Annotated in this window: 50 protein-coding genes and 1 pseudogene (1 of these 51 running past the window's edge); 25 read left to right on the top strand and 26 right to left on the bottom strand. The window is 37.0% G+C overall.

Annotation, left to right across the window (positions count from 1 at the left end; translation table 11 throughout):
• The 3 genes from GNY06_RS11625 to GNY06_RS11635 all read right to left on the bottom strand — a co-directional run.
• Positions 1-544 (bottom strand): cbb3-type cytochrome c oxidase subunit I (locus GNY06_RS11625; RefSeq protein WP_176590026.1); only part of this gene is annotated, 544 nt, incomplete at its 3' end.
• Between the two features lie 12 nt (positions 545-556).
• The gene (gene ccoS, locus GNY06_RS11630; RefSeq protein WP_244614427.1) at positions 557-757 is read right to left on the bottom strand and encodes a cbb3-type cytochrome oxidase assembly protein CcoS; all 201 of its coding nucleotides are present in this window, start codon (positions 755-757) and stop codon (positions 557-559) included.
• 144 nt (positions 758-901) lie between these two features.
• The gene (locus tag GNY06_RS11635) at positions 902-3,274 is read right to left on the bottom strand and encodes a heavy metal translocating P-type ATPase (RefSeq protein WP_166520224.1); all 2,373 of its coding nucleotides are present in this window, start codon (positions 3,272-3,274) and stop codon (positions 902-904) included.
• Between the two features lie 96 nt (positions 3,275-3,370).
• Here GNY06_RS11635 and GNY06_RS11640 point away from each other — a divergent pair, with 96 nt between their 5' ends.
• The 11 genes and pseudogenes from GNY06_RS11640 (at position 3,371) to argH (ending at position 13,761) form a co-directional block, all read left to right on the top strand.
• A complete protein-coding gene (locus GNY06_RS11640) occupies positions 3,371-4,087 on the top strand; it encodes a Crp/Fnr family transcriptional regulator (RefSeq protein ID WP_166520225.1) in 717 nt (238 codons plus the stop codon).
• 21 nt (positions 4,088-4,108) lie between these two features.
• Positions 4,109-4,924: a 3-methyl-2-oxobutanoate hydroxymethyltransferase gene (panB, locus tag GNY06_RS11645; protein WP_166520226.1), complete on the top strand. Its 816-nt coding sequence runs from the start codon at positions 4,109-4,111 to the stop codon at positions 4,922-4,924.
• A gap of 3 nt (positions 4,925-4,927) precedes the next feature.
• On the top strand, positions 4,928-5,608 hold the full coding sequence (locus GNY06_RS11650) for an RluA family pseudouridine synthase (RefSeq protein ID WP_166520227.1): 681 nt from the start codon (positions 4,928-4,930) through the stop codon (positions 5,606-5,608).
• 203 nt (positions 5,609-5,811) lie between these two features.
• Positions 5,812-6,348 (top strand): annotated as a pseudogene (locus tag GNY06_RS11655) (GNAT family N-acetyltransferase); the annotation flags it as partial.
• 2 nt (positions 6,349-6,350) lie between these two features.
• Positions 6,351-7,550, top strand: a complete 1,200-nt coding sequence (locus tag GNY06_RS11660; protein ID WP_166520228.1) for an argininosuccinate synthase — start codon at positions 6,351-6,353, stop codon at positions 7,548-7,550.
• Positions 7,540-8,511, top strand: coding sequence for an N-acetyl-gamma-glutamyl-phosphate reductase (argC, locus tag GNY06_RS11665; protein ID WP_166520229.1), 972 nt, complete (start codon positions 7,540-7,542; stop codon positions 8,509-8,511). The genes GNY06_RS11660 and argC overlap by 11 nt, the downstream gene beginning before the upstream one ends.
• A gap of 3 nt (positions 8,512-8,514) precedes the next feature.
• Positions 8,515-9,645, top strand: a complete 1,131-nt coding sequence (locus GNY06_RS11670) for an aspartate aminotransferase family protein (protein WP_166520230.1) — start codon at positions 8,515-8,517, stop codon at positions 9,643-9,645.
• Positions 9,638-10,588, top strand: coding sequence for an N-acetylornithine carbamoyltransferase (locus GNY06_RS11675; RefSeq protein ID WP_166520231.1), 951 nt, complete (start codon positions 9,638-9,640; stop codon positions 10,586-10,588). Before GNY06_RS11670 ends, GNY06_RS11675 begins: the two co-directional genes overlap by 8 nt.
• A gap of 2 nt (positions 10,589-10,590) precedes the next feature.
• Positions 10,591-11,382 carry an acetylglutamate kinase gene (gene argB, locus GNY06_RS11680; RefSeq protein WP_166520232.1) on the top strand — a complete coding sequence of 264 codons (792 nt, stop codon included), beginning with the start codon at positions 10,591-10,593 and terminating at the stop codon, positions 11,380-11,382.
• Positions 11,360-12,445 (top strand): M20 family metallo-hydrolase, encoded by a 1,086-nt coding sequence (locus tag GNY06_RS11685; RefSeq protein WP_166520233.1) that lies wholly within the window; start codon positions 11,360-11,362, stop codon positions 12,443-12,445. Before argB ends, GNY06_RS11685 begins: the two co-directional genes overlap by 23 nt.
• Positions 12,446-12,450: 5 nt before the next feature.
• A complete protein-coding gene (gene argH / locus GNY06_RS11690) occupies positions 12,451-13,761 on the top strand; it encodes an argininosuccinate lyase (protein WP_166520234.1) in 1,311 nt (436 codons plus the stop codon).
• On the opposite strand, the gene GNY06_RS11695 is transcribed toward argH, so the two are convergent.
• From GNY06_RS11695 to GNY06_RS11705, 3 genes are all read right to left on the bottom strand, one after another.
• Complete coding sequence (locus GNY06_RS11695; protein WP_166520235.1) at positions 13,755-14,240, bottom strand: Lrp/AsnC family transcriptional regulator; 486 nt, start codon at positions 14,238-14,240, stop codon at positions 13,755-13,757. The genes argH and GNY06_RS11695 overlap by 7 nt on opposite strands.
• Positions 14,241-14,307: 67 nt before the next feature.
• Entirely contained in the window at positions 14,308-16,479 is a 2,172-nt protein-coding gene (locus tag GNY06_RS11700; RefSeq protein ID WP_166520236.1) for an outer membrane beta-barrel family protein, read from the bottom strand.
• Positions 16,480-17,179: 700 nt separating this feature from the next.
• Positions 17,180-19,444, bottom strand: coding sequence for an aconitate hydratase (locus GNY06_RS11705; RefSeq protein ID WP_166520237.1), 2,265 nt, complete (start codon positions 19,442-19,444; stop codon positions 17,180-17,182).
• 274 nt (positions 19,445-19,718) lie between these two features.
• Here GNY06_RS11705 and GNY06_RS11710 point away from each other — a divergent pair, with 274 nt between their 5' ends.
• From GNY06_RS11710 to GNY06_RS11750, 9 genes are all read left to right on the top strand, one after another.
• Positions 19,719-20,078, top strand: coding sequence for a DUF2752 domain-containing protein (locus GNY06_RS11710; protein ID WP_244614428.1), 360 nt, complete (start codon positions 19,719-19,721; stop codon positions 20,076-20,078).
• 60 nt (positions 20,079-20,138) lie between these two features.
• Complete coding sequence (locus GNY06_RS11715) at positions 20,139-20,870, top strand: WG repeat-containing protein (RefSeq protein WP_244614429.1); 732 nt, start codon at positions 20,139-20,141, stop codon at positions 20,868-20,870.
• 165 nt (positions 20,871-21,035) lie between these two features.
• Positions 21,036-23,144: a TonB-dependent receptor gene (locus GNY06_RS11720; protein WP_166520239.1), complete on the top strand. Its 2,109-nt coding sequence runs from the start codon at positions 21,036-21,038 to the stop codon at positions 23,142-23,144.
• A gap of 580 nt (positions 23,145-23,724) precedes the next feature.
• Positions 23,725-24,375, top strand: a complete 651-nt coding sequence (locus GNY06_RS11725) for a hypothetical protein (protein WP_176590027.1) — start codon at positions 23,725-23,727, stop codon at positions 24,373-24,375.
• A gap of 7 nt (positions 24,376-24,382) precedes the next feature.
• Positions 24,383-24,904, top strand: coding sequence for an acyl-CoA thioesterase (locus GNY06_RS11730; protein WP_166520240.1), 522 nt, complete (start codon positions 24,383-24,385; stop codon positions 24,902-24,904).
• A gap of 109 nt (positions 24,905-25,013) precedes the next feature.
• Positions 25,014-25,958, top strand: a complete 945-nt coding sequence (locus tag GNY06_RS11735) for a 2-hydroxyacid dehydrogenase (RefSeq protein ID WP_166520241.1) — start codon at positions 25,014-25,016, stop codon at positions 25,956-25,958.
• A 30-nt stretch (positions 25,959-25,988) separates the two neighbouring features.
• Positions 25,989-27,242: a serine hydrolase domain-containing protein gene (locus GNY06_RS11740; protein WP_166520242.1), complete on the top strand. Its 1,254-nt coding sequence runs from the start codon at positions 25,989-25,991 to the stop codon at positions 27,240-27,242.
• A gap of 21 nt (positions 27,243-27,263) precedes the next feature.
• The gene (locus tag GNY06_RS11745) at positions 27,264-29,072 is read left to right on the top strand and encodes an Ig-like domain-containing domain (RefSeq protein WP_166520243.1); all 1,809 of its coding nucleotides are present in this window, start codon (positions 27,264-27,266) and stop codon (positions 29,070-29,072) included.
• A 4-nt stretch (positions 29,073-29,076) separates the two neighbouring features.
• Positions 29,077-29,586, top strand: coding sequence for a heme-binding domain-containing protein (locus GNY06_RS11750; protein WP_166520244.1), 510 nt, complete (start codon positions 29,077-29,079; stop codon positions 29,584-29,586).
• Positions 29,587-29,636: 50 nt separating this feature from the next.
• Here GNY06_RS11750 and GNY06_RS11755 read toward each other — a convergent pair whose 3' ends face one another.
• The 5 genes from GNY06_RS11755 to GNY06_RS11775 all read right to left on the bottom strand — a co-directional run bounded on the left by GNY06_RS11755 (position 29,637) and on the right by GNY06_RS11775 (position 33,938).
• Complete coding sequence (locus GNY06_RS11755) at positions 29,637-30,146, bottom strand: NUDIX hydrolase (RefSeq protein WP_166520245.1); 510 nt, start codon at positions 30,144-30,146, stop codon at positions 29,637-29,639.
• Between the two features lie 8 nt (positions 30,147-30,154).
• Positions 30,155-31,084: a site-specific tyrosine recombinase XerD gene (gene xerD / locus GNY06_RS11760; protein WP_166520246.1), complete on the bottom strand. Its 930-nt coding sequence runs from the start codon at positions 31,082-31,084 to the stop codon at positions 30,155-30,157.
• Positions 31,085-31,111: 27 nt separating this feature from the next.
• The gene (locus GNY06_RS11765; RefSeq protein WP_166520247.1) at positions 31,112-31,543 is read right to left on the bottom strand and encodes a deoxycytidylate deaminase; all 432 of its coding nucleotides are present in this window, start codon (positions 31,541-31,543) and stop codon (positions 31,112-31,114) included.
• Positions 31,540-32,310: an enoyl-CoA hydratase/isomerase family protein gene (locus tag GNY06_RS11770; protein WP_166520248.1), complete on the bottom strand. Its 771-nt coding sequence runs from the start codon at positions 32,308-32,310 to the stop codon at positions 31,540-31,542. Before GNY06_RS11770 ends, GNY06_RS11765 begins: the two co-directional genes overlap by 4 nt.
• 134 nt (positions 32,311-32,444) lie before the next feature.
• Complete coding sequence (locus tag GNY06_RS11775) at positions 32,445-33,938, bottom strand: catalase (RefSeq protein ID WP_166520249.1); 1,494 nt, start codon at positions 33,936-33,938, stop codon at positions 32,445-32,447.
• A 100-nt stretch (positions 33,939-34,038) separates the two neighbouring features.
• Here GNY06_RS11775 and GNY06_RS11780 point away from each other — a divergent pair, with 100 nt between their 5' ends.
• The 3 genes from GNY06_RS11780 to GNY06_RS11790 all read left to right on the top strand — a co-directional run bounded on the left by GNY06_RS11780 (position 34,039) and on the right by GNY06_RS11790 (position 37,196).
• The gene (locus tag GNY06_RS11780) at positions 34,039-34,992 is read left to right on the top strand and encodes a hydrogen peroxide-inducible genes activator (RefSeq protein ID WP_166520250.1); all 954 of its coding nucleotides are present in this window, start codon (positions 34,039-34,041) and stop codon (positions 34,990-34,992) included.
• Positions 34,993-35,191: 199 nt separating this feature from the next.
• Entirely contained in the window at positions 35,192-36,496 is a 1,305-nt protein-coding gene (gene metK, locus GNY06_RS11785) for a methionine adenosyltransferase (protein WP_166520251.1), read from the top strand.
• A 103-nt stretch (positions 36,497-36,599) separates the two neighbouring features.
• Positions 36,600-37,196 (top strand): superoxide dismutase, encoded by a 597-nt coding sequence (locus GNY06_RS11790; protein WP_166520252.1) that lies wholly within the window; start codon positions 36,600-36,602, stop codon positions 37,194-37,196.
• Between the two features lie 129 nt (positions 37,197-37,325).
• Here the strand turns inward: GNY06_RS11790 and GNY06_RS11795 are convergent, their stop codons facing one another.
• Positions 37,326-38,522, bottom strand: a complete 1,197-nt coding sequence (locus tag GNY06_RS11795) for an endonuclease/exonuclease/phosphatase family protein (protein ID WP_166520253.1) — start codon at positions 38,520-38,522, stop codon at positions 37,326-37,328.
• Between the two features lie 796 nt (positions 38,523-39,318).
• Between GNY06_RS11795 and GNY06_RS11800 the strand changes: the two genes are divergently transcribed.
• Positions 39,319-42,168, top strand: a complete 2,850-nt coding sequence (locus GNY06_RS11800) for a carboxypeptidase-like regulatory domain-containing protein (protein WP_166520254.1) — start codon at positions 39,319-39,321, stop codon at positions 42,166-42,168.
• A gap of 17 nt (positions 42,169-42,185) precedes the next feature.
• Positions 42,186-43,598: a DUF5689 domain-containing protein gene (locus GNY06_RS11805; RefSeq protein ID WP_166520255.1), complete on the top strand. Its 1,413-nt coding sequence runs from the start codon at positions 42,186-42,188 to the stop codon at positions 43,596-43,598.
• 49 nt (positions 43,599-43,647) lie between these two features.
• Here the strand turns inward: GNY06_RS11805 and GNY06_RS11810 are convergent, their stop codons facing one another.
• From GNY06_RS11810 to GNY06_RS11875, 14 genes are all read right to left on the bottom strand, one after another.
• Positions 43,648-44,115, bottom strand: a complete 468-nt coding sequence (locus tag GNY06_RS11810) for a DUF6702 family protein (RefSeq protein ID WP_166520256.1) — start codon at positions 44,113-44,115, stop codon at positions 43,648-43,650.
• A gap of 58 nt (positions 44,116-44,173) precedes the next feature.
• Entirely contained in the window at positions 44,174-44,905 is a 732-nt protein-coding gene (locus tag GNY06_RS11815; protein ID WP_244614430.1) for an LOG family protein, read from the bottom strand.
• A gap of 7 nt (positions 44,906-44,912) precedes the next feature.
• A complete protein-coding gene (locus GNY06_RS11820) occupies positions 44,913-45,626 on the bottom strand; it encodes a nucleotidyltransferase family protein (protein ID WP_166520257.1) in 714 nt (237 codons plus the stop codon).
• A 3-nt stretch (positions 45,627-45,629) separates the two neighbouring features.
• Positions 45,630-46,040: a RapZ C-terminal domain-containing protein gene (locus GNY06_RS11825; protein WP_166520258.1), complete on the bottom strand. Its 411-nt coding sequence runs from the start codon at positions 46,038-46,040 to the stop codon at positions 45,630-45,632.
• Positions 46,033-47,052, bottom strand: coding sequence for an aminoglycoside phosphotransferase family protein (locus GNY06_RS11830; RefSeq protein ID WP_166520259.1), 1,020 nt, complete (start codon positions 47,050-47,052; stop codon positions 46,033-46,035). The genes GNY06_RS11825 and GNY06_RS11830 overlap by 8 nt, the downstream gene beginning before the upstream one ends.
• 262 nt (positions 47,053-47,314) lie before the next feature.
• Positions 47,315-48,340 (bottom strand): cation diffusion facilitator family transporter, encoded by a 1,026-nt coding sequence (locus GNY06_RS11835; RefSeq protein ID WP_166520260.1) that lies wholly within the window; start codon positions 48,338-48,340, stop codon positions 47,315-47,317.
• A gap of 81 nt (positions 48,341-48,421) precedes the next feature.
• The gene (locus GNY06_RS11840) at positions 48,422-49,411 is read right to left on the bottom strand and encodes an aspartate-semialdehyde dehydrogenase (protein WP_166520261.1); all 990 of its coding nucleotides are present in this window, start codon (positions 49,409-49,411) and stop codon (positions 48,422-48,424) included.
• An 88-nt stretch (positions 49,412-49,499) separates the two neighbouring features.
• Positions 49,500-49,940: a hypothetical protein gene (locus GNY06_RS11845; RefSeq protein ID WP_166520262.1), complete on the bottom strand. Its 441-nt coding sequence runs from the start codon at positions 49,938-49,940 to the stop codon at positions 49,500-49,502.
• 245 nt (positions 49,941-50,185) lie between these two features.
• On the bottom strand, positions 50,186-52,741 hold the full coding sequence (locus GNY06_RS11850; RefSeq protein ID WP_166520263.1) for a TonB-dependent receptor: 2,556 nt from the start codon (positions 52,739-52,741) through the stop codon (positions 50,186-50,188).
• A gap of 106 nt (positions 52,742-52,847) precedes the next feature.
• Positions 52,848-53,714 carry a carboxylating nicotinate-nucleotide diphosphorylase gene (gene nadC / locus GNY06_RS11855; protein WP_166520264.1) on the bottom strand — a complete coding sequence of 289 codons (867 nt, stop codon included), beginning with the start codon at positions 53,712-53,714 and terminating at the stop codon, positions 52,848-52,850.
• Positions 53,715-53,759: 45 nt separating this feature from the next.
• Entirely contained in the window at positions 53,760-55,334 is a 1,575-nt protein-coding gene (gene nadB, locus GNY06_RS11860; protein ID WP_166520265.1) for an L-aspartate oxidase, read from the bottom strand.
• A 46-nt stretch (positions 55,335-55,380) separates the two neighbouring features.
• Positions 55,381-55,848, bottom strand: coding sequence for a ribonuclease HI (gene rnhA / locus GNY06_RS11865; RefSeq protein WP_166520266.1), 468 nt, complete (start codon positions 55,846-55,848; stop codon positions 55,381-55,383).
• A gap of 4 nt (positions 55,849-55,852) precedes the next feature.
• On the bottom strand, positions 55,853-57,430 hold the full coding sequence (gene dnaB, locus GNY06_RS11870) for a replicative DNA helicase (protein WP_166520267.1): 1,578 nt from the start codon (positions 57,428-57,430) through the stop codon (positions 55,853-55,855).
• Positions 57,431-57,628: 198 nt separating this feature from the next.
• Positions 57,629-57,671: the 3' end of a hypothetical protein gene (locus tag GNY06_RS11875; protein WP_166520268.1), read on the bottom strand. It continues 215 nt past the right edge of the window; the window shows 43 of its 258 coding nt (coding positions 216-258); its start codon lies beyond the right edge, outside the window — the gene reads right to left on this strand; its stop codon occupies positions 57,629-57,631.

Below are 57,671 nucleotides of genomic sequence, written 5' to 3' on the forward strand. Positions count from 1 at the left end.
CTACATATAAATGTCTTACTCTTCTTTTGGCTATCGTCGCAAACATGTTAACACCAAAGATGATCCACGAAAAAGCGATTAATATATCAATCGGCCACTCGTGTTCTGCATATTCCTTAGATGTATTGAAGCCCATTGCAAAAGTCACCCAGCTGGCTACTATCATCAGCTGCCAAGTCCAGAAATGTATCCATGATAGCGTATCGCTATACATACGGGCCTTTAATAACCTTTGGATACTATAATAAGCAGCAAAGAAAAATGAATTACAAACAAAAGCAAAAATTACAGTATTGGTATGCATCATTCTTATCCTGCCAAAGCCTAAGGCTCCCTGAGAGTGAATAAGACCTTGAATATTACCACTCCTTAAGCTTTGAATAGTGGTGTCATCTGTTCCCAACAAGAACTCCGGTAATTCAGGATAGAAGAGCATTAGTGCGGCGGTAAGCCCTAATACAAATCCTGCTATACCAAATACGATTGTAGCGTACAGAAAGGCGCGTACAATATTATTGTCATAACTAAACTTTTGTGTCTCCATTTTATAAAATCGCTATAATTTATCTATATTTTCTTCCTTTAAGTTTCCGTCGTCTTGCTGTTGGTGTTGTTTTTCTTTTTCTTCTTTTTGGATTTCAGAGTCGAACAGCATACGTACAGCTGGAGACTCATCATCTTCAAACTGTCCATTTTTGGCTCCTATAATAAAGATAATTAAGAAGATCACAGCTAAAGATACACTGCATACAATCATTAAGTATAGGATGTCCATAAATAAAACGTGCAAATATATGAAACAATTGTCTCTGCAAATTTACATAATATCTATGAAATTACCCATTTAACCGCTAAAAGTCTTAATTTAAAACCCTTCTAAATAAGCCCTCACATACAGGGTTTATTTAAAATATTTTAGAGCCCTTAACCAGGTGGCAGCAGATGTAAAGATAACGACGCTTATAGAGCTTGCAGGCATTAATATAGCGGCGATTAAAGGAGACATGTGTCCTGTAATAGCGAGTGTTAAGCCTACTATATTGTAGAGTAAACTGATGACAAAAGTAGTTTTTACAATATGAATAGCATCTTTGGAAAGGGAGAAGAAGTGAGATAAATCATGAAGCTTATTTCCATTCATAATAATATCGCAGGAAGGAGTGAAAGAATTACTGTCATCGGCGATAGCAATACCAACATCACTTTGCTTAAGGGCTCCAGCATCATTAAGGCCATCTCCAATCATGGCTACTTTTTTATCCTGTAGTTGTAACGCCTGAATGTATTCTAATTTTTGCTCCGGGGATTGGTTAAAATGAAGCTCCAGAATATTGGATATTTTTTTTAAGCTGTCTCTTTCAGACTCATTATCACCGCTCAATATATGTTTTTCATAGTGCGGAAGACTTTGAAATAATTTCTGTATGTTGTTTCTGTATTCATTTTTAAAGAGATATTTACCTAAGAGCTGGTCTTCCTTAATAATATACACAGCAGTTTCAATCTTTTCAGGGATAATACCAGCAAATTTTGCAGATCCAATTTTATAAAGTTGACCTCTGATACGGGCTTGGTAACCCGCACCAGGGGTTTCTTTGAATTTTTCTATAGCAAAATAGGGGTCATCTATAGCTAAATGATCATATAGAGATTTCGAGAGAGGGTGATTGGAATTTTTTAGTAAAGTTTTAATGTTTTCTTGGTCAAATTTACTTAAGACTACGCCTTCGAAAGAAATATTAGATTTTCTATGGTGGGTGATGGTTCCCGTTTTATCGAAGACCAAGGTATCAATCTTAGCCATCTTTTCTATGGTTAAAACATCTTTTACATACATCTTATTCTTACCCATAATGCGCATAATATGTCCTAAAGTAAAGGGCGCGGAGAGGGCTAGTGCGCATGGGCAAGCTACGATGAGAATGGCGCAGACCACCTGAAACATTTTTTCAAGATCTACCGTAGACCAATAAATGCCTGCAAGCAGGGTAATTCCTAATATAGTCAGGGTAAAGTATTTGCTAATAGTATTGGTAAGGGTGTCTAAACCGGTTTCATGCTTTTTAAAAGCTTCTTTATTCCAGAGTTGGGTAAGGTAGCTTTGATCTACATTTTTAATCACTTCAAGTTCTAATGCCGAACCTTTTTGTTTCCCTCCAGCAAATATTTTATCGCCTGGATTTTTACTGATGGTGGCGGATTCGCCTGTTATAAAGCTGTTGTCTATATTGCCTTCGCCGTTAATTAGGATGGCGTCTACGGGGATAATTTCCTCATTCCTTACCAAGATACGGTCTCCTATTTTAATCTCTGAAAGCAAGATGTTTTGCTGGGTTCCAAAGTCTATTTTGGTAACCGCAATCGGATAGAAAGACTTGTAGTCTCTGTCGTAGGAGAGTGCATTGTAGGTCCGCTGTTGGAAAATTTTCCCCAAAAGCATAAAAAATAAAAGACCGCAAAGGGTGTCGAAGTAGCCAGGGCCATAATTCGAGAAAATTTCGTAACAGCTCCGAAGGTAAAGGACTAGAATCCCGATCACAATAGGGATGTCGATGGTGATTCTTTTGTTTTTAAGCCCATACCATGCTGAAGTATAGTAACTTGATGCCGAAAATATAACTACTGCTGTGGCGAGCATAAACATCAGCCAACGAAATAGAGGTATATAGTGCTCTAACCATACATCACCCCGACCAAACCAATGAGACCAGTACTCAGGAAGGGAGAAAAACATGCCGTTTCCAAAAGCAAAACCTGCAATAGCTACTTTTATCACTAAATTCTTATCGATTTTATCTGCCTTTTTATCTGCTGACTCTAAGTTAATAACAGGTTTATAGCCTAAGCGGGAAAGGAATAAAGCAAGTTCGCTGAGCTTCAGCGCTGTATGCTTAAAGGATATTTGAACGGTTTTTTTAGTAAAGTTGACCATGGAATAGCGAATGCCCGAATGTAGAGTCTGTAAACTCTCCAACAGCCAGATACAAGAAGAGCAATGAATAACCGGAATTTTAAATGTTACCAGTGAAATATCACCTTCAGAGAAATCTACAATACGCGCAAAAACTTCTGGGGTATCCAGATAATCAAAAGGGAGTGTTTCGTCACTGGGTCTAATACCTGCATTTTTATTCAACTCATAAAAGGCTGTGAGATGATTCATGTTGAGTATTTCATACACAGATTTGCAGCCGTTACAACAGAATTTCTTCTCATCAAAATGGATAATTTCTTTACCCATAGCCTGTCCACAGTGGAAACAGCTTTCCCTCATTTTACTACATTTTTGGTATGCAAAATTATGACAAAAACTTTTGAAGAGCGGTTTAATTGTATTAAATTTGTCTGATAATTATCATATGATCTTTCTATGGCGCCAGATTCTAAATTCCAACAGATTGAGATGGCTTTTTTAAAGACTTTTAATGAAAAGTCTTTCAAGGAAAACCTTTCCCCTCAAAATTTTGAAAAATATATTAAAGGCAAAGAGATTCTGATTTTAAAAAAAGGAGATACGCTTTTTAATGAGGGTGATTTTCCAAAAGGCGTCTATTTTATAGATAAAGGAACGATTAAACTCTCCAAGTTAGGTTTTTTTAAGAAAGAACAGATATTGAGGTTTTGTGTCGGAGGCGATTTAGTGGGATATCGCTCGTTGTTATGTGATGAGCCTTTTGGAGCTACGGCAGAAGCAATGGAAGATGCAGAAATTATATTTCTCCCCGTAGACATATTCAATCACCTCTTAGAGGTCGATCCTAAACTTTCCTACGCGATGTTGCAAAAAATAGCTTATGAACTGGGGGAGGCGTCTAAGACCATTACCCTTTTAGCTCAAAAGACTGTTCGGGAACGCTTGGCCGAGGTGCTGCTATTGCTAGAGCAAAAGTTAGGTACTGATCCCGAGGGTTTTATTAAAATATCTTTAACAAGGGAAGAGATTGCCAATCTTGTAGGTACTGCAACCGAAAGTGCCATTCGATTGATTTCTGAATTCAAGCAGGATGAGCTTATAAGTGTCAATGGTAGAAATATTAGAATATTAAACCACGAAAAACTTAGAAAACTGGGGCATGTATCCATTTAATGATTTAAAAAAGTAATAAATATGTCTGTACATAACGAAGTGAAGAGGGTGACTACGGAGTCTTTTCGTAAGATGAAAGCAGAGCAAGAAAAAATATCTATACTTACAGCATATGATTTTACCATTGCTAAAATAATAGAGTCTGGCGGAGTAGATGCCGTTTTAATAGGAGATTCTGCAGCAAATGTTATGGCGGGTCATGAAACGACTCTGCCTATGACTTTGGATCAGATGATTTATCACGCACAGTGCGTAGTGCGAGGTGTGTCTAAGGCTTTGGTGATTGCTGATTTGCCTTTTGGAACATATCAATCCAATCCTAAAAAGGCATTGAATTCTGCAGTGAGGATGATGAAGGAATCTGGTGTACATGCTGTAAAATTAGAAGGTGGAGCTGAAATTGCAGACTCTGTGAAATTGATTCTAGATGCAGGTATTCCGGTGATGGGGCATTTAGGTTTGACTCCTCAGTCTATTTATCAATTTGGAACTTATAAGGTAAGGGCAAAAGAAGATTTTGAAGCTCAGAAACTGATTAGCGACGCTCAACTTTTAGAAGAATTGGGATGTTTCTCTGTGGTATTAGAAAAAATTCCGGCTGATTTAGCAAAGCGGGTAACTGAGAGTGTAAGTATTCCCACCATTGGGATCGGAGCTGGACCTGACTGTGATGGTCAGGTATTGGTATTTCAGGATATGATAGGGATGAATAAGGGATTTAGTCCTAAATTTCTAAGGCGGTATATGGACTTGTTTGATCAGATGTCTGAAGCTGTAGGAAATTATGTGAAGGATGTAAAATCAGGTGACTTTCCCAATCAAAAGGAAAGTTATTAGGATATGATTGCTTCTCAAATTCTATATGAAGACAATCACCTTTTGGTCATTAATAAAAAAGTGGGCCAATTGGTGCAAGGAGATAAAACAGGTGATAAATCTCTTCTTGAGGAGATTAAGAATTTTATAAAAATAAGAGATCAAAAGCCCGGAAATGTTTTTCTGGGTTTAGTGCATCGTATTGATAGGCCTACTTCGGGTTTAGTTATTTATGCTAAAACGAGTAAAGCGCTTTCTCGGTTGACTCAAATGGTTAAAAATAGGGAAATCCAAAAAATTTATTGGGCAGTGGTGCCAAAAGAAATGATCCCTTTGGAGCAGAAATTGCTACACTATCTCCGTAAAAATGAAAAGAATAATAAAACTACAGTTTTCGAAAGGCTTACGGAAGGGGCTAAAGAGGCTATTCTCTATTACAAGGTGATTAAAACCTTAGATCAGTATTATTTATTGGAAATTGATCTTGAGACAGGAAGGCATCACCAGATAAGAGCGCAGTTGTCTAAAATAGGAATTCCTATTAAGGGGGATCTAAAATATGGTGCTCAGCGATCAAATCCAGATGGTGGAATTCATTTGCATGCCAGAAGGCTTAATTTTAATCATCCCGTTACCCAGCAACCTCTTGAAATCATAGCGCCCACCTCCTCTCGGGATAGTGTTTGGAAAGCCTGTGAAAATTAATTTGTACTTAAGAAATACATAAAAAAACTCTAATCCTCCAGGTTAGAGTTTTTTTATGTATAATTTATATCTGTTTATATCTGTATTAATAGATAATATATCTACTGAATAAAATATATGAAGATTTAAACTTAATTTAATTTGCGTATTTGTAAATAAATTACATAGATTTGCGTTTCGTTTGTTAATTTAATTTTAAAGGCATGTTTGTGTTGAGACAAGCTATCGCTGAAGATGGTAAATATGCACAGATGATCTGTGATGAAATGAGAAATTCTGCCAAGATTCGAGGAACCGGAATCGCTGAGCGTACGCCCGAATATATTCGCAATAAAATGCGTCAGGGTAAAGCTGTAATTGCTTTTTCTGAGGAAGGTTTGTGGGCAGGGTTTTGCTATATTGAAGATTGGACTGGTGAATTTGTTGCAAATTCAGGGCTTATCGTCAATCCTATTTTTAGGAAAAATGGCTTGGCTCGTCAGATAAAACAAGCTGTATTCAATCTGTCTCTTCAGCAATACCCTGAGGCCAAGATTTTTGGGTTAACGACAGGTTTAGCCGTAATGAAGATTAATAGCGAACTAGGCTACCAACCGGTAACTTACTCTGAATTGACCCAGGACGAAGGCTTTTGGAGTGGTTGTAAGAGTTGCGTAAATTATAACATATTAATAAGCAAAAATCGTAAAAATTGCCTCTGCACGGCAATGCTATATCAACCTAAAAATAAATCCCAAGAAGAATGAAAAAAAAAGTAATCTTAGCCTATAGCGGTGGGTTGGATACCACCTACTGTGCATTATATCTCTCCCGTGTATTAGAGTACGAGGTACATGCTGTAACCATCAATACGGGCGGGTTCACTAGAGTAGAATTAGATGAAATTAAGCAAAGAGCCCTCTCTTTAGGAGTTGTCTCTTATACGTGTATCGATAGTGTGGTAGAATACTATGAATCATGCCTTAAATATCTTCTATTTGGAAATGTACTAAAAAATAATACCTATCCATTGTCAGTAAGTGCAGAGAGGACAATCCAGGCTAAGTTGATTGCAGAACATGCATTGAAGGTGGGGGCTCATGCCATCTGTCATGGGAGCACCGGAGCGGGTAATGATCAGATTAGGTTTGATGTTGCCTTCCACGTTTTAGCACCTCATATGAAAATTATAACGCCTATTAGGGATTTGAAACTGAGCCGAGAAGAAGAGATGGCTTTTTTAAAGGAAAATAAAGTAGATATGAATTTTGAAAAAGCTAAATATTCTATTAATAAAGGCTTATGGGGAACTTCCGTAGGAGGGAATGAAACCTTGACTTCAGATCAATACCTCCCAGAAGAAGCCTTTCCTTCTCAAGTGCATAAAACAACATCGGAGCAGCACACTTTGCTTTTTGACAATGGAGAATTGGTAGGCGTAGATACAGAGGTTTATAACCATCCCATTAAAGCCATTAAAAAGCTCGAAGAATTAGCCTCTCCTTTTGGTATAGGTAGGGATATACATGTTGGAGACACTATTATTGGGATTAAAGGAAGGGTTGGATTTGAGGCCTCTGCAGCATTAATTGCGATAAAAGCTCATCATTTACTCGAAAAGCATACCCTATCCAAGCACCAGCTGGCCATTAAGGATCAGTTGGCAGTGGTATACGGAAACTGGCTACACGAGGCGATGTTTCTTGATCCGGTAATGCGAAATATTGAAACCTTCTTTAAGCATTCACAATCCAGTGTGAGTGGTAAAGTTTTTATGACATTTTTACCCTATCGTTTTATTTTAAATGGAGTGGAGTCTCAATTCGATTTAATGTCAGATCAATTTGGGCAATATGGTGAGAACAATAAAGCTTGGACAGGAGAAGATGTGAAGGGTTTTTCAAAAATTATGGCAAATGCTTTAACCATATATCATCAAATCAATCCCGGATATGGACAATAAAATCAGAGCAGGTATTGTTGGGAGTACAGGTTATACAGGAGGTGAGTTGATAAGGCTATTACTCGTTCATCCGCAGGTGGACTTGGTTTTTATGCTGAGCAGAAGCGCTGCAGGAAATAAAGTTTCTAGCATTCATTCCGATTTATTAGGGGAGACGGATATGGTGTTTACCTCCGAATTAAAAGTTGTGGATGTCCTTTTTTTATGCCTTCCCCATACAGAAAGTAAGCTTTGGCTAGAGCGCAATTATATTTCTGCACAAACCAAAATAATTGATTTGGGAAACGACTTTCGCTTAGATCCCGAATTTTATACCAGAAATTTTGTCTACGGATTGCCGGAGTTGCACAGAGAGAAAATAAAAACAGCCCAGGAAGTGGCCAATCCAGGGTGTTTTGCATCGGCTATTCAGTATGCCCTTCTCCCTCTGGCTAAGAATAAATATTTAAACGGGGTATTTGTAACGGGTATAACGGGCAGCACAGGAGCAGGCATACAACCCCAAGCGACCACACATTTTTCGTGGCGTAATGATAATGTTTCAGCTTATAAGGTGCTGGAACACCAACATACAGGAGAAATAAAGAAAAACCTGGAAGTTTTAAATCATAAGGAGGTTAAACTTTATTTTGTCCCCTGGAGAGGAGATTGGGCACGAGGTATTTTTGTGAGTGCTACTTTAGAGTGTTGTCAATCGCTAAATGAACTGTATGCCTTGTTTGAATATTTTTATCAAGATCATCCTTTTATAGGTGTTTCTAGAGAGAATATTTCAATGAAGCAGGTAGTGAATACGAATAAGTGCATCATACAGCTCGAGAAAAAAGAAGAGGTCTTAGTGGTACATTCGGCCATTGATAACTTATTAAAAGGAGCTTCAGGACAAGCGGTTCAGAATATGAATTTAATGTTTGGTCTTCCTGAAGATACAGCATTACACCTAAAACCATTAGCTTATTAAAAAATGAATTTATTTGAGGTATATAGTCTTTTTGATCTTACACCAGTGAAATCGCAAGGGTGTTACTTATGGGATGAAAAAGGTGATAAGTATTTAGATTTATATGGGGGTCACGCCGTGATTTCGGTAGGTCATTCCCATGCTTATTATATCAAGGCGATTACGGATCAACTGAATAAAATTGGATTCTATTCTAATTCGGTACATATCCCTATACAAGCCCATTTAGCAGTATTGTTAGGAGAATTAAGTGGTTATCCCGATTATCAATTTTTCATGTGTAATTCAGGAGCTGAAGCCAACGAAAATGCACTTAAACTGGCTTCCTTTCATACAAATAAAAAAAAGGTGATCGCCTTTCGTCACTCTTTCCATGGGCGGACTTCTGCAGCGGTAGCAGCCACCGATGATGTCAGTATAGTTTCGCCACTTAACCAAACAGAAAATATTGTATTTGTAGGCTTTAATGACGCAGAAGCTTTAGAAAAAGCATTTGCTAAATATGAAGTTTCCGCAGTTATTATTGAAGGCATTCAGGGGGTGGGTGGAGTAAGGATTCCGACGACCTCATTTTTGAAGAAAATAGAAAATTTATGTCATCAATACGATGCTCTATTTATTGTAGATGAAATTCAGTCTGGGTATGGAAGGACAGGTAAATTTTTTGCCCACCAGTTTTCAGGAGTAAGGCCTCATATTATTACTGTTGCAAAAGGTATGGGAAACGGGTTCCCGGTGGCAGGGGTTCTTATTTCCCCTCATATTAAGGCTAAAAAAGGGATGTTGGGAACCACCTTTGGGGGTAATTATTTGGCATGCGCAGCCTCTTTAGCTGTATTAGAAATTATACAACGTGAAGAGCTCATACAAAATGCTCAAAAGATGGGAGTGTATCTCTTGGATCATCTTAGGACAATTCCCCAAATAAAAGAGATTCGGGGACGTGGTCTTATGGTAGGTATAGAACTATTACAGCCTTGTGATGAAATTCGGAGACAGCTGCTATGGAAGCATAAAATTCTTACTGGAAATGCCGCTCAGAAAAATACCCTAAGAATTTTACCTTCCTTATCGGTATCCGAAATAGAAATTAATCAATTTATTAAAGCTTTAAAAACCGAACTGAATGGCTGATTTACAAAAATTCACCTGTGTAAAGGATATTTATAATCTATCTCAAGCACTCCAAGAATGTATAGAGATAAAGAAGAATCCCTTAGCCACACCTGATGTGGGTAAAGGGAAAACTGTAGGGCTTATTTTTTTAAATCCCAGTCTTCGTACCCGTATTAGTATGCAGAAGGCTTGTCAGAATTTAGGATTCAACTCTATCGTGATCAATGCGGGTCAGGATGCTTGGACTTGGGAGTTAGAGGAAGGTATGGTAATGAATGGTGTTGGCGTAGAGCATATTAAAGATGCAGCAAAAGTATTAAGCGAGTATTGCGATGTAATAGCCATTCGTTGTTTTCCATATCTGAAGAATAGAGAAGAAGACGCCCAAGACCGTATACTTAATCAATTTATAAAGTATGCTTCTGTACCTATTATTTCCTTGGAATCGACGACTCGTCACCCTCTGCAAAGTTTTGCTGATATGCTTACCATTAAAGAAAATTGGCTTGAGAGTAGAAGGCCTAAAGTAGTACTTACCTGGGCTCCCCACATCAAGCCTATAGCGCATTCTGTGGCCAATTCTTTTTGTGAGTGGATAAAAGAAATTGATGCTGAAGTTGTGGTAGCTTGCCCTGAGGGTTATGATTTGGATCCGCAATATACTCAAGGCTTAATGATTACTCATAAGCAAGCAGAAGCCTTAAAAGGAGCTGATTTTATCTATGTTAAGAATTGGTCTTCTTTTCATCTTTACGGAGCTACTCCTGAGGTCGATGAGGATTGGCAGTTGACAGCGGATAAACTTAGAGAATCTCCCACGGCCAAAATTATGCATTGTCTTCCGGTTAGAAGAAATGTAGAGATCGATGATGAGGTTCTGGATAGCGAGAATGCTTTAATTTATAAACAGGCTGCTAATCGGCTGGTAACTGCGCAGTGGGTTCTTAAAAATATTGTATAAACATGAAAGGTTCATTATATATCGTTAAGATAGGGGGGAATATTATTGATGATAAGAAAAAGCTCAGCTCTTTTTTAAAGGATTTTTCCACTATAAAGGAGCCGAAAATATTGGTTCATGGAGGGGGAAAAATAGCTACAGAAATTGCGGCTAAAATGCAGATTCCGCAGCAAGTATATGAAGGACGCCGTATTACGGATGCTGAAACTTTAAAATTGGTAACGATGGTTTATGCTGGGCTTATCAATAAAAATATAGTAGCAGCTTTGTCGGCATACGGAGTTTCGGCGATAGGACTTTCGGGTGCAGACGCGAATAGCGTTAAGGCGTATAAAAAACCTGTAGATAAGATTGATTTTGGTTTTGCAGGCGATATAGTGGCTGTGAATTTCGAAAAAATTGCGAAACTTTTGGAGTTGGGTCTGATTCCGGTATTTTGTGCGGTCACTCATGATGGGAGAGGACAGTTGCTCAATACCAATGCAGATGTAGTGGCCTCTTGTATTGCAGGAGCAATGACGGCATATTATAAAAGTTTTTTGTATTACTGTTTTGAGAAAAGAGGAGTGCTAAAAGATCCTGATAATAATAGTTCTGTTATTCCAGAGATTAATATGGATGTTTATTCTAAGTTGAGAAGAGAAGGAAAAATTTTTCAGGGGATGATTCCTAAACTCGATCAGGCATTTTCAGCATTACAAAAAGGAGTAAAGTCTGTTTATATTTTACAAGGAGAAGATCTTAGGTCTTCTATTTTAAATCTCCGAACGCATGGAACTAGAATTACAATATAATCAGATAGAGCTATTGTTTCAGGAAGTACTAGAGCTCCTTAAGCAATTAATAGAAACACCTTCTTTTAGTGGAGAGGAAGAACATACGGCTTCTTTGATAGGGGATTTTCTTAAAGCTAAAGGCATTTCCTATCAGAGAGCCGGAAATAATATCTGGGCTCAGAATCTTTATTTTGATAAAACAAAGCCCACTATTTTATTGAATTCCCATCACGATACGGTAAAACCTAATAAGAGTTATACTCGCGATCCATTTAAAGCTATAGAGCGGGAAGGGAAGTTGTATGGATTGGGAAGTAATGATGCAGGAGGCGCTTTGGTGGGCCTGATCGCTACTTTTTTATATTTTTACTCCAATAAAAACTTACGCTACAATATCATTCTCTCTGCTACAGCTGAAGAAGAAATCTCCGGAGAAAATGGTGTGGCTTCTATTTTACCTCAGTTAGGAAGTTTAGACTTTGCTATTGTAGGAGAGCCTACCGAGATGCAATTAGCCATTGCTGAAAAAGGACTTTTGGTATTGGATTGCGTAGCAAAAGGAACGCCCTCCCATGCAGCGCATGTAAATACGGATAATGCTATTTACAATGCTATAGAAGATATTGAAAGGGTTAGAACTTATGAGTTTCCCAGAGTCTCCCCATGGTTGGGTAAAGTAAAGATGACTGTTACGATGTTAAATGCTGGTCGTCAGCATAATGTAGTTCCGGATGAGTGCCGTTTTACAATCGATATAAGAGTAACGGATCAGTACACTAATCGAGAGGTTTATGAAATGATCAAAAAGCATTTAAAATCACAAGTGGAACCCAGATCTCTTCGACTAAACTCCTCGTCTATTTCGGAAGATCACCCTATTGTAAAGGCAGGTATTGGATTAGGAAGAAAGTGTTACGGTTCTCCTACCTCATCCGATCAGGCTGTAATTCCTTTTCCGTCCATAAAATTGGGCCCCGGCCTCTCTACCCGCTCTCATAGCGCAGATGAATATATTTTCCTTTCGGAAATAAAAAAGGGAATAGAGCTTTATATTAAAATTTTAGAAAACATTATTTATTAAATTTTATGAAACTTTGGGATAAAAATATAAAATCTTCAGAAAAGGAATATGCTAAGATTATTGAAGCTTTTACTATCGGTAGTGATCGTAATTTTGACCTACAATTGGCAGAGTATGATATTAGAGGGAGTTTAGCCCATGCTGAGATGTTATCTCAGATAGGGCTACTTACACTAGCCGAATGGACAGTTTTGAAAACGGCGCTATTGCAGATGTTGAAGAAAGTTAAAGAAGATGATTTCTCTATAGCACCTGGAATAGAGGATATACACTCTCAGATAGAATTTGAGCTGACACAAAGCGTAGGTGAGGTAGGAAAAAAAATCCACAGTGCGCGCTCTCGTAATGATCAGGTTTTGGTCGCGATAAAGCTTTATTTAAAAGATGAAATTAGAAAAATAGCCATTTTCTCAGAGCAGTTGTTTAAGAGATTGCAGGGGCTTAGTGAACAGCATCGTCATCATCTAATGCCCGGATATACACATTTTCAGTTGGCGATGCCTTCATCTTTTGGGCTCTGGTTTGGAGCTTATGCAGAGTCTTTAACAGATGATTTAGAATTGCTCTTGGCCGCCTATCGTGTATGTAATAAAAATCCTTTAGGATCAGCAGCCGGATTTGGATCTTCTTTTCCGATCGATCGAGAATTTACTACTGAAAAATTAGGCTTTAAGACACTTAACTACAATGTGGTTTATGCACAGATGACCCGAGGAAAGGTGGAAAAAATTGTAGCGATGGCCTTGGCAAATCTAGCAGCCACCTTGGGTAAATTTTCATACGATGTATGTTTATATATGAATCAGAATTTTGGATTTATAAGTTTTCCAGAGTCTCTTACTACAGGAAGTTCTATTATGCCTCATAAAAAAAATCCGGATGTTTTTGAATTGGTGAGGGCAAAAGCTTCAAAAATACAGGCTTTACCCAATGAGCTTAGCCTGTTGATAAATAATTTACCCTCGGGGTATCATAGGGATTATCAGCTCACCAAAGAAATTTTGTTTCCAGAGATTGATAATCTTAAAAATTGTCTCCAAATATTAGATTTTATGCTACAACATATTATGATAAAAGAAAATATTCTGCAAGATGAAAAATACAAATATCTATTTAGTGTGGAGGCTGTAAATCGTGAAGTATTATCTGGTATGGCATTTCGAGAAGCCTATAAAAAAATTGGTATTGAAATTGAGCGGGATCAATTCCATCCTCATGATTCGCTTGCACACACGCATATAGGAAGTATGGGCAACTTAGCTACAGAAAAGATAAAAGAAAATTTTTATAAGATTTTTAATAAGATTTTTCAATAGAAATCCTCTGAATTGGGGATTTTAAACGCGGTTTCTTTTTTAATCTCTGTCATGACGATACTGCTGTGGTATTGTCCGATGTTGGGGAGGTTGGAAATGGTATTGATAATAAATTTATTGTAGCTATCAATATCGGTAGCCACAACCTTTAGCATATAATCATAATTTCCGGAGACACTAATGGTCTCTACGATTTCTGGAATATCTTTTATAGCTTCTTCAAATTTCATCAAGGCTTGTTTGGATTGCTCTTTTAAAGTCACATTACAGTAGGCCGCTACTTTTAAACCTATTTTCTGGCGGTCTATTAAAGCGACGTATTTACTGATAATACCCGACTCTTCCATATTTTTTATGCGCTCATAAGTAGGTGTAAATGAAAGTTGTATACGGGAAGCAATTTCTTTAACCGATAATTTTGCGTCTTGTTGAAGAATTTCCAGAATTTGCTTATTTTTATCGTCTAGGTGATATTTCATTTTTCTTTTGTATTATGGGCGAAAGATAGTAAAATTATCTTTTATTTAATAAATACAGTATGAAAAATTAATATTTTAAGCGAATGTTGTTATTTTTAGTCTCTGTATGTGGAAGATAATCTTCTTCTTTTGCTAATTTATTTTTGGTGGGTACTTTATAATTGATAGAAAGACCAAAATTTCTGGTATCATATTTATCATGTAATATAACGCCAGGTGTTTCATTAGTGGTGCGAAAAGACATTCTATTGCGGTTAAAAATATCGTTGACGAAAAGAGCAATTGTCAATTTATCACGATTAAGTTTTTTTGATAATGTAAAGTTTAAATTGTTGTTAATAGGGAAAATGGGTTTGAAGTAATAGTAATTTCCTTTGGTGATATAGCTGTAAGACGCTATGAGTCGAATATTTTTAGGTAAAATAAAGTGTCCGGTCACATTAAAATTCCATAAGCCGTCTGAAGGTGTTATATTTTGTATTTTCTGAAATTGGTATCCACCATAAATATAGATGAAGTTAACTTTGTCAGGATTAAAGTTGAGCTTCATAATTTCATGTAAAGAGTGAGTGAACAACATCAGTGATAAAGGAACCCCTATATTTAAATTATGCTGTTTTAGACGATCAATATTCGTATTAGTATATAAAATTTTATCTCCCTCTCTTTTTACATACTCGACAGCCTGATTTTTTATTCTCCCTAAATTGTAGCTAATAAAAGCATAATCGAAGACGCTCATTTTTGCTTCTATATTATCATATAAAGTAGGGCTTAAGAAAGGATTTCCTATAAAGTCTACATTGGATCCCTGATAGTTTATATTATTAGGGTTTAAAAAAGAGATATCGGGAAGGCTTATTTTTTTACTGTAATTGAGGTTAAGCTTGATAGCTTGTGTAAAATTATATTGTATACGGGCATTTGGAAATAGCTTACTCTTTTTTAAAGCTGGGAGCTTTTCAGATGTTCCTTCTTTTTTTAGTACCGTGGTACCATAAATATCATAGCTTTCTGCGCGTATGCCTGCCGTGAAATCAAAATTTTTATATTTTGATATCACTTCGCTATACATTGATGTACTCTGTCGGTGATAGTCTAGATTCTTTAATGATGCCTTTAGGGTTTTATAATCTAGCTTTTCATATGTTCCCCCCAAATTTATTTTTCCTCCATCTAAAATAGGTATAGGTTGAGTATAGTCTACCTTGAAGTTGTAAATATTTTGATAGACTTTATTTTCTGGATAAACAAAAGTTGAATGATTAGGAGATGTAAAATAAGAGGATTGTCTAAATTGATTTCTATAATTGGTATAGCTGAAGGTAACATCCAGCTTTTGATCAGGATTGTTAAACTTTTTCTGATAGTTTACTACCCCTTCGTGACGGTAACTTAGATTTTTACTATTTCCGGTATCTTGAAAAATATCGGCTACTTTATTCACTATTTGTATGCCGGAAGCCTGTATGTCGTTTTTGTCATGAGACGGGTTAAAATTATAATTCAATAATAGAAGGTCTTTTCCTATATTAAAACGCAAGTATAGTTTGGTAAAATACCCGCGTAGATAACGATCATAGAAACTGTTTAAAATATCATCCGCTTGTGAAATTCTAAAAGATTCGCGGTAGCTATGTCCTGCAGTTAATTGCCATCCCATCCATTTGTTTCTAGAGCTGAGGGCGATATTGTTATTGAGCGTATTTCTAAATTTATCGTAATTTGAAAATCTATAATTGGTAGAATAAGTGGCTGTTAGGTAGTTTTTAGCGCTGTGATGGGTTATAATATTAAGGATAGCTTGGCCTGCTGTAGCTGGAAATTCGGCACCGGGTTGGGTGATGACTTCTATTTTATCTATAGAGTTGGCAGGCATACCTTCCAGAAAGGAAATTAATTCATTTCTCGAAATATTGAGGGGTTGACCATCCATATATATTGACAGTTGCTTGCCCTGATAGATAATCCCGGCCATATCGCTGACCAAAATTCCCGGGAGTTGTTTGATTCCTTCTAGTGTTGAACCCGAGGAGAGGTGAGGCTGACCCGATAAATTAATGATTGTGCGATCAGGTTTGTACTCTACGGGTTTTTGAATTTTTGTGATATGAACGTGCTGTATTTCTTTATCTGTATTATTGAATATTTGCGGAATATCAGGTGTATCCCGTTGTTGTGCAAAGGTAGAAACACTAAACGATATAATCCCTGCAAATATAAGATGAGACCTTTGCATAATTTGAATTTATAATATTTTAATTTTTGTGCTTTACTTGTAGAGTATAGCTCATAGAAGCCGTACATTCTTTTTCTTATGTGTTTTTACCTTATATGGGTATGGCGCTTTAATAATCGTATAGGCTTTCCTAAATAGAGGATAAAACCCAATTAAACATAGACTTATCTTTTCAAAGAGAGACAAAAAATTATATATAGGGGGTGTCTTTAAATGCATGTATTGTACAAAAGGATATTTTTGAGTGTTTAGCAGTCAGTTTGTACGATAACGTTAAAGTTAGTTTGCTAAAAATAACATTTTGCATTTATGATTGTTGATTTGAATACAGAAGGCTTTGTTTTTTTCATCATTGTAAGAAGTGCTTTAATTATTGAATCTTGAATGGCGTAGAAAAAATTTAGATTTACATTATTTTGTTAATATATTTTCACATGTGTGTTTTTTTATAAAAAACTGTTTTATTGCAAGTTACAAAAGAATTTTAAAAAATTTGCAATAAAACAGCATAAATTTAATTAAGATATTAACGGCGTTTTTTCTTTATCAATTTAAAACTTATATGAGGATGAGATACTGAAGATGTTAAGACATAAATCGTTATTTTCTAATGTAAATTGGATTTTTTGATTAAAAAAAACTGTCTCTTAAGAGACAGCTTTAGTAGTATACAGGGCATGGGTCAACCAGAAATAGAGACTTATGATCCTTGTTGTTTGATGAGATTCAGAGCAGATCCTGCTTTAAACCATCCAATTTGTCCTGCGTTATAAGTATGATTTGCCAAAATAATATCTTTGGATCCATCTGCATGTACGATCTCTATTTGTAGGGCTTTTTCCGGAGCAAATTGATCTAAATCTAAGAAATTGAAGGTGTCGTCTTCCATAATTTTATCATAGTCATCCTTGTTAGCAAATGTTAAAGCTAACATACCCTGCTTTTTGAGGTTGGTTTCATGAATACGGGCGAAAGATTTTACCAGTACTGCTCTTACACCCAAATGTCTAGGTTCCATGGCGGCGTGCTCTCTGGAAGAGCCTTCTCCATAATTTTCATCGCCTACTACAATGGTGGGCACATTGGAAGCTTTGTAAGTTCTCGCAGAAGCGGGAACTTCCATAAATTCACCCGTTAATTGATTTTTAACCTTATTGGTTTCCATACTGTAGGCATTTACGGCACCGATTAACATATTGTTAGAAATGTTATCGAGGTGACCTCTATATTTTAACCAAGGTCCTGCCATAGAAATATGGTCGGTAGTACATTTGCCAAAAGCTTTAATTAATAATTTGGCTCCTGTTATATTTTTACCATCCCATGGCTTAAATTCTTCTAATAGTTGAAGGCGATCAGAATCCGGAGATACCATCACATTCACTGAGGAACCATCCTTAGCAGGGGCTATATATCCCGCATCTTCTACATCAAAACCTTTAAGTGGGAGTTCATATCCTTGTGGTTCATCTAGTATTACTTCCTCTCCTTCTTTATTGATCAGTTTATCTTTTCGTGGGTCAAAATCTAATCTTCCGGCTATGGCAAGTGCTGTTACAATTTCAGGGGAGCCTACAAAGGCATAGGTATTAGGGTTGCCATCAGCTCTTTTTGAAAAGTTTCTGTTAAAAGAGTGAACAATTGTATTTTTCTCTTGTTTTTCTGATCCTTCGCGTGCCCATTGGCCGATACAAGGGCCGCATGCATTTGCAAACACCTTACCTCCAATTTTAGAGAAAGTATCTAAAAGTCCATCTCTTTCTACCGTGTAGCGTACCAATTCGGACCCCGGAGTAATGGTGTATTCTGCCGCGGCAACTAATCCTTTTTCGATGGCCTGATTGGCAATTGAAGCGGCTCTTGAGATATCTTCATAAGAAGAGTTGGTGCAAGAGCCTATCAGCCCCACTTCCACTTTTGTAGGCCATCCATTTTTCTGAGCAATCTCTTTGATTTTGGATATAGGCGTATAGAGATCCGGGGTAAAAGGACCGTTTAATGCAGGTTCTAATTCATCTAGATTGATTTCGATAAGTTGATCGTAGTATTGAGCAGGATCATTGTATACCTCTTGGTCAGCTCTTAGGTGATGGGCAATGGCTTCTGCTCCGGTAGCTACATCTTCTCTACCAGTAGCTTTTAGGTATTTAGCCATATTGCTGTCAAAAGCAAAGATGGAGGTAGTAGCGCCAATCTCTGCACCCATGTTACAGATGGTTCCTTTTCCAGTACACGAAAGAGATTCTGCTCCCTCTCCAAAATATTCAACAATAGCTCCTGTACCTCCTTTTACGGTCAATATCCCCGCAACTTTTAGAATAACATCTTTAGGAGAGCACCATCCGCTTAATTTACCCGTGAGTTTGATTCCGATCATCTTCGGGAATTTAAGTTCCCATGGCATACCCGCCATTACATCTACCGCATCTGCACCGCCTACGCCAATGGCGATCATACCTAAACCTCCAGCATTTGGAGTGTGGGAGTCGGTTCCGATCATCATCCCTCCTGGGAAAGCATAATTTTCTAAAACAACTTGGTGAATAATACCCGCACCTGGCTTCCAAAAGCCAATACCATATTTATTAGAAACGGATTGAAGAAATTGATAAACTTCATTATTTTTACTTTCAGCTTGCTGAAGATCTTTGTCTGCTCCAACTCTTGCCTGGATAAGGTGGTCTGCGTGTACAGTAGAAGGTACAGCTACTTTTTTCTTGCCTGCTTGCATAAATTGCAATAAAGCCATTTGTGCGGTAGCATCCTGCATGGCAACTCTATCCGGAGCAAAATCTACGTAAGATTCACCGCGCTTGAAAGATGCGGGAGTTTGCGTTGAAAATAAGTGGGAACATAAAATTTTCTCTGAATAGGTGAGAGGCCTTCCCATAAACGCTCTTGCTGCATTTACTCTATTTTCAAAATCAGAATAAACGCTTTTGATCATATCCAAATCAAAGGTCATATGCTAAAAGTTTTTTATACGTTAACACCCTCAACTCGTCTTTATTTTAAAAGTTGAGAGCACACAAAATTACGAATTATATATTGTCTTTTAGAGGATATATAATTTAGAATGCTTATAAATATAATAAAAAAAGTCTATTTTTTACTATATTTACCACCCAAATAGCACTCTTAGCCTTTATTATAAAGGAGAATGAGCGGTTTTGGCAACAACTTGGTATATAGATATTTATTGTGAACAAGAGATGAGACTAATTTTTAAAGATCGTTTTATGTTTAGATTATCGATGCTGTTGCTGTTAGGGGTAAGCATTTATGTTTTCTATCGCTATAATCCAGAGAATAATGATTTTTTTTGGAAATGTCCTTTCAGGCAGATCACGGGTTATGATTGCCCAGGTTGTGGTAGCCAGCGGGCATTACATGCGTTGTTACATGGAAATTTGAAGTTGGCATTTTCTTATAATGCCTTGTTTGTAATGGGACTTGCCTATTTGGCTATGGGTTGGTTAGTGCAATCTCCAGCTGGAGCCGCAAAGTTTCCCAAATTAAGAAGTCTCTGGTTCAGTCAGAAAACGATTGTGATTCTCTTGGGTGTAATTATTATTTTTGGAGTGGCTAGAAATTTATAAATTATAAAATCCTATCAATACATAAAAGTGTCGAATAAGTTTCTATTAATAAAAGGCATAATGAATAAGTTTTTCTCTTCACTATTCACTGTGGCAAGTTTCTTATGGGTATATGCAGGGCCCGCAAAAGAAATTGGAGGTTTTCCAGTCGAAAAAACGATGCCTCCTGATAAGCCTATACCAGAATTAATACCCTTTTTTAAAAATGGTAAATTTGGATATATAAATATTTTTCGAAAGGTAGTTATTCCACAAAAATTTGATTTAGCGCTGTTTTTTAAAGAGGACTGTAACTTGTTACAAGCGGCCGATCATAGATTAAGAAAGTTTGGTTCTATGGACTATGCTACAGTGGAGATTAATGGTGTTGCTTATAGAATTAATCGTGAAGGGAAGATCGTATATCGATATAGGGCTTATGATTTGGGACGGTGTATAACAGAGGTTCAAATTCCCGCTTATATCACCTATGAGGATATGACCGGACATTATGGATTGGCAAAAAAGGATGGTTTAGGTTTGGCCGATACCTCACAGGTTTATATTCCGGCTCAATATCAATATTTATACGTAATGGATTCTGAGGATATTGATGACCCGATGATTATCGCTATCCGAAATAATAAATACGGTGTAATCGATAAGCATAATAATATTGTGATAGATTTTAAGTATGAGGACATTAAAAAAAATCTCTCTTGGAAGGAGGCTCATTTATTTGAGGTCAGCAAAGATGGACGCCGATATTTCTTTATGGATAAGCGTTCTAATATTTATTCCTATTCTTATTAAAAAATAATATTTTTTGTTTTAGCTTTGTAATGTTTAAAAAGGGGTGCCTTAATGGGCTGAGAAGATACCCTCTGAACCTGGGCAGGTTATGCTGCCAAGGGAATTTAAGTGTACAAAGGCTTTAGCCCGTATTGATGCATCCTTTTATTCTTTAATTATATTAGAATGAAAGGAATATTTTTTTTATCCGTCTTTAGTCCGGCTGTATTTAGTTTTGCTCAGCAACAAAAAGACAGTATTTACGAAATTGATGAGGTGAAGGTGGTAAAGAAACTGCCCATTACCACCCAGGTGATTAAGATAGAAAAAAAGATTCAAAGAAAGAATCTGGGGCAGGATTTACCTTATTTGTTAAAGAATGAAACAGGCGTAGAGTCTACTTCAGATGCAGGGAATGCGATAGGTTATACCAGTCTTAGAATTCGGGGGGTTGATGGTAGTCGTATTAATGTTATGCTGAATGGGGTTCCTTATAATGATAGTGAATCTCAAAGCAGTTTTTTTGTAAATATGGCCGATGTTACCTCTTCTGCTTCTCATGTTATTATTCAGCGTGGTGTAGGAACTTCTTCCAATGGTACCGCATCTTTTGGGGCAAGTCTAAATATTATCACCCGCGACCCCGAAAAACGAGCATATTTTTCTACACAAAATTCTGTAGGTTCATTTAGTACCCATAAACATTCTTTTGAAATAGGTACAGGCAGTCTTATGGAGGGTAAATTATCTTGGATGGGACGCTATTCGATTATTAAATCAGATGGTTATATTGATCGTGCAGCTTCGGATCTCAGCTCCTATAATTTTTTAGTTCTTTATCAAGCCGGAAATACTAAAATCAGATTTCAAAGTTTCGGAGGAAAAGAAAAAACTTATCAGGCTTGGCAGGGCCTCTCCAGGGAGCAATATCAGCGTAATCCTCGATACAATACCGCGGGTGAGATCTATGATAAACAGGGGAAGGTGACAGGGTTTTATGATAATGAAACCGATAATTATCAACAAAGACATTACCACTGGCTATGGCAACAGCGTTTTAGTGATCAGTGGAATTTCAATACAACGCTTTACTACACCCGTGGTTTAGGCTATTATGAAAATTATAAATCCAATGAAAAACTCAGTAAATATGGGATATCGCCTTTTATAAAGGGTAGCGACACCATTTCCAAAGCTGATGTGATTCGCAGAAAATGGCTGGATAATGATTTCTATGGTCTGGTCTCAGAGTTAAACGGGCGCTTTCGTCGTTGGGATCTTAATTTTGGATTAATTGTAAATCAGTATGAGGGCAGACATTATGGTCAAGTCATAAAGGCTCAGTATGTTGCTGATATTGCTTTACCTTATGAGTACTATAGAAATAAGGCTACTAAGAATGAGGCTTCTAGTTATGCCAAGGCTTTATATCGGTTGGGCAAACTTCAAATATTTGCCGACTTACAACTTCGCAATATTCATTACCATTCCAATATTATAAAGGCTAGTGCAGGAGAAACCCCGTTTTTTAATGAAAAATATATGTTTTTTAACCCTAAGTTAGGGGTTAACTACTCTTTGAAGGAGGGGACATTTTATCTCTCCTATGCTCAGGCTCATCGAGAGCCTGCCCGCGGTGACATCTTGAATAATCCAGACGTGAGACCAGAAATTCTGCATGATTTTGAGTGGGGATATAATAAAGATTTTGGTGATTTATCGCTCTCCGCGAACACTTATTATATGCTATATAAAGATCAGTTGATTCTTACGGGAACACTCAATGATGTAGGGGCAGCCTTACGTCAGAATATACCGAACAGCTATCGTGTTGGGCTTGAACTGGGGGGAAGCTATGTTTTTACCGAAAAATTTAATGCCTTGATGAATGTTAGCTTTAGTCAGAATAAAAATAGAAACTATATTGTTAACATTTCAAAGGGCGAGATTAAAAATTTAGGAACTACCAATATCTCATTTTCACCTAGTTTTATGGGCAATATTACTTTGAATTATTTACCTATAAAAGATTTGCAACTCTCCTGGGTGAATAAGAAAGTGGGATCTCAATATTTAGATAACTCACAATCGGCAGAACAAAAGTTAAAACCCTATTATTTATCAGATTTTATAGCGAGTTATCATGTGGTCGTAGGAAAAATTGAGATAGACTGTAGTTTGTTGGTTAATAATTTATTCAATTATAAATATACGAACAACGGTTATGTAGGACCATATTATTATGCACAGGCAGGAACTAATTTATTAGCTGGAATAGCCTTAAAATTTTATTAATTCTTATCTGAATTTCTCTGGAGATTAATCATGCTTTACAGAAAAATGATAACGTTAAAACCCCTTATAGGGGCTGGAAGCCCCCTAATCAGAGTTTAAAAAATTTTGATGAAATTGGAGATTGCTCCCTTGAGGATACTTACTAGCACATTTCAGCTTGGCCATTTTTATTGCTCTTGGGTGAACATTCTATATTTTAGTAATTGCTTACAGTCTAATATAATCGCACTAAAAAAGGGGTATATCGCTCTTTTTAATGGTGGTACATTTCTATTTTAGAATAGTTTTGTGTGAAGTTTTTTGTATAAGATACCCCAAAATGTATTTAAATTACAGAAAGGTTTTTATGGCCCCCAGTATATAGCTTATGTTAGGGGGGATAAATTGTCTATGATCATTTGAGATAAATTTTATCTCAGATGATTAATCTTATAGATTAAATAGTAATTTTGTGTGAGTGAAAAAATGTTGTACATTCAGAATCAGTAATCTAGAGGAATAGAGGGAAACTTATATTAAAGATTTTTATTTTTTATATCCTTTTTTGCTATCCTGTAATAAAATAATAAATTTGCCCATCATGAATATTGCACAGCAAATCATACACGATTTACAAAACCACAAGAAGGTAGAACTTTCGGGCTTAGGTACATTGAGTCTGCTTATTAAGCATGCAGAGGTGGATGAAAAAAAGGGCAAAATACTCCCTCCTAAACAAGAAATTGTATTTTTAGCAGATAAAAAAAATGTAGAGAACACCTATACTCATTATGCTCATGCATGGTTAAAAAAGTTATTCTTAGGTGAGCAGGTGGAGGTCCAAGGCCTGGGGAGTTGGGTAAAGAGGGGAGAAGATATTGTTTTCATTCCAGAAGAAGAAATTTCTGATAGCGCTTTTTATGGTCTTGAGGAGATTCCACTTTCTAAGATCACACGGATTAAAAAAAGTACAGGGGTCAATGCGCCTTCTGAATATAGGCTTTATAAGTCTTTATTATGGGTTTTGTTCTTGATCATATTGATAGCGGGAATTGTCTATTTAGGAATAAACAATAGAAAGCAAATCTTTGGGAAAGTTTCATTTTTAAGGGAAGTTCCTAATAAGATCAAAGTAATTACAAACAAAGTGTTACCTCTTAAAAAGCAACAGGTAGCAGTCCCGCAAAAAAAAGATAGCCTAAAACACGATTCACTACATAAAGCAAGCCAGCACTCGAATTTAAAAAAGTAAAGAAAGAATGAAGAAGAAAAAAAAAGCGTCAGAGTCATTAACTTTAATGACCAATATCGTATTGCCCAATGAGACCAACTCTTTGCGCAATCTTTTCGGAGGAGAATTACTATCTCGAATGGATAGGTGTGCTTCCATATCTGCCTCCCGACATAGTGAAAGAAGAGTGGTAACGGCTTCGGTAAATCATGTTTCCTTTAATGAACCTATCCCAGAGGGAAGTGTAGTGGTCTTAGAATCTAAAGTATCGCGTGCCTTTTCCACTTCTATGGAAGTATATGTGGATGTGTGGTTGGACGATCCTATTCATAGGAAAAAGATACATACCAATACTGGGATCTATACTTTTGTCGCCGTAGATCAATTTAATAAGCCCGTTCCGGTAGCCGAACTTCAACCGGAAACTCAAGAAGAACAAGAGCGCTATAAAGCTGCTTTGAGAAGAAAAGAGCTCAGTCTGATCCTATCGGGCAGGATGAAACCTACAGAATCTATAGAACTAAAAAAACTTTTCGCTGGAGAAGCCTAAGAGAGAGTTTAAGTGTATAGCAAGAGGAGATTATTAACACTACTTTTTCTCCTCGGCTATAGTTTAGATTCTCTTATTGCTGGTGTTAATTAAAAAAAAGATTTTTTAGATGTCTCAACCTTTAATACTTTTACTTGATAAAAACCACCCCCTTATCGTCGATCAACTTTTAGCCGCAGGCTTTAAGGTGGAAGAGGATTATACTTCATCTTATGAGGAGATAAGATTAAAAATACATCTTTATAAGGGGATTATTCTTCGCAGTCGTATTCCCATTGATCAGCAAATTTTAAAAGCTGCTAAGAAATTGAAGTTTGTGGCCCGCGTAGGTGCAGGCATGGAAAATATAGATATTGAGACGGCTACAGCACTGGGAATCAACTTGATCAACTCTCCTGAGGGGAATAGAGACTCCGTTGCAGAACACGTACTGGGGATGCTTCTTATATTAATGAACCGTTTATTTATTGCTTCTGAACAAGTCAAGAGAGGTATTTGGTTACGAGAAGAAAATCGTGGGGATGAGCTTATGGGGAAAACTTTCGGAATCATCGGTTATGGGAATATGGGTAAAGCAGTAGCGAAAAGATTGGCAGGTTTTGGAGTAAAAAAAGTTATTTTTTATGATATTCTGCCCGGACTGGGAGATGAATATGCTCAGCAGGTGGACTTGGAGACTTTACAGCAGGAAGCTGATATTATAAGTTTACATACTCCCCAAACCCCTAAAACCCACTATTTGATAGATGAAGCCTTTATTCAGGACATGAAGAAAAATTTTTATCTGGTCAATACAGCCAGGGGGAAAAATGTGAACACAGCTGCTCTCGTTAGAGGATTGAAATCTGGCAAGGTAAAAGCGGCTTGTTTAGATGTGTTGGAATATGAAAATGCCTCTTTTGAGAATGTGCAAGCGATTGAAAATAAAGACCTTAATTACCTTCTAGATTCAGATAAAGTAATTGTGACCCCTCATATTGCTGGTTGGACCGTTCAAAGTAAAATTAAATTAGCACAGTTTATTGTGAATAAGATATTACAATTAAATATATAATTTACCGTTCTTATTAATTAAAGGATATTTATGACAAGATATAGCGCTTTCTTTTTGGTTTTACTGGTTGCAAATTGTATAGCTTGTAAAAGCGATCACCGACGCATACAGTCTAAAAAAGGAGATGGACAGAGTATCGAGACACTCCCCAATTATAGTAATGTTGATTTGAGTAAAGTCTTTACACCTCAAGATTCAAGAATAGAAAATAAACCAGCGATTATACAAGCCATAGATGAGTATTATCGATACGTATGGGAGCGTGGAAATCTCAGTGGAGGGATTTTAGTAGCTAAAGGAGATGAGATTTTATATGAAAAGTACAGAGGAATTGCACGAGAAGATACTGCACTACCTATAGAGAAAAATGTGGGCTTACACGTAGCTTCTGTAAGTAAACCCATTACGGCTATGGCGGTTATGAAACTAATAGAAGCCGGCAGATTGAAGCTTGATCAGCCCCTGAGCTCCTTATTTCGAGGTTTTCCTTATCCAGATATCACTGTTGAAATGCTTCTTAAACAACGTAGTGGTTTACCTAAATATGAACATTTCTTAGAAAAGGCTCAAGTTTCCAGAGAGCATTATATAACCAATCGCTTTATATTAGATTTTATTATAAAAAATAAGCCAGAATTAGCGCGAAAGCCCAATACAGGTTTTATGTATTGTAATACCAATTATGCTTTGTTAGCATTGGTGGTGGAGAAGCTTACTCAAATGCCTTTTCCTGAGGCGATGCAGGAAATAGTTTTTAAACCTTTGAAGATGAAGCACAGTTTTATTTTTCAGCAAAAGGATATTCCTACGGCCTCACAATCTTTTTATAACAATGGAAAAAAGTATCCTTTGGATTATTTAGATCTCGTCTATGGAGATAAGAATGTTTATACCACACCACGTGATCTCTATAAATTTTCTAAAGCCTTATTTTCTAAAGATTTTTTAACACCCCCTCTTAAAAATCTTATCTTTCAAGCTTACTCGAATGAAAAATCCGGGGTTAATAATTATGGTATAGGCTTCAGAATGAAGCAATTTGTTAATGGAGAGACATTGACTTACCATAACGGATGGTGGCATGGCTCCAACGCGGTATTTGTACACTTGCTAAAATCTAAAACCACTATCATTGCTATTGGCAATAAGTATTCTCCTCGTGTTTATTCCACAGTGGCTTTATCTTGTTTATTTGAAGATTTTCCGATTGAAAAAGAGATTCTTTATAGAGAGCTCGCGAGAATCCCCTCGGCAATGAGAAACCTTTCTTATGTGAGCGAATAAAAATTCGTTAAATTTGCCCCTATGAGAAATCTCTTCTTTTTGTGGTGTATGCTCCTGATGTTTTCCTGTGCTAGAGTAGGAGAGCCTGAGGGTGGCAAAATGGATAAAACACCCCCTCGAGTATTATCATCAAAGCCAGATTCTATGGCTACAAATGTGCCAACCAGCCTAAAGGAGTTAAGAATTAATTTCGATGAATATATAATATTAAAAGATGCTGCTAAACAGCTCATCATCTCTCCCCCTATAAAAAAAATAAAGAAGACCATTCCCTCTTCTATGGCCAATAAATATATCTTGATACAATGGGAAGACACTCTTAAGGCCAATACCACCTATAGCTTTAATTTTGGGAACAGTATTGCCGATAATAACGAAGGGAATATACTCCCCTATTATAATTTTGTTTTTTCAACTGGGGAAAAGATTGATAGTTTGTATGTCAGTGGTTATGTCGACGATATCTTAAAACCAAAAAATAAAAATAAAGAACTTGCAAGTAATGAGAATACTAAGCCTACTGTGGTAGGTCTATATCAAAAAGGAGTAAAGGATTACCGGGAAAAGCCTTATTATATTGGGCAGGTGGATGCTGATGGTTATTTTGAGCTGACCTATCTTGCGGCGGGAGATTATAACCTTATCGCTTTTCAGGATGATAATATGAACAATATTTATGATCCTGGAAAAGAGAAAATTGCTTTTTTATCAGAGCCCTTGCATCTGGATCAAAACATGAAAGGCTTACGTTTGCTGCTCTCCTCTCCCAAGAAGAAATTTAGATATGTAGAGGCAAAAATGATCCCCGGCGGGGTAAACCTGATCTTTGAGGGAAAACCAGACAGTCTCCAGCTTCATACCTTGGGGAATACCCTTTCGGATTATAAAATAAGACATAAACCTAAATCGGACTCTGCCTTTATCTGGATAAACCCTAAAGCGGAAAAACTTACAGAAATTGCATTTAACTTTAGGTTCTCGTATTATAATGCTGAAAAAAAGAAAATTGATACCACCTCTACTTACTATAAGGTGAATCCAAAGGATGAACTAGTGTTAAGTAATCGATCAGGATCTGTTCTTCCACCAGAGAGCGGACTAAGGTTGGGAGCGAATATGGCATTAGACAATGTGGATTTTAGCCAGTGGAAACTTACGACCGATAGTATCACATCTGTGCCCTTTCAAGCAAGAGTCTTAGAGGGTAATCCTTTTGATATTCAGGTTGATGCGTCTTTTATGGCAGGTAAAAAATATAGCCTTAGAGTCCCTAAAGAGAGTGTTTCTTCTTTTTATTATAAAAATTCCAAGCCTATTATTTTTAATTTTGGAATAGGCAAAAATGAGGATTACGGAGCGTTGACGTTCAAGTTGAAAAATGCACCTCAAGCCCCCTTCTGGTTTCAGTTGCTAAATGACAATTTTGAGGTGGTTAATCAACAAAAAGTAGAAGGTAAAACCGAAATCAAAATCAATCATCTCCAGCCTCAGACTTATTCCGTTAGAATACTAGTGGATAACAATAGAAATGGAGTGTGGGATGGCGCTGATTTTGAAACCCATACACAACCTGAAGAGGCATACCTTTATAGAAAGAAAATGGCGGTGAGGCCCCTTTGGAATTTAACTGAAGATTGGGATTTAAAAGATACTTCTCCTCCCTCAACACAGGAAGAACAGGACGAGAATTTAATGCCTTCAGGAAGTGGAATCAGGAGTATAGAAGATCACATGAAGGAAAAATCAGACGAAGGAAAATCAAAAGAAGTCGATAAAAAAGAGCAACAGAATAGGTGGCAAAGAGGGCAAAATCAGGGCTTTACAAACTAGGTTTATGTTAAAAAAGATCCTTTTATGGAGTGTATTGGTTTTTGCGCTCATTCAGTTAATTCCTGTGGACAGGAAGCCAAAGCCTATAGATCGAAAAAATAATTTTGCGGATATACAAAAAACGCCAATACATATTGCAAGTATTTTACGCAAGGCTTGCTACGATTGTCATTCAAATGAAACACAATACCCTTGGTATGCTTATGTGGCTCCCATATCCTGGACGGTCAAGGATCATGTTAACGAAGGAAGAGCGAGATTGAATTATTCTGAATGGTATGGCTATAATGAAGATCAGAAAAAGGGTATTTTGCAGAAGTCGATATCTACTTTGCAACAGCGAACAATGCCTATGGCTGCTTATATGATTAAGCATCCCGAGGCTAACCTTACCCTTACGGATCGAAACTTATTGATTCAATATTTTAAATACTTACTGGATGCAAAAAAGCAAGATGGTATGCAGAATGTAGAACATTTTATACATGAAGTCCAGGGCTCAATAAAAAAATAAAAAGCCCTAGCTAGGGCTTTTATTGGTTTTGCTTAAGAATAAGCCTTATTCTATGCGGTTAGGTATTTTTCGAAAAATTGCCTTTGAGAGCTAAAGGCAAGCTCTTCTAATTTAATATGGTATTTGTTTATCCATAGGGCTTCTGCGATTTCCTCTTCTTCCAAAATAATATCAAATTTGTCTCGCACTTCATATTCAAAGAAAAGATCCATGGTATGGTATACAATACCTTTGAAAGGATAAGTATTCGGAATACTACAGATATATTTCAATCTGCCTTCATCGATTTGTACTTGTAACTCTTCAAATAATTCACGTTTACAGGCCTGTTCTGCTGTTTCTTCAAAGTCTATAAATCCGCCAGCTAGATCCAGCTTCCCCATCTCGGGGTTTTGGTTTCTGCGTGTCAGCAAAATATCGTTTTCATGTTTAATAATTACAGCTACAGCAGCAGCTGTATTATTATAAAAAATAAATTTACACGCGGAGCAATACATTTTTTGTCCATTAAAGGATAAATACTCTTGTGCGCAGCACGGGCAGAAACGTAGATCTAGCATATTTTTATTTATTGTTTAGCATATTTACGACTCCGAGGGTGAAAATCAATAATGGCCGATCGCAAGTGGTCAGTATCCAAGTGGGTATAGACCTGTGTAGTGGTTATACTGGAATGACCTAACAGTTCTTGAATAAATCTAAGATCAGCACCATTTTGAAGGAGATGAGTAGCAAAAGAATGTCGGAATGTATGTGGAGAGATACTTTTATAAATTCCAGCTTTCTCAGCTAATTCCTTTATCATAATAAATACCATTACCCTCGATAGGGGCTTACCCCGGCTGTTCAGGAAAACCACATCCGAACATTTTGGAGCAATTTTCATAAGATTTCTTACATGGGTAATATAGTTGTGAAGTACATTTTGGGTGTAAGTAGCCAAAGGAACCAATCTGATTTTTTTGCCTTTACCTTCCACCCGAATATAGGATTCTTTAAAATTAATGTCGGAGAGCTTAAGATCAATCAGCTCCGATACACGTAGTCCACAGCCATATAGGATCTCAATCATACAAAAGTTTCTTTGTCCGATTGTAGTGGTCTGGTCAATGACAGAAATAAGTTTTTCTACATCTTCAAAACTAAGCGTGTCGGGAAGATATAGACCTAATTTCGGTCCTTCTAACAATGATGTAGGATTCTCCGTGATCATTTCTTCTTCAATAAGATACTTATAAAAAGCCTTTGTAGAGGATACCCATCGAGCTTGAGTTCTTTCGCTAATCCCTTGCTTAGACTGGTGTTGAATAAAGTCTAACAGATGATCATAACTAATAGCTTCTGGAGGGGTACCCTGTAAAAACTCCTGAGCGAAATCCGCCAGTTTTTTTAGATCCCTTATATAGGCATCTAAAGTATTACTGGAAAAATTTTTCTCAAATTTTAAATATTCTGCAAAGTTTTTAATCTGTGTATCCCAATTTTTTTTTTCATTCATGTGTGTGTGTTTTTTGTTTAAAGTTGTTTATTCTAGTTTTGTTTCATGTATCTGTATTATTTCGATTCCTGCTTCTTTTAAAAAATTAAGTCCTTCGTGATCGGAATAGTCGCGGATGTAGACCAAACGCTTTATACCCGATTGATGTATTAGTTTACTACATTCCTTACAAGGGGATAGCGTTAAATATAACGTAGCGCCCTGACAGGTTTGTGTAGAGTTTGCCAGTTTTAGAATAGCATTGGCTTCTGCGTGCAAAACATACCAGTGTGTTTTCCCGTCTTCATCCTCGCAGCAGTTTTTAAAACCAGAAGGTGTACCATTATAGCCATCAGAGATAATAGTTCGGTTATTCACGATCAGAGCACCCACTTGTTTTCTCTTGCAGTAGGATAATTTTGCCCATTCTTTGGCCATACGCAGATAGGCGATATCAAACTTGGTAATCTCTTTACTCATGAGAAGTTGGGTTTTCTTTTCTCTAAAAATGCGGCGACTCCCTCTTTTTTATCCTCCAGTTCAAATAATTGAGCAAACGATTTTATTTCCGTTTCAAATCCATTTTTAGTATCCGAAGCATTTACGGATTGAATCGCTTTGCTTATAGCAAGCGGCGAATTTTTAGCAATTATCGATGCCAATTCTTTTGTTTTATTCATCAGTTCTGATAGGGGAAATATCTCATTCACTAGGCCTATTTCTTTAGCTTTTTGTGCAGAAATCATTTTGGCCGATAAAATGATTTCGTTGGCTAAACCTTTGCCCACCAATTTGGGCAGACGTTGGGTTCCTCCGTAGCCTGGAATAAGACCCAAGGTAACTTCTGGTAGGCCTAGCTTCGAGGTTTCGGATGCGTAACGAATATGACAGGCCAAGGCCAATTCGAGACCGCCCCCTAAAGCAAAACCGTTGATTGCAGCAATCACAGGTTTCTTTAGATTTTCTATTTTGTCAAAAACGAGTGTATGTCCTCTTTTTGCCATCTCCTCGCCCTGCGGTGCTTTATAATCTGCAAACTCTTTGATGTCTGCACCAGCGACAAAGGCTTTATCACCACTTCCTGTGATGATGATCACCTTAACATCGGCATTTTCTTCTGCTTCAGAAATAGCTTTGTTGATATCCAACAAGGTCTGACTATTAAGAGCATTTAAACTCTTGGGTCTGTTGATTTCTATAATCAGAATTTCGCTTTCTCTATTTATCTTAACGTTACTATCTATCATGTCTTACAAAATTTCTTTTTATTAAAACAGAAACAAAAATAATATTTAAAGTTTTATTAAAATATTAATAAATATAATAAAAAAAACCAAACTACAAAATCGAGTTTGGTTGGTCTCTGCACAATCCAATTCTTTTACTGAATGGAATGTTGCATCTGATTCGAATCTATAGTAACGCCTAAGCCTTTTGCAATTCTTATTCCAAGATCAATATTTGCTCTAAAAAAGTGGCAAAGTTGTCGGTTAATAATCAGATCTTTCTTTTCACCTTTTATTCCTTTCATATGCTCCACAATATTGTGAACCAAGTGGGTTTTCTGTTCATCGTCCATCACTTTAGCATATAAAATACCGGGTTGAGTGTAATGGTCATTATCGTCTTCATTTCTATTGAAATAAGCGACGTGGGCACTGTTGAGTTCTTCTTCAAACGGTTTATAATCCTGTTCGGCTTCTATATTGTCAAAGCTATTCGGATAATAATTAGGAGAGTCGCCACTATTAGCCCCCATCCGCATATAGCCATCTCTCTGATAATTGTTGACCTCATAAGGACACGCATTTACAGGGAGCTGGTGAGCGTTAACACCCACACGATAACGATGGGCATCGGCATATGAAAATAAACGTCCTTGGAGCATTTTATCCGGAGAAAAACTGATGCCATCTATCAAATTGCTCGGAGCAAATGTACTTTGTTCTACGTGGGCAAAATAGTTGATTGGGATTTCATTGAGCTCCAGGATGCCCACATCGATTAATTCAAAATCCTCATGTGGCCATATTTTGGTGACATCAAAAGGGTTCCAGCGGAAGTTTTTAGCTTGTTCCTCCGTCATAACTTGGATTTGCATTGTCCATTTCGGAAATTCTCCCTTATCTATGGCATTTACTAAATCCTCTTGAGAGAAATCCGGATTTACACCTTTCATTTCAATAGATTCTTCAAGGGTAAAGTTTTTAATGCCTTGTTGTGTTTTAAAGTGAAACTTTACCCAGGATCTTTCATTTTGGTCATTAATCATGGCGAAGGTGTGAGAACCATACCCGTTCATATGCCTGTAACCATAAGGTGTTCCCCGGTCGGACATCAGAATTAATACCTGATGAAGCGATTCCGGATTGAGCGACCAATAATCCCACATGACAGTGTGATCTTTAAGATTGGTTCTGGGCAATCTTTTTTGAGTATGAATAAAGTCCGGAAATTTTTTGGCATCTTTAATAAAAAAAACCGGTGTATTATTGCCCACTAAGTCCCAATTGCCATCTTCGGTATAAAATTTTAAAGCGAAACCTCTAGGATCCCGTTCTGTATCGGCGCTGCCTTTTTCTCCTGCTACTGAGGAAAAACGAGCGAAAATCCTACACTCATTTCCTATTTTAGAAAAGAGTTTAGCGCGGGTATATTTACGAATGTCCCCCGTAACTGTGAATTTTCCATAAGCCCCAGAGCCTTTTGCGTGCACCACTCTTTCCGGTATACGCTCTCTTACAAAATGGGCCAAATTTTCCTGTAACATGAAATCCTGTAACAGAACAGGCCCCCTATGACCCACTGTTTGAGAGTCTTCATGATAGTAATAAGGTATTCCCGCAGCATTGGTAAGTTTCTTTTTATTTTCCATAGCTGTTTTATTTTTTTAGTATTTTTTAGGATTAGTAAAATTAGCCATTTTCTTTTTGATAAAATGGCTACATTTGTTATACTTTTAATTTATATTTTCTATGAATATCCAGCAACTTGAGTATTTAATTGCCGTTGATAAATACAAGCATTTTGGTAAAGCAGCTCAGGCCTGTTTTATTACGCAGCCTACCCTAAGCGCTATGATTCAGAAATTTGAAGAAGAGCTGGATATAAAAATATTTGATAGAACCAGCCATCCTATCAGAACAACTGATGCAGGTCAACAAATTATAGGACAGGCTAAAAATGTGATTGACGATGTAATGGAGCTGCGCAATAAAGCCAATCTTCTCAAGAATATTGTCTCAGGAAAAATTAATATAGGGGTTATTCCTACCGTATCGGCTTTTCTTCTCCCCAATGAAATTTTTGATTTCCTCAAAAAAAACCCAAAAATAGAAATGAAGGTAAAGGAAATGACCACTGAAAATGTGATTAAAGCTTTAAAGGCGGGGGAGATAGATGCAGGTATTATTTCTACACCTTACGCTGCTGCAGATGAGTTTTTTAGTGATTTTTTATACAATGAGGAGTTACTGATTTATTCGTCTAAGAAAGATTTAAAAAAAGAAGGTGATAGTTTTATTATTCCTGAAGATATAGATTTGGATGATGTGTGGTTGTTATCTGAAGGAAATTGTTTGAGAACACAAGTTGAGAATATCTGTAAATTAAAGGAAAATGATTTAAAGCCCTCTAACCTAGATTTTAAAGCTTCTAGCGTTAGTACTTTGGTACAGATGGTAGACAGAGTAGGAGGTTTGACGATTATACCTGAAATGGCTGTAGATCAGCTCACAGAGGTTCAGAGAGAAAAAGTTTTGCACTTTCGCAAGCCTTATCCTAAAAGGGAAATCAGCCTGATCTATTATAAGCCTACCTACAAGCAAAAGCTTCTCGATGAAATGACTTTTTCCATAAGGGAATCCCTAAAATACAAACTGAAATATGGAGGATCTCCTGCCGATTTTATAGGGGTGAAACCTGAATAAATCCATTTTATATTATGAGGTTAAATAAAAAGCCGATATCGCTTAAGTATTTTTTAAATAAAAAATGTAACTTTGCGCTAAGTGATTAAGAGGAAAAATTTGTGCTGATTGCAACCTCATAAAAAAAATGCTAAAACGGTATTTCTTATTTTTTCAATCAGTGCATTTTCAAATATTTTAACATCATAATAATAGTATTATGCCCTATTTATTTACATCAGAATCTGTTTCCGAAGGACATCCGGATAAAATTGCAGATCAGATATCCGATGCTTTAATCGATCATTTTTTAGCTTATGATAAGGACTCTAAAGTTGCTTGTGAGACTTTGGTCACGACTGGTCAGGTAGTGTTGGCAGGAGAAGTTAAATCCACAGCCTACCTTGATGTACAGGTTATTACCAGAGAAGTGATTAATCGCATAGGTTATACCAAAGGAGAGTATATGTTTAATGGTGATTCTTGTGGAGTCATCTCAGCCATTCATGAACAATCACCGGACATCAATCAGGGAGTAGACAGAAAGGTAGAAGATGAGAGTTTTGAGAGTAAAGCGAGTGTTCAAGGAGCCGGAGATCAAGGGATGATGTTTGGTTATGCGACGAATGAAACAGCTAACTATATGCCTTTAGCACTAGATTTAGCTCATACTATACTGAAAGAACTGTCCGCAATTCGAAAGGAAGGTAAAGAGATTACCTATCTACGCCCCGATGCGAAAAGCCAGGTAACTATAGAATATTCGGATGATCATAAACCCATTCGTATAGATTCTATTGTATTATCCACACAACACGATGATTTTGCTTCAGAGCAGGAAATGCTTCACCAAATCCGAGAGGACATAAAAAGCATTTTAATCCCTAGGGTAATTGCGGCTCAACCGGCCTCTATTCAAGCGCTATTTAACGATCAGATTAAATATCATATCAATCCCACAGGTAAATTTGTAATCGGAGGCCCTCATGGGGATACAGGATTGACTGGAAGAAAAATTATAGTAGATACTTATGGTGGAAAAGGCGCTCATGGAGGGGGGGCATTCTCTGGGAAAGATCCCTCAAAAGTAGACCGAAGTGCTGCTTATGCCACGCGCCATATCGCTAAAAATATGGTGGCTGCAGGTATAGCCGACGAAGTATTGGTACAGGTGTCCTACGCTATAGGGGTAGCAGAGCCATGCGGCCTATTTATCAACACCTATGGTACTTCCAAGTTGGAGCTTTCTGATGGAGAGATTGCGCGAAAAATATTGAATATTTTTGATCTTCGTCCCTATGCTATAGAACAAAGCCTGAAGCTAAGAAGTCCAATCTATCAGGAAACTGCCTCATATGGGCATATGGGGAGAGAACCTTATATAGCGGATAAGGTTTTTAACAAAGGAACTGCTCACGAACTCATATTAGAAAATCTGGAGTTTTTTACTTGGGAAAAACTCGATAGAGTAGAGGATATTAGACAAGAATTTGGACTAAAAAATGATGAATCTAGAGACGGATAATCAGTATTTTCTATTGATTAGAAGGTGTAAAAGATAGAGATCGGATTCGTTTTCATGATTTTTATTCCTTAATTTTGAGTTTTAACCTTTAAAATATAAAAAAATGTCATTTGAATTACCAAAATTAAAATATGCATACGATGCATTAGAGCCTACTATTGATGCTCAAACCATGGAAATCCACTATTCCAAGCATCATCAAGCTTATGTTGATAACCTTAACAAGGCAATTGAAGGAACTGATTTGGAAGGAAAAAATATAGAAGAGGTCATTAAAACAGGGAGTGATAAACCTGCTGTAAGAAATAATGGTGGAGGACACTTTAACCATACCTTATTTTGGGATATTTTAACGCCTGGAGGTTCAAAAGTTCCTGTAGGAAAGGTAAAAGAAGCCCTTGAAAACTACGGTGGTTTCGAGAAATTCAAAGCAGATTTTTCAGAAGCGGCTAAAACTAGATTCGGTTCAGGATGGGCATGGCTTATTAAGAATACTGACGGATCTGTAAGTGTGGGATCTACAGCTAACCAAGATAGCCCGATTACACCTAATGTGGGTATTTCTGGTACGCCCATTTTAGGCATTGATGTGTGGGAGCATGCTTATTACCTAAAATATCAAAATAAGAGGCCAGATTATGTGGCTGCTTTTTTTGATGTTATCAATTGGGATAAAGTAGAAGAGAATTATAATAAATAAAGATCTGTAAAGAAGGAAACAAGGGCTGTCTTCATATTGTTGAGGATGGCCCTTTTTATTTTTTTATGTAGCGTATTCCTAATAACCATTCACTTCTGGGCACACGTATTAGTATACTATTTTCATTCATCAGTTTACAGGTTTTTGGAGTATACTGAAAACAGGAAAATGGTCGCTGTAACCTCCCGTAAATTTATCTCCCACCCAGGAGCGGAAAGGATAACCTTTATAGTTTCCCTCTTTCAATATTAAATAATCGGGTGCGAAGACTTGCGTGGTATAAATTGTATAGGTCTTTTGGAGGGAGCTTTCTTTATTTCTGATTAAATTTTTTGAATAAAAAATTTGGTCAAATAGGTTCGGAGCATCCTGATAAGCTAAAGAAGCCACCCCTTGTTTAAACATTTTATACATAGGGTTAAAATAGGGGGTCGCCTCACTTACTTTATCCTCGGATCCCGTTGTTTTAGCGTAATTTTTCAGACTGGAACTCACAGGATTGTCATTAAAATCTCCCAAGGCTATTAGTTTATATTCAGGATCAAGAATTCTGATACTATCCATCTGTTGGTTGAGCAGGGCTGCGGCAGCATTTCGTTTAGGGAGGGAAATGCTTTCGCCTCCTCTTCTGGAAGGCCAGTGATTGACAAAGAAGGCGAATTTCTCGCCGTCTAATAATCCTAACACGACTAACAGGTCCCGAGTATATTCACGTTTACCCTGATGAAATATTTTCAATTCTTTTTTCCAGGCTTTTTCTAGTTGAAACCTTCCTTTTTGGTAAATCAATCCGTTATCAATACCTCGGGCATCATAAGAATTAAAATGCACAATTCCGTAATTGTATTTTGCCAGTTGGGGTTGCTCAATTAAAGCTTCTAAAACCTGTCGGTTTTCGACTTCTGCCAGCCCTACGATTGCTGGAGCTGTTTTAGTATATTTTCTTCCGATTTCCGAAATCACCTGTGCGATATTATATATTTTTTTATGGTATATTTTTTCGGTATAGTTTTTAGCACTCTTAGCGGTAAACTCGTCGTTGAGGTATTGTTCTCTGATCACCTTTTTCCCTATTAATAAAGCATCACTCCATTGTCCTTGGTAAGCTTCATGTACTAAGTAGGGTATGGAATCTACCGGAATACTTCTGTGGAAAGCAGGGGTTCCTACAGGTTTGGTACCATCTATATAGTCTGCCGACTTGTAAGGGTCCCATAGGTTCTCGACATTATAAAATCCTACAGCAGCCACGCGTATTATATTATAGTTTTGTGCAAAAAGTGATGCGTGTACTAATAATAGTAGAGTGAATAAATATTTTATCATCTCAAATGTTTTTATAAATTGTAAATATACTTTTGATCTTTTATTTTCGCTTGAATTTTGCTATTAACATTATCCATTATAAAGTAGATCAGTTTGCTTTTCAGACTATTTTTAATCGATATATTGGGAGGCTTCATGGTTATTCATCAATTTTAATAGACCCCATTTTATCTTGACATTCGTGAGAGGGAGTCATTATGAGATACTCTGCTTAAAGCGCTCTGAAATCTTGCTTTACGGGGCTCTAGACTCTAGTTCTATTGTTCTTCTTCTAGCTTCATTTGTCTCATGATTTGCTCATAAATTTTATCACATTATCAATTTTAATGTGTTGGGGAAAGTTCCCTTTTCAAAAAAACTGCTCTCCGACTGCATTTAGGTCAATGCCACCTGTTGCTTCCTGAATTCATTTTTTTGATAAAATTTTTATTGTTTTAAAATTAATAATTTAATTGAAAAATGTTTACTTTTAAACTGTCTGGTTTTTGGGATAAGCTCAACTTAAAAAGTAAACTTAAAGAAATTTTATTTTTAGATCACTCCCTAAGCAGGGTCAGAAGTTTTAGCTTCACTCTAATTCTAGGCTTTTGCTAATAATCTGATAGAGTTTTTTGAAAAATATTTTTTCTGTCAAGTCATTTTAAGTTTATATTTTTTTAATTCATATTGAACAACGAATTGAAAAACTTAATTTTGTAATTCCATCAATAAGCGTGTTTTTAGTATATCCTGTATGAGATATACAATTTAAGGATTAAAAACAAGGCGATAGATTGTAAAACTATAACTTTAAGATATGATAAAAAAGCTATCATTATGGATCGTTACCACACTATTACCTGCATCCCTGTTCTATGCTCAGACTACGGTTTTCGCCTATATTCAAGATGCTTCAGGAAAACCTGTGGAAAACGCCGTAGTAGATATTAGGGAATCTTCCTATAGGGTAAAGGCTGATAAAATCGGATATTTTCAGTTGGTAGGTCTTAAGCCAGGACATTACCAGATTACGGTATCCAAACCTCCATTTGAGTCTCAGATAGTGGATTTTGAGGTAACGGCAGGTAAGAAGAGAAAGAGCTTGGGAATCATTAAGTTATTGTTTGGTTTTACAGATTTGGATCAGGGTTTTACCGTTCTGGATCAGAGTGATGACTCGGATGAGTCCAATCATCAGTCTACTGTAGGTTTATTGCAATCTTCTCGTGATATATTTAGTAATATTGCTGCGTTTGATCTTGGATTTTACTGGTTCCGCCCTAGGGGGATTGACGGTAGGTCAGGAGAGAATATGTTAAATGGTATTTCGACCACTCGTCCAGATCGGGGTATGATCGACTTTAGTGTTTGGGGAGGGCTTAATGAAATTACCCGCTATCCAGAAATTGCCGTAAACCATAGTCCTTCTGAGTATACTTTTGGAGGTGTGGGATCAGTATTTTATAAAAATACAAAGGCGAGTGATTACAGAAAAGGAAGTAGTTTAATCTATTCATTAACCAACAGGAATTATAAGCATAGACTTTCCTATAAATATGCTTCCGGAATGAATAAAAAAGGTTGGGCATTTACAGCTATGATAGCCAGAAGATGGGCCCAGGAAGGAATTCAAGAAGGAACATTTTATAATGCGCTTAGTGGTTATATAGGGGTAGAGAAAAAACTTAATGATGGACATTCGATTAGTCTGAATGCAATAGGATCGGATTACAGAAAAGCTACTTCTAGTGCCAATACACAGGAAGTTTATGATTATAGGGGAATTCATTATAATGCCTATTGGGGCTGGCAAGATGGAAAAAAGCGCAGTGAGCGAATCAAAACTGGGTTTTTACCCATGCTACAACTTACCGATTATTGGAAAATTAATCAAAAATCCGAACTTTGGACAACACTTTCTTATCAGTTTGGAAAGGAAAAAGCTTCCCGCCTTGATTGGTATAAAGCCAATAATCCTTCACCTACTTACTATAAGAGGTTGCCAAGCTATGGCAGAAGTCAGGACAGGCCGACAGACCATATGGAAGATGTTGAAATCAATGAAGACCGCTGGAGGAATAATGATCAGGCCTATACCCAGATTAATTGGGATAATCTTTACCGCCAGAATAGGGGAAATAGCGATCCAAATTACGGAGGTGCCCGCAGGGCGATGTATTTTCTGGAAAATGATGTTAAAAATAATAAAATATGGAGTCTTTCCTCCCACTACTTTAATCATCTCGGAGATAGGCTAAAGTTGATGCTCAATCTTTCTTATCAAAATTATTACTCCGAACAGTATCGGGAGATTAAAGATCTATTGGGAGCGGATTTCGCTTTGAATATGAATCCTTTTGCCAAAGATGAGAAAGGGCGTAATTTTAATACACTGGATGAAAATGTTGCTAAAAAGGTAGGCGATAAGTTCGGTTACGATTATATCTACAGGCGTCAGGATCTTAATTTTAATACTGGTTTAAAGTTTTCTGCGGATAAATTTGATGCTTTTGTTTCTGCGCTTGTGGGGTATTCGGCCAATAGCAGAGAAGGTCTGTTTAAGCATTATACTTATGAGGATTCTTATGGAAAAAGTGGACAGCAGAATTTCTGGAATTTTGGAATAAAAGGGCAGTTGGTGTATAAATTGAATGGAAGAATGTTCCTCGTTTATAATGGAGGCTATTATTTTCAGTCACCTTTTATGGATGATATTTTTGTAAATCCCAGATTTAGCAATAGCGTTTCTCCTAATATTAAGAATAAGCTTATCAATGCGAATGATATCGGATATGTGGTTTCTGCTCCGAATTTTAAAATGAGACTTACGGCTTATATGATTGATACCCATCATGACACCTATATTCAGCGGTTTTTTGCTGAAGGAGTCTCTTTTAATACATTGGATGAACAGGGGCAGCAGGTTCAGAGTGATAACAGAGCCATGATCTCTGAGGTTATTTCTAATGCGAGTAAAAGAAATATGGGGGTTGAATTTGGCGTTCAGGTAAAGCTTACGCCTAACTTAATGGCTAATGGTTTGGCCAGTATGGGACAGTATACTTATAACAATAATCCGAAGCTTTATTTTGCATCCGATGCTCTGGGCGTTTTTTATGATCATAATGAGAGAGGAGAGCTGGTTAGAACAGAATTTAAGAATTTGGGGACCGCTTATCTGAAAAATTATAAACTAGGTGGAACGCCACAACAAGCTTTTTCGATAGGGTTGAAGTACAATAGCCCTAAATATTGGTGGATTAGCGGAAATTGGAACTATTTCCGAGAGGCCTATTTAGATCCCAGCCCAGCGCTGAGGACCCATCATTTTATCGATAATCCCGATACACCTGGTGTTCCCTATGCTGAGATTACAGAACCTGAATTGAGAAGGGTTCTGAAGCAGGTAAAGTTACCCGAAACATTTTTTTTCAATGCGAGTGCAGGAAAATCCTGGATGATTGGTAATTATTATTTTTTGGTTTCAGTTATGCTCAATAATATTCTGAATAACCATAAATATATTACTGGAGGATTCGAGTCATCCAGACGGATTAATTATAGAGACTATGTGAAGGATTTTAATCAGGAAACTCCGATTTTTGGACCGAAATATTTCTATTCACAAGGGAGATCTTATTTTATAAATGTTCAATTACGTTTCTAAATTTAAAAGCAAAGCAAATGATGAATAAAATATATTTTAAAGCGGTTTTTATCATAGCCTTTTTAGGGGTCCTTTTTTCCTGTGTGAAGAGTGATGACTTTGAAGTGCCACCCCTCCAGTGTGTGGATAACCTTCCGGCAACTAACCATACTTTATCCGATATTCATAGTTTAGCCAAGAAAAAACCTACTCATAATGATTTGGTTAAAGAAGATTTTGTGGTAGAAGCTTATGTCTCTTCAAGTGATGAGAGTGGTAATATTTACGGTGCACTTTATGTTCAAGATAAACCAGAAAATCCAACACAAGGAATTGAAATAGGGATTGGGGAGGCTAATCAATATGGAAATTTCCCCGTAGGATCCAAAATTAGGATTAACCTCAAAGGACTATTGGTTCAGAAGCTAAACAACAACATCAAGGTGGGCACCTATGATCCTAAGTATGATGTAGGGAGAATTAGCTCCAATAAATTGAACAATTATATTGTGAGAGCCTGTGGTGAGAATCAGACTCCCATTGTAGCAAAAATCGTCCCCTTAGAATTTAATACCATTGCCGAGGCCGTAAGGAATGGTCAGCATACCAATCAGTTGATAAAGATAAAGCACGTACAGTTTGATCAGGACGAGTTGGGTAAGCGATTTGCCGATACGGATAAAAGGGTTTCAAGTCGTTATCTCACAGATAGTAAATCTGATAAGCTGGAGCTTAGATTTAGTAGTTATGCCTCTTTTTCTACGACTCCTATATCACCAACTTATGCTAAAAGTGGTAGTATCGTTCTTATTCTCAGTAGATATACCAACCCCTACAATTCTAGGGTTACTGAGCAGGCTTATTTGAGAAAACTTTCTGATATTGAATTTACAAGTGCTAGGTTTTCGCCAGGTATACCTAAGGAGCCATCTGGTACGGCCAGTCTCCTCTTTAAAGGATCTGACTTTGAAAACTGGCAGGATTTTGTTGCTTCTTTAAACCGTTTTGGTTTACAACCTTATGCACGGCTAGCTCGAGATAGGGGATATAAGGGAGGAAATGCCCTTTTGATCCAAGGAACCCCTACTCAGAATGATTATGTTTTTACTGCACTGCATAACCAAGATCTCCCTAAGAAGCCTAAGAGAATTACTTTATATATAAAAGGAGTTTCAAAAGGTAAATCTCTATCTTTTAATATTTATAAAGAAGATGGACATTCTTACGCTTATAATTTAGGGGAATTTAAGACCGGAGCAATCTTAGATCCTTCGCCGACCACCAATGCTTATACAGGTTCTATAGATACGGGAGGACAGTGGAGGCTGGTAGAACTTTCTTTAGAGGGGATTACTGATTTGAACAAAATTCCCAATAAAAATATTTTTGCACTTAAAGTCGGTAATAAGGCAACCTATGATATTCTGATTGATCAGATTAAGATAGAATAAAAAAAGAGGCGGTTAAGCCTCTTAGAATATAAAAGTTTTTGTTTAAAAATTAGAAGCTTACTTCATTCACCTCTTTACCTCTTTGAAATGTCATGGTTTTTTGTTGACCTTTATAAGCGATATTAACTAAATTAATTTGGTTGGTAAAGTCATTTAGAAGAAGGGTGTTTTTAATTTTTATGCTATTGATATTACCTATTCCTGTAGCTTCAAAGTATACCCACACCGTTTCTCCATTTACCTGACTACCAGTATAGGTGAGTCGTATAGGGTTATTGTTGACACTCGCACTAAAATTAGTGTTTACATAATTCTTAGCAGCGTTTTCGAATGCCCCATTTTTAGAGTCCATCTTAAGAACGCGTTCTAGGTCGGGTGCACTCATCTTTGTGGTAAACTTCAATACTCCATTGGCCTCATTATAATCAACCTTAGTCATGGAAGAGTGAAAATCCATAAAGCTAAACATACCGATCAGTAAAGATAGCAAGCCTAATATATTGAATAACTTTTTCATTTTAAGAGAATTGTTTTTTTATTATATTAAGGATAGTCAAAATATATGCCATATTAATTTAGAAGTTAACGCTGATATCATATTTCTCATAGAATGCTTTAATATGGGCAACAGCATCATCCGCATTATCTACAATTCTGTAGAGAGACAGGTCGGCCTCCGAAATAAGCCCGTTTTTGAGCAGAGAACTTTTGAACCAATCAATTAAACCTCCCCAAAACTCACTGCCCACCAATACAATGGGGAAGCTTCCTATTTTGTGGGTCTGAATGAGTGTTAATGCTTCCATCAGCTCATCCAAAGTGCCAAAACCTCCAGGCATGACGATAAATCCCTGAGAATATTTAACGAACATAACTTTTCTAACGAAGAAGTAATCGTAATCCATCCGATATCCATTGTCAATATACGGATTAAAGTGTTGCTCAAAAGGAAGTTCTATATTGAGGCCTATGGATTTACCCAGCCCATGAGCGCCACGATTACCGGCTTCCATAATGCCAGGCCCTCCTCCGGTGATTACCCCAAATCCTAAATCGGTAATTTTCCGTGCAATTTCAGAGGTCATTTTATAGTATTTATGGTCTTCTTTAAGCCTTGCTGAACCAAAAATAGAGACACAAGGGCCTATTTTGGTCATTTTTTCAAAACCCGCTACAAATTCAGACATAATTTTGAAAACCATCCAACTGTCTTTGGTTAATTTTTCGTCCCAGGTTTTTTGTCGGAAACTTTCCTTTACTCTTTCATCAAGAGTATTATTTTTATTATTCATGTATTGATTGTCCATGTTTTTCTTATTTAAAATATTCTTCTGCTTGTAGAATACTTTCTGGTCTTCCTACATCGATAAGGTAGGATTGATGGAGGTAGCCGTGAATTTTTTCCGACACCATAAAATCCATATATTCTTCCATAATGGAAAATTTTCCTGTTCGTTTTATCTTATCAAAAATCTGGGTATTCACACAATGGATTCCACTAAATGCGAGTCCTCGGAAACCTTTATTAAACTCAGCCAATCTTTGTTCTCCAGTACTGACATTAATCCATCCTTTGAGCAGCATGCCATCATCAAAGAGTAATTTTCTGGTGCTATTTCTGTCGGATACCGCCAGGCTTACAAAATTATGATGCTGTTCATGAAAGTTTACAAATTCGGTGATATTTAAATTGGTTAGGATATCCACATTCATGATGATGAAGTTTTCTTCATTTTCTAAAAAGGGACGTGCAAAGAGTAAGCCTCCTCCCGTTTCCAATAAGAAATCATTTTCATCCGAAATTTCTATCTGGACTCCAAAATTATTGTTTTCTTTTAAAAAATCGAGTATTTGATCTCCAAAATGGTGGATATTAATAACAAAGTTTTGAATACCAAAAGATTTAAGATATAGAATATTACGCTCTAAGAGGGTAATACCGCTAACTTTAGCTAAAGCTTTGGGATGGAGATCGGTAAAGGGTTTAAGACGCGTGCCTTTTCCGGCTGCAAAAAGTAAAGCTTTCATAAGTTAGTTGAGTTGGGTTTGTTCATCGTGATGAAGTATAACAATAGTTTGTGGATATTGATGACGAATATAAGCTGCAGTTTTTATAGCCGAATATACAGACCGGTGCTGACCACCCGTACAGCCAAAATTTATCTGCAGATTTTCAAAACCGCGTGCCAAATAATTATCAATAGTAAGCGATACCAAGATATAAATGGCATCCAGGAAATCCTGAATTTTAGTTTTTTCTTCCAGATACTCTTGGACGGGTAGATCGTTACCCGTAAGTGCTTTATATTCTTCAATTCTTCCAGGATTTAGGATTCCCCGACAATCAAATACAAAGCCTCCTCCATTTTCTGAGGCATCTTTGGGGATCCCTCCTTTTTTATATGAGAAGCTATGTACTTCTATAACTAAAGTATTATCCATTGATAAGTTGATTTATTTTTTGTTGGGTGTGTACTGATTTTATTTCTGAAATAATCTTTGAAAGCTCTGGATAATATGCGAATTCCTCCCACTCATTTTGAAGTTGGGTGATATTTTTAATTCCCTGTTCAATACTTTCTATAAAATGTTTTTTTCTCTGGATAAGCCCCCGGAATCCATAGGCTCCCAATACTTGTAAAAAGCGCATTAATTTACAGTAGTCTACAGCTTCCTGATAGGAATGTGGAGAAAAATATATCCGGTTGAGTGCCAAATAATCCGAAAGAAATTCCTCTTTCCAGTCGTTGGGGAAATTGGCTTTTGCTTGAAACAGCAACGAGACGATATCATAAGTGGCCGGTCCCTGCATAGCTGACTGGTAATCAATAAAGTAAACTTCTTCTTGGTCGTTGACTAGAATGTTTCTTGCCTGGAAGTCCCTTAGAACTATGATTTTCGGAGACAAGGCTTCCACCTTCTCAGAGATGCGGTAGAATTCTTTTAAAAGTTTTCCCTTGTGATAATCTATCTCTAAAATATCGACTAGAAAATTTTTGAAATAATATAAATCGTGTATAATAGGTAACCGATCATAATCGCTATATTCATAAGCTTTGGAAAAATCTATATGACCCGTAGTTTTTTGCTGAAAGTGGGTTAAAGCCTGAATGGTTTTGGAAACTAGTTTTTTTACCCTTTCGGTATGACCTTCCGCAGCGATGATTTCGGATAAGGTATCAGAACCTACAAATTCTTGTAGATAAAGCGTTCTATCAGCATTAATAGCATAAATATGGGGAACATTCAGCCCTAATTTCTTGAAAGTCTCCGTGAGGTAAAAAAAACATTCGTTTTCACGAATCTTTTCGTTAAAAGTTAAAATATACTTTTTCTCAGGGGTGATGACTTTAAGATTCTGGCGGGCAGAACCACTCTTTTGTAAGGGGGTTAAAAGATAATTGGAATGTCCTAAATAATTTTTTAAAAATGGATGAAATAGTTCTTCTATCATAATCTATTCTCCTTACAAATATACTAATTTACCCTCTGCGGCAAGTACAGTCAAAAGAAAAATTAGTTTAGCTTTTTTGATGGGGTAACCTTTTTTCCAAAGGTATTCTATCTCAAAACCTGAAAGCAAGTTACAAAACAATTTTGTAAGTTATAAGAAAAATTTTAAAAGTAAAGGGATATGGGTTTTTAGAATGATCGTTGAAAAACAGATTACTCCACAAAGGCTTGCCGGTTTTAAATAGCGTGAATAGGAAAGGAACTTAGCGGGTAAAGGTAGTACCTTTAGAGGTTTGCAGGCTGTGTTTTTGTACCTGACTAATATTTTTAATCGTCCATTCTACTTTTTTCTCAAAGAGAGATTCCCTTACAGGGCAATGGTTGAGTTGACAGATGGCACATGAAAATGGTTTGCAATCATCCATATGAAAATTAAACTCAATTTCTCGATCTAAATTATGGGCTAGTAGAAGAAGTACTTTTCCCATTTCATTATGCGCGTCGCGTAGACTGTAATACCAAGGTAGCGTGATGTGAGCGTCTATATGGAGGTGGGCACCGTATTGCTGTATTTTCATATTGTGAATATCAATCCATTGTGGTTCTCGGTTGGCGAGAAGTATGGCGGTGATTTCGCGTAGAAGTTTCTCATCACTTTCATCCATAATCCCCCTTAGGGCTTCGCGTACGATTCTATACCCCACCAGAATAATATAAGTCCCGAAGAGCAATGCAAATGCACCATCTACCCAGTACCATTGAGTAAAATTTACAATGACTAAGCTCAGGACTACCCCTAAGGTAGTGTAGGTGTCGGATTGTAAATGTTTGCCAGAGGCAATTAGGACTAAAGAATTTTCTTTTTTTCCTTTTATTAGAGAATACCAACCCAACCCATAATTGATGAGACCAGTGATAAAAATAATCAAGATACCCCAGTCTAGTGCTTGAATATGATTGCCGTGAATTAAGCTTTTAATCGCCTGTAAAATAATCAGAATACCAGCAATAATGATAAGGGCTCCTTCTATACCCGACGTAATAAACTCTACTTTTCCATGCCCATAAGGGTGTTCCTTATCTTTGGGTTTGGCGGCTAAATAGAGTGAATATAATCCCAAAAAAGCACTGATGATATTCACGATACTTTCCATTGCATCTGAGAACACCGCATCGGATCCAGTGAGTTGCCAGGCGACCAGTTTACCTACGAATAAAAGTATCCCTGCAAACGCGATAGTGCGCTGAAAGGTAAATTTACTGAGATCTCTGCTTTTTTTCTCTTGCATAACAAGGGGGTATCGGATAAAAAATACAAGTTGTGATCATAAAGAATAAGGTATCCTTTGGATACCTTATTTATTTTAGATTTAAACTAATGCGTTTGTTACTAAGTATTCTGCAATTTGTACAGCATTCGTTGCGGCGCCCTTTCGCAGGTTATCCGCTACAATCCAGAGGTTGAGCGTTTTGGGTTGGGAGTGGTCGCGGCGGATGCGTCCCACAAAAACCTCATCCTTACCTTCTGCGGTGAGGGGCATAGGATACACTTTATTGTGAACATCATCCAATACGACGATTCCTGGAGTATGCTTAAGAATCTGTCGGACTTCCTGAAGTTCAAATTCGTTTTCGAATTCGATATTGACACTCTCAGAATGCCCCCCTTGTACAGGGACCCTTACAGCTGTAGCGGTTAGGCTAAAGGTATCGTCTGCCATAATCTTTTTAGGCTCTTTCATAAGTTTAATTTCCTCTTTCGTGTAATCATCTTCTGCAAATACATCACAATGAGGCAACGCATTTTTGAAAATAGGATGCGGATAAACCATTTGAGGAGCTTCACCCTTAATTTCAGCATTTAATTGGTCTACTGCATTTTTTCCCGTACCCGTTACTGATTGATAAGTGGAAACGATCACTCTCTTAATATCGTATTTTTTATTTAAGGGAGCCAATACCATCACCAACTGAATGGTAGAACAATTCGGATTGGCTATGATTTTATCTTCCTGGGTCAAGATATCTGCATTAATCTCTGGCACTATGAGTTTTTTATCTGCTTCCATTCTCCAAGCAGAAGAATTATCAATCACTGTGGTACCTACTTTTGCAAACTGAGGAGCAAACTGTTTGGAGGTTTCTCCTCCTGCAGAGAATAAAGCGATCTGAGGTTTTCGCTCTATAGCTTCATGCATGCTGACAATAGAATATTCCTTGCCTTTAAAGTTTACTTTTTTGCCTATGGATTTTTCCGATGCTACAGGAATGAGTTCCGTTATGGGAAGATTGCGTTCCTCCAAAACGCTCAACATAACTTGACCAACCATGCCAGTGGCACCAATAACAGCGATTTTCATTTTAAATAAAATGTATTAAGAATTAAATAATTAGCAAAATTACTAAAATAATAGTTCATTAGGATAGACGATAGAAAATTTTAGCTCTTTAAGCCCCCATGAACTTAGACCACGGCACCGTGTAAGAAAAAATAAGAATGCTAATAAAGGCAGTGATTACCATTCCCATAGAAATATTATCTTTTAATTTCATTTTTTTATTTAAAATGGTCATTAAAATCGCTGCTGTTAACATTGCGAAGGGATGCTCAATATAGGTAAATCTCAATTGTGCATTTTTCATAATACTTCCCATGCCGTATTCTTGTATAATACTTATAAAATTCGAAGTTCCCACTAACATTACAATGCCGATAAGGAACTGTAGGTGAAAGAAGATCATCACGAAGAGTGTTGATTTTCTCAGCAATTTGGAAATTTTACCCGAATAGCCCAACATAACGATAAGTAATGAGATAATAAAGATAACTACTAATAGTATCTCCAGATATGCAAAGCCTTTGTGAGCGTTTAAAAAAATATGATGCATAATTAAAATTTAAAATTTGGACAAAAATAATAAAAAGCCGACGAGATTGGCTGTTTTTTGAATTAATATTATCTATAGGGATTTGTTTAAGAATAAAAGATTCGATTGAAAGCCTTCCAAAAAAGTAAAGAACCTTTTCGCTCGGATATAATATTATAAATACAAGTCTATGATAATATAGGCTCTCTAAAAAAAAACAGACCTACAAAGCAGGTCTGATAAAGGGATATATTATTTAAAATTAGTTAAAAATTAAAGGCTATAGTAGCAGCCCAGGTTCTGCCATATCCGAAGATTACCTGATTGCTGATATCAATACCCTGATAGAAATTATTGGGGTTGGCATTATAATCATCTAATTGTTTTTGAGCGGTAGCACTAGGAGTATCTTTAAAATCTTTTAGCGTTTTTTTGGTGTTGGTATTAGACTCTGCAATATAAATTTTATCAAACACATTATATACATTGGCACGCATGGTAAAATACTGCTTTTCATTGATATTAAATTTGTAGGAGAGTCCTGCATCAAATAGATTAAAGCTCGGAAGCTTCAGTGCACCTACAGCATTGTATTCCGGATTCATAAAGGAATGAGGATCTAGTTTTGCGTATAGATTATTTACAGATCTCCAATTGGTATCAAAACTAAGATCTTTTAGAGGTTTAAGGGTAAGCCCTATAGCAGCTGTCGTCTGAGCCGATTCCCCTACTTTTACTTTATCCAGATAAAGAGTGGCTTCATTAGAATTGGAATCTGGATAATTTACAGGCTCATTGCTGTCTTTGTTGAATAACAGTGCACGGGCGTTTCCTTTGTAATACCAGTCTCCGATAGAGAACATTCCATTCAACGACAAAAATGGAGTGATTTGATAGTTCGCATCGATTTCTGCTCCTTGATGTATTTCATTGAGATTATTGATTTCCGCATATACATTGGTATCTCCTTGTCTAATATTCGTTCTACGCATATAGCGGTCGTCCCAGCTAGTTCTATATAGGTTAGCATTGATATTGATTAATTTAGATCTGAATCCGTAGCCTAGCTCTGCACCCAATATTTTCTCATTCGTTAAATCTTTGGAGACGATATTTTCATTACTTCTGTATACCGCGTTAAAAAAAGGCTGTTTTTGGTAATATCCTATATTCCCAAAAATATTATGTTGTCTGTTGATATTATAATTTAAACCAGCTTTTACATTGAAACCCATATGGTATTTGAAATCTGTTTTAGTATGCATGATTTCTCCGTTTTTGGATTTTGTTACTCCATCTTTTATAAAGTTATCTATCCTTTGAAAGCCTTGATTGGATAACGATCCTTGAATAAAGGCCGAGATTTTACTTGTGGAATATTCCAATTGTGAGAAGCCTCCATACCAGATCACTTTGCCATCATTACTGTAACCGATTCTATCTTTTACTTTATTGATTTTACCTCCGAAAGGATTCCAGGAAGGTTCTGCTTGAAAGGTTTGGCTCACCAGATTATGGGGAGTATTTAGATTTTGATGATCTATATATCCAGAAGCTCCTAATAAGTCGCTTACCAACTGATAATGATAACCATAGTAGTAGCGACCATCTATACCCACGGTTAAATTTAAGTTATGATTTATTTTATGGTTAAAGCTTGAGATTACCCCATACCAGTCATGTGAATTAATCGAAACATTTCTAATAATATTACCTTGTTCTGGTGTACTGTTTTTATTCGCTTGATAGAGCGCGTCCAGATCATATAGGCCGGTTTCTGGATTTCTAAAATTTCTTAAGTCCTGTCCTCCCACTTTAGCATTACTTGGCATATTCGTGCCTCCTCCTCTACCAAAGGAAGCATACACAATAGTATTGATCTTAGATCGGTCGTCTATTGACCAGTCCCAATTGAGTGACATCACAGGCTTGTGGTAATAGTTAACTGCCATAGAATATTCTCGACCGTTTAGATAGCCCCAGTCTGAGTTATATTTTCTGTTCGGATCTCCATTTTTTCCGTATTTTAAGTAGGTCCCAATAGGTATAGCAAACCGTCTTTGGTTATGCCATTGGGGAGCTCCTGTGATAGTGAATTGGAAATCGTGTTTTTTATTGGGCTGGTAACCTAGAGCAAAGTAGTAAGTATTTGCTTCAAATTGGGTTCCATCAGCATACATATTTCCCGAAGTTCTGCTCATCAAGAAAGAAGAAGACCACCCCTCTTCGGATTTGCCGGTATTGTATGAGAATAAGTTTTTTACATAGCCATCATTCCCCAGGCCTACAGAAATTTTACCACCTCTTTTTTTATCGGCAGCTCTTGTGAGAACATTTACAGTACCTCCTACCGAAGCGATGGCTAATTTTGAGGAACCTAGACCTCTTTGCACCTGCATAGCCGAAGTTACATCCGATAAGCCTGCCCAGTTGGACCAGTACACAGAACCTGTTTCCATATCGTTAACAGGCATACCATTTACCATTACGGCTATGTTTTCTTGATTAAATCCTCTGATGTTGAGTTTAGAGTCGCCAAAACCACCTCCCCCTTTGGTGGTATAAACTGAAGGTGTGGTATTTAGAATTTCAGGGAATTCCTGATTACCAAGCCTTTCGACGATATGAGCTTCTTTAAGAGTAGAAACAGCCACGGGCGTTTTTCTATCTTTAGCGATATCGGTTATCCCTCTTAGAGCGAGTGTTTCAATTTCTCTCGATTTAGAGGTCACAGAATCCTTTTTCTGCTGAGTGTAGCATAAGCTGGCCGTAGTCAAGGTAAGTGTGAGCGCCAGCGTAGGCTTTTTAAAATTGATCTTCATATTGTTGATTTACTTAACTTTATTGATTTATTTCATTTTTTAACTAACAGGGGGGATATAGGCTGCAAAGCTGCATAAAATTTCTTATTTATAATTTAAGGAATTGTTAAATCTTTAAGGCTTTCAAACTAAGATCAATATGTTTAGCAGAATGGGTGAGAGCTCCCGCGGAAATGTAGTCTACTCCAGTTTTAGCAATATCCTGGAGCTGTGCTCTAGTGATACCTCCAGATGCTTCGGTTTCACATTTATGGTTAATTAATCTAACAGCCTGGCACATGGTATCGAGATCCATGTTGTCTAACATAATACGATGTATTCCTGGTGTATGTATAGCTTCTTTTACTTCCTCAATAGTACGGGTTTCTACTTCAATTTTAAGACTGAGTTTATTTTTTTTAATATATTGTGAAGCCATCTCCACAGCTCTAGCTAAGCTACCGTTGTAGTCGATATGGTTGTCTTTTAGCATCATCATGTCATAGAGTCCGAAGCGGTGATTGGTCCCACCTCCTATTACAACGGCCCATTTTTCGCAGATGCGAAAGTTAGGGGTTGTTTTTCGGGTGTCCAAAAGCTTTGTTTTAGTGCCTAGCAGTTGGGAATTCCAATCCTGAGTAAGGCTAGCGATACCACTCATACGTTGCATACAATTTAGAACCAGTCTTTCGGTTGACAGAATCGATTGGGCGCTTCCTGTTACGATAAAAGCAATATCACCTGCCTTGGCAGATTCACCATCTTTTATTTTAAGATCCAGTTTCAGATTCTGATCATAATATTTAAAGATATATTCTGCGAGCTCAACCCCCGCAAGAATACAATTTTCTTTTACCAACAATTTTGCAGATTGCTCAAGTTTTTTGGGGATTGTGGCTAAGGTAGAATGATTGCCTTCTCTAAGGTCTTCGGTTAAGGCATTTTTTATAAAAGTGTTTAAAATTTGATCAGTGATATAAGGAGGTCGATTCATTTTAATAAGCTTCTTATAGAATTTAAGTTTTTTTATTGGTGTTGGCTAGGCTAAATCTTTGTTAAAAAAAGCACCTTTATTCTCTTTCATCTCAATAGAGTGTTTAATAATCAAGTAAGATACGTTTATTAAGTTTCTCAGTTCTAATAGTTGAGGAGACAGAATCGAACTATTATAAAGCGTGGTAACGGTTTCATAAATTTCACGTTGTTTTTGGCAGGCGATTTTTAATCGAGATTCACTCCTTACAATGCCTACCAGGTCGCTCATCATGGATTGCAGCTGCTGGCGTAAATAAGAAATCATGACCATTTCGTCTATCGTTTTTCTGCCTTCTTGATTCCATTCCGGAATAGCTTTGAGATCTTCGAAATTAAATTTATTCTCTTTTAATAGTTCGCAGGCTTTTATAGCAGCGTTATGTCCAAAGACTAAGCCCTCTAATAATGAATTGGAAGCCAGGCGGTTGGCGCCATGTAGGCCAGAGTTGGCGCATTCGCCCACAGCAAATAGATTTTTGATAGAAGATTGTCCGTCTTTATCGGTGTCAATGCCCCCCATCAGGTAGTGGCAGGCTGGTACCACAGGGATAAGTTCTTTAAAAGGGTCGATGCCTTCTTCCATGCATTTATGATAGATATTTGGGAAGTGGGCTTTAAACTTCTGCTGATCCATGTGGCGACAATCTAAACCCACATATTCATCTCCGGAAATTTTCATCTCGTTATCAATGGCTCTTGCTACAATATCCCGGGAGGCCAGTTCTTCGCGTTCATCATATTTATACATAAAGGGGAGCCCCTCTTTGGTTCGTAATTTCGCCCCATCACCCCTTACTGCTTCTGAAATAAGAAATAGCATCCCATTTCTTTTAGAATATAGTGCTGTGGGGTGAAATTGATAATATTGCATATTGGAAATTTTACCACGGGCTCTATGGACAAAAGCTATTCCATCTCCAGTGGCAATAAGCGGATTGGTGGTATTTTTGTAAACATGCCCCGCACCACCTGAGGCAACAAGCGTGATTTTAGAATTTATTTTTTTTATGTTCTTATTTTTTTCATCTAAAATATAGGCGCCATAGCAATGCGTATCTGCGGAATTTAAGTTTTTTCCAGGTATGTGGTGTTGCGTGAGGAGATCGATCACGTAGTGATGATCTAGAATTTCAATATTGGCAAATTTATTAATTGTTTTGAGAAGGGCTCTTTCAATTTCAAAACCGGTAATATCTTTATGATGTACAATACGGTTTTCGGTATGTCCACCCTCTCTTCCCAGTTTAAAATACCCATTTTGTTCTTTGTCGAATTGTGTACCCCACTTTACCAGTTCATTAAATCGCTCGGGACCTTGTTGAATGACCATTTCTACCACAGATCTTTCATTTTCTCCATCTCCAGCGCGTATGGTATCTGCAATATGTTTTACGAAATTATCCTTCGAAAAATCAGTAACTACTGCTAAACCTCCCTGGGCATATTTGGTATTGCTTTCATCTTCGTCGGATTTGGTGACAATAACAATATGGGTGTTGGGGAGTTTTTCTGCTATTTTAATAGCAAATGAGAGACCGGAAATTCCGGAACCAATCACCAAAACATCCGCTTTTATCATATTTTAAAAATTATGTATTTATATGCTTCCATAAGAAAGTATAAATTTAAGAAGTTTTTAGGCGTTCAAAAGTATGGTCAATGGAGAGGTCCGGCGATTGAGCAGCTTTTACGGCCAGTTGGTCGCAACGCTCATTATCTGGGTGACCGGCATGTCCTTTTATCCAGTGGAACTGTATTTTATGCAATCTCAACAACGGTATCAATCTCCGCCAGAGATCTTCGTTTTTTACATTTTTAAAGTTCTTTTTTATCCATCCGACAATCCATTTTTGATTAATAGCCTCTGAAACATATTTGGAATCGGTATAGATATGGACATCTTCTTGAGGAGTGGTTAGTTTTTCTAAAGCGATAATAACGGCTAAAAGTTCCATTCGGTTATTGGTCGTTAGACGGAATCCTTCGGAAAATTTTTTTTCATAATTTTTTTTAGTGACTTTCATAATGATGCCATAGCCGCCTTTTCCAGGATTGCCACTGCAAGCACCATCGGTATAGATCTCTATTTTCATAAGGCTAGAAAGGCATCATTTCATCTTCATCTTCATTATTCATGGCAGATCCCGACACTTTATTACTGCTCGGCAGGGTAGGAGACATACCAAAAGCAGCTCCTGGATCTATTGTAGTTTTTATCTTATCGTAAAAATTATCTCCAGATTTTGGAGGGGTATATGATGAAGGCGAACCAAAAGCATCGTCTCCTAAATCCGAAAATTTGGCCATAGAACCATGGAAAGCTAAGCGTACATCTTCAGTAGAACCATTTCTATGTTTTGCGATAATAAGTTCTGCCTGATTGGCCGAAGGCGTTTCATCTTCCCAGTATTCGATTTTGTAATATTCTGGGCGGTAAATAAAAGAAACAATATCTGCATCCTGTTCAATAGCACCAGATTCCCTAAGATCCGAAAGTTGGGGGCGTTTTCCGGGTCTGTTTTCTACAGAACGAGAAAGCTGTGAAAGGGCTATTACAGGAACGTTAAGTTCTTTGGCAATGGCTTTTAGGGAGCGGGAAATGGTTGAAATTTCTTGTTCGCGGTTACCTCCTCCTTTGCCACTTTGTGCGGTCATGAGTTGAAGGTAGTCTACCATAATGATTTTTACGCCATGTTGCATTACCAATCGGCGGCATTTAGCTCTAAAGTCAAATATAGAAAGGGCAGGGGTCTCATCAATATAAAGAGGAGCTTTTTCCAGGTTGGAAACATTACTAAAAAGCCTTTGCCATTCTTCATCAGTAAGTGTTCCCTTTCTTAGTTTCTCTGAAGAAATGCCCGTTTCTGAAGAGATCATCCTCATAATGAGCTGAACCGATGCCATTTCAAGAGAAAACAAGGCGAGGGGAATATTTTGTTCCACAGCAATATTTCTAGCCATGGAGAGAATAAATGCCGTTTTACCCATGGCGGGGCGGGCTGCAATAATAATAAGATCTGAAGGCTGCCATCCACCTGTTTCTTTATCCACAGCTTTAAAACCAGAAGGAATACCCGATAAACCTTGTTTGTCTCGTAATGATTTTACTTTATCCAGGGCCTCTTTTACCAGGGAATTGGCTGTATCAAATCCCTTTTTTATCGTTCCGTTTGTAATTTCAAAAAAGCTTTTTTCGGCTTCGTCCAGAAGTTCGAAAACATCTGTAGATTCTTTGTAAGACTGATCTATTACATTTCCTGATACATTGATAAGAGAGCGTAAGATATATTTCTCCAGTACGATACGGACGTGATATTCAATGTGTGCAGAAGAAGATACCCCTAAGCTCAGCTCTATAATATAAGCATCACCTCCGGCCATATTTAATCTCTCGGTACGTTTTAGTTCCTGAATAACCGTCATCATATCCACGGGATGGTTATCTTGGTATAGCTTCAGTATGGCGGCATAGATCTCTTGATGGCGTGGGTCATAAAAAACTTTTTCTGTCAATAAGTCTATAGAAAAATCTAAAGCCTTTTTATCAATAAGAAAAGTTCCGATCACCAGTTTTTCAAATTCCACTGCATTAGGAGGCATTTTACCTTTGGCAATAGATAGTTCCTTGGCAAAATTACCGTGTGTTAATGATGATAAAGTTTCCTTTTGAGCCATAGCACAAATATAGATTTAAAAAAAATTAAAAGCATAATTGCTTTATTAACAAATAAATTTTAAGTGAGATTTTTCCGCCTAAAATAGGGAAAAACGCTGTTGAAAAAAAGTGGAGTAGAATATGAGTTTTGATTCAAATTTTTTACGAAAAACCAATAGGCCTCTACCTATCTCATAGAAGTGTCTTCTCCGAACTTTTTATTGAATTTTCTTTTCAATAGCACAAGATTTTAAGTCTGTT

The sequence above is a fragment of the Elizabethkingia argenteiflava genome (assembly GCF_009904105.1).
Lineage (GTDB): Bacteria > Bacteroidota > Bacteroidia > Flavobacteriales > Weeksellaceae > Elizabethkingia > Elizabethkingia argenteiflava.

Coding starts and splice junctions, on each gene's coding strand:
- ccoS (WP_244614427.1), bottom strand. CDS start 757: ATGATTGTATGCAGTGTATCTTTAGCTGTGATCTTCTTAATTATCTTT.
- GNY06_RS11635 (WP_166520224.1), bottom strand. CDS start 3,274: ATGAGGGAAAGCTGTTTCCACTGTGGACAGGCTATGGGTAAAGAAATT.
- GNY06_RS11640 (WP_166520225.1), top strand. CDS start 3,371: ATGGCGCCAGATTCTAAATTCCAACAGATTGAGATGGCTTTTTTAAAG.
- panB (WP_166520226.1), top strand. CDS start 4,109: ATGTCTGTACATAACGAAGTGAAGAGGGTGACTACGGAGTCTTTTCGT.
- GNY06_RS11650 (WP_166520227.1), top strand. CDS start 4,928: ATGATTGCTTCTCAAATTCTATATGAAGACAATCACCTTTTGGTCATT.
- GNY06_RS11660 (WP_166520228.1), top strand. CDS start 6,351: ATGAAAAAAAAAGTAATCTTAGCCTATAGCGGTGGGTTGGATACCACC.
- argC (WP_166520229.1), top strand. CDS start 7,540: ATGGACAATAAAATCAGAGCAGGTATTGTTGGGAGTACAGGTTATACA.
- GNY06_RS11670 (WP_166520230.1), top strand. CDS start 8,515: ATGAATTTATTTGAGGTATATAGTCTTTTTGATCTTACACCAGTGAAA.
- GNY06_RS11675 (WP_166520231.1), top strand. CDS start 9,638: ATGGCTGATTTACAAAAATTCACCTGTGTAAAGGATATTTATAATCTA.
- argB (WP_166520232.1), top strand. CDS start 10,591: ATGAAAGGTTCATTATATATCGTTAAGATAGGGGGGAATATTATTGAT.
- GNY06_RS11685 (WP_166520233.1), top strand. CDS start 11,360: ATGGAACTAGAATTACAATATAATCAGATAGAGCTATTGTTTCAGGAA.
- argH (WP_166520234.1), top strand. CDS start 12,451: ATGAAACTTTGGGATAAAAATATAAAATCTTCAGAAAAGGAATATGCT.
- GNY06_RS11695 (WP_166520235.1), bottom strand. CDS start 14,240: ATGAAATATCACCTAGACGATAAAAATAAGCAAATTCTGGAAATTCTT.
- GNY06_RS11700 (WP_166520236.1), bottom strand. CDS start 16,479: ATGCAAAGGTCTCATCTTATATTTGCAGGGATTATATCGTTTAGTGTT.
- GNY06_RS11705 (WP_166520237.1), bottom strand. CDS start 19,444: ATGACCTTTGATTTGGATATGATCAAAAGCGTTTATTCTGATTTTGAA.
- GNY06_RS11710 (WP_244614428.1), top strand. CDS start 19,719: ATGTTTAGATTATCGATGCTGTTGCTGTTAGGGGTAAGCATTTATGTT.
- GNY06_RS11715 (WP_244614429.1), top strand. CDS start 20,139: ATGAATAAGTTTTTCTCTTCACTATTCACTGTGGCAAGTTTCTTATGG.
- GNY06_RS11720 (WP_166520239.1), top strand. CDS start 21,036: ATGAAAGGAATATTTTTTTTATCCGTCTTTAGTCCGGCTGTATTTAGT.
- GNY06_RS11725 (WP_176590027.1), top strand. CDS start 23,725: ATGAATATTGCACAGCAAATCATACACGATTTACAAAACCACAAGAAG.
- GNY06_RS11730 (WP_166520240.1), top strand. CDS start 24,383: ATGAAGAAGAAAAAAAAAGCGTCAGAGTCATTAACTTTAATGACCAAT.
- GNY06_RS11735 (WP_166520241.1), top strand. CDS start 25,014: ATGTCTCAACCTTTAATACTTTTACTTGATAAAAACCACCCCCTTATC.
- GNY06_RS11740 (WP_166520242.1), top strand. CDS start 25,989: ATGACAAGATATAGCGCTTTCTTTTTGGTTTTACTGGTTGCAAATTGT.
- GNY06_RS11745 (WP_166520243.1), top strand. CDS start 27,264: ATGAGAAATCTCTTCTTTTTGTGGTGTATGCTCCTGATGTTTTCCTGT.
- GNY06_RS11750 (WP_166520244.1), top strand. CDS start 29,077: ATGTTAAAAAAGATCCTTTTATGGAGTGTATTGGTTTTTGCGCTCATT.
- GNY06_RS11755 (WP_166520245.1), bottom strand. CDS start 30,146: ATGCTAGATCTACGTTTCTGCCCGTGCTGCGCACAAGAGTATTTATCC.
- xerD (WP_166520246.1), bottom strand. CDS start 31,084: ATGAATGAAAAAAAAAATTGGGATACACAGATTAAAAACTTTGCAGAA.
- GNY06_RS11765 (WP_166520247.1), bottom strand. CDS start 31,543: ATGAGTAAAGAGATTACCAAGTTTGATATCGCCTATCTGCGTATGGCC.
- GNY06_RS11770 (WP_166520248.1), bottom strand. CDS start 32,310: ATGATAGATAGTAACGTTAAGATAAATAGAGAAAGCGAAATTCTGATT.
- GNY06_RS11775 (WP_166520249.1), bottom strand. CDS start 33,938: ATGGAAAATAAAAAGAAACTTACCAATGCTGCGGGAATACCTTATTAC.
- GNY06_RS11780 (WP_166520250.1), top strand. CDS start 34,039: ATGAATATCCAGCAACTTGAGTATTTAATTGCCGTTGATAAATACAAG.
- metK (WP_166520251.1), top strand. CDS start 35,192: ATGCCCTATTTATTTACATCAGAATCTGTTTCCGAAGGACATCCGGAT.
- GNY06_RS11790 (WP_166520252.1), top strand. CDS start 36,600: ATGTCATTTGAATTACCAAAATTAAAATATGCATACGATGCATTAGAG.
- GNY06_RS11795 (WP_166520253.1), bottom strand. CDS start 38,522: ATGATAAAATATTTATTCACTCTACTATTATTAGTACACGCATCACTT.
- GNY06_RS11800 (WP_166520254.1), top strand. CDS start 39,319: ATGATAAAAAAGCTATCATTATGGATCGTTACCACACTATTACCTGCA.
- GNY06_RS11805 (WP_166520255.1), top strand. CDS start 42,186: ATGATGAATAAAATATATTTTAAAGCGGTTTTTATCATAGCCTTTTTA.
- GNY06_RS11810 (WP_166520256.1), bottom strand. CDS start 44,115: ATGAAAAAGTTATTCAATATATTAGGCTTGCTATCTTTACTGATCGGT.
- GNY06_RS11815 (WP_244614430.1), bottom strand. CDS start 44,905: ATGGACAATCAATACATGAATAATAAAAATAATACTCTTGATGAAAGA.
- GNY06_RS11820 (WP_166520257.1), bottom strand. CDS start 45,626: ATGAAAGCTTTACTTTTTGCAGCCGGAAAAGGCACGCGTCTTAAACCC.
- GNY06_RS11825 (WP_166520258.1), bottom strand. CDS start 46,040: ATGGATAATACTTTAGTTATAGAAGTACATAGCTTCTCATATAAAAAA.
- GNY06_RS11830 (WP_166520259.1), bottom strand. CDS start 47,052: ATGATAGAAGAACTATTTCATCCATTTTTAAAAAATTATTTAGGACAT.
- GNY06_RS11835 (WP_166520260.1), bottom strand. CDS start 48,340: ATGCAAGAGAAAAAAAGCAGAGATCTCAGTAAATTTACCTTTCAGCGC.
- GNY06_RS11840 (WP_166520261.1), bottom strand. CDS start 49,411: ATGAAAATCGCTGTTATTGGTGCCACTGGCATGGTTGGTCAAGTTATG.
- GNY06_RS11845 (WP_166520262.1), bottom strand. CDS start 49,940: ATGCATCATATTTTTTTAAACGCTCACAAAGGCTTTGCATATCTGGAG.
- GNY06_RS11850 (WP_166520263.1), bottom strand. CDS start 52,741: ATGAAGATCAATTTTAAAAAGCCTACGCTGGCGCTCACACTTACCTTG.
- nadC (WP_166520264.1), bottom strand. CDS start 53,714: ATGAATCGACCTCCTTATATCACTGATCAAATTTTAAACACTTTTATA.
- nadB (WP_166520265.1), bottom strand. CDS start 55,334: ATGATAAAAGCGGATGTTTTGGTGATTGGTTCCGGAATTTCCGGTCTC.
- rnhA (WP_166520266.1), bottom strand. CDS start 55,848: ATGAAAATAGAGATCTATACCGATGGTGCTTGCAGTGGCAATCCTGGA.
- dnaB (WP_166520267.1), bottom strand. CDS start 57,430: ATGGCTCAAAAGGAAACTTTATCATCATTAACACACGGTAATTTTGCC.